The following is a 45,534-nucleotide window of genomic DNA, read 5'->3' on the forward strand; positions in this document are numbered from 1 at the left end:
GGATACCTGTCATTTCCAAGTATTCTGACTGTAAACGGTGAGATCCTGCATAACCATCCGGGCAATACTATTTTGCAGAATGGCCAGATGGTTTTATGTGACGCTGGTGCAGAGAATAATATGCATTATGCCGGAGACCTGACCCGGACATTTCCGGTAGGACATTCATTTACAACTTTGCAGCAGGAAGTATATAGCATCGTATTGAATGCACAACAGAAAGCCATTGAAGCTCTAAAGCCTGGAGCTTTGTTTAAAGATATTCATTTACTGGCAGCCGAACATTTGGTGATCGGCCTTACTGATTTAGGACTGATGAAAGGAGACCCTAAACAGGCGGTTGCTGAAGATGCCCATACTTTGTTCTTTCAATGTGGTTTAGGTCATATGATGGGGCTGGATGTACATGATATGGAAAACCTTGGAGAAGAATATGTAGGTTATACAGATGAATTGAAAAAAAGTAAGGCTTTTGGATTAAAATCCCTTCGCCTGGGCAAAAAACTGGAACAGGATTTTGTAGTTACCGTAGAACCAGGACTTTATTTTATCCCTGTATTAATTGATTCCTGGTCGGCAGAGAAAAAACATGCTGAGTTTATTAATTATGAAAAGGTAAAACAGTTCAGGGATTTCGGCGGAATAAGAATAGAAGATGATTTTCTGATTACCGCAGCGGGAAGCCGTTTGTTAGGCCCCCCACTGGCGAAAACCATTGAAGAAATACATGCTATCCGATCGGGGTTAAAATAGCAGTAAACCCACCTCCGGCAGCCATATCAATATGGAGGTTCTCCCCTTTGGAGATCTCCTTATTGATTATCTGATAGTCTGCGGCATGTTTATCCACATTGATACCATCTTTCAGGATGTCTATCTTATATTTTTTACCTTCCAGAAAAGTCAAAGGGATATCAAAACTTCTGGCATCCCAGTTGGTCATCCCGCCTATATACCAGTTATTCCCATTCTTGCGCGCGACCACTGCGTAAGCTGCAATTTTACCTTCCAGGGCGATTGTTTTATCCCATGTGGTCGGAAAACGGGCAATATAATGGGTGTACACCGGTTCTCTTAAGTAATTCGAAGGATTATCACATAACATTTGAAGAGGACTATCATAAATAACGTACATGGAGGCCTGATGTGCTCTTGTCCCTCTGCTCATCGGAGAGGTCATACTGATATGAAATTCATCTTTATTGCTATTTAACATAGCTCCGGGAGTATAATCCATAGGTCCGGCAACCATCCTTGTAAATGGAAGGGTTGTATTGTGTACCGGCGTAATCGTTTCTTCCCATTTGTTATTTTCCATTCCTCTTACACCTTCAAAGTTCAGGACATTAGGATATTCACGGTTTAATCCTACAGGTTTATAAGCTCCATGTAAATCCAGAAGCAGTTTTCTTTTGGCCGTGGCCTGAGCGGCCCTTTCGTAAAAGTTGACCATATACTGATCGGCCCGGGCCATAAAATCTACTTTTATTCCTTTTACTCCCCATCTGACATATTGATCCAGGATAGCATCCATTTGCTGATCCAGAGGTTTCCATAAGGCCCATAAGATGACACCTACATTTTTAGCGGCGGCATATTTGACCAGCCCTTCTATGTCAAGCTGAGGGTTTGGTGCAAGGAGATCTGTGGTACTGCGTGACCATCCTTCGTCCAGTATAATATATTCCAGACCATATGCTGAAGCAAAATCTACGTAATACTTATAGGTATCTGTATTAATGCCCGATTTGAAATTAACACCGTATATGTTATTGTCATTCCACCAGTCCCAGGAAACTTTACCTGGTTTGATCCAGGCTGTGTTTTTTAAAATATTAGGACTGGATAGCTTGTAAACCATTTCATTTTCAAGTAGCCCTTTATCATCCGGACTGATAATTACCGTTCTCCATGGAAATGTCCTGTTTCCCGAGGTTTTTGCATGGTAATCAGCCTTTTTAACAATAAGCTCTGCCCGGTCTGAGTTTTCTTTGCGTTTTGATTCCAGGATAACTTTGGGAAAGCGGCCTGTAAGGGTATTACCATTTGTACCAAATAGAAAGAGGTTTGGATAATCATGCAGGTCGGATTCTGTGATCACCATTTTGGTACCTGCAGGGCTCGCGACATAGAGAGGCAGATAACCGTACTTTTCTGCAGGAATATCCGCCAGGTTCATAGACTGAAAGTCGGCTTCATAGTGGGATTGCAGTTCTGGGTTATCTTCTTTGGGAAGATAAATCCGGCAGTTTTCATTGAAGTTGAATACGACCTCTTCAAAATTGACTTCAATGGGCTGGGGGCCCATTTCAGTGACAAAGCGATAGGCCACGCCATCGTTATAAGCCCGGTACTCTATAGTATATCCACCTTTCATCACCAGTTTAAGTTCATTGTATACCTCGGGGATGACTTTATTGCGGACAGGTATAATTGCTGTGATATTCTGGTTAACAGATTTGGTTATTGTTTTAGATACATGGGGTACGATTCCGGGATTCCGGCCGTCTTTCAGGATCATACTCATCGCACTGGGATTGATCAGGATTTCCTGATCTTTAATGACCGACCAGGTGATACTTTTAGCTACAGAGACTTTGATTGTGATTTTCTTATCTGGAGAGGAAAGAAGATAATCTTTTGCGAAGGCAGCTGTATGGATCAGTAAGGTGAAGCATAAAATCTGAATAATTTTTGTCATCATAATGGATTTGTTAAGAAGCGTTAAGTCTTTGTATTGCTAAATCATATTAACTTATCTTGTTGATAGTTAGCTAAATATAGTTATTTATCGGACCTGTGCAAATATTAGAGTTACTCACGAAAGCTGGTGAAAATATGTTGATAAGTTCTTTTATGTAAAAGATCCTCAGGGTATTGTGATGTTCAAAACTATCTGTTAACTTAGATTAGCTTAATCGTTTTATCAATTTAAATGAATGAGCGATAAATAACCAAATTATAAACATCTACCAAATCAATTTGTATGAACACAAAATTCAATGCAATCTTAAAAAAGACTGCAATCACTTCGGCGAGTCTTCTTGTTTTACTGGCATCGGCCTGTAAAAAAGACCAGCCGGCTAGTTCCAACCTGAATACATCTTCATCTACTAACACGGCAGTTAATGCTGTCGGACAAAGCGGGCCTATTGGCGTTTGTTATGTAGAAGTCAACAGTAATGACCTCAGAAATGTGGCGAAATACACTTTGACGAATGGCAAGCCATTATTTGATTACGGGATTATATTTGCAGCGAATATCAATTACAATACAACCACCCAGAAAGCAGAACTCTTTTTCAATACTCAGGTTACCAATGTGCTGACGAATAGAAATACTTATGTTAAACCTCTTCAGGACAAAGGAATTAAAGTATTACTTTCCATCTTAGGTAATCACCAGGGAGCAGGTTTTGCCAATTTCCCTAGTCAGGCAGCAGCACAGGCTTTTGCACAACAGCTAAGTGATGCTGTAACGACTTATGGACTGGACGGAATCGATTTTGATGATGAGTATGCAGAGTATGGTAATAATGGAACAGGACAGCCAAACTCGAGCTCTTTTGTATATCTGGTTACTGCACTTCGTCAGTTAATGCCTAACAAGATTATATCATTCTATAATATCGGGCCATCAGCATCTAATTTGTCATATAATGGCGTAACTGTAGGTTCTAAAGTAAATTATAGCTGGAACCCATATTATGGTACTTATTCTGCGCCTAGTATTCCAGGTTTAACTAAAAGCCAGTTAGGCCCTGCAGCTACTGATGTAACTGCAACCAGTGTTTCAACTGCTACTACAAATGCCACTAAAACTGTCAAAGATGGTTATGGTGTTTATTTATATTATAATCTGACAAGTTCAGATATACATACTTACTTATCAAGTATATCAAAAGCACTTTATGGTGGTTTAGCAACAACCTATACCCCATAGTATATTAATAATATACACACACCAATTCGAAGAGGGGCGCTTTATGCGCCCCTCTTTTGTTGATAAACATTCAGGACAAACGTTTGATTTGCCTATTCAGGGCTTTCCCCTGATTCTATGAAGTGTCTTTTTATGACTCAGTTAATTTAATTCAGGAACTGAATCAATTTTTTATTAATAATAGTTTGCTCATATTCCTGTTACATCTGAGATTCTGGTCTCCATATAGTTTTCCGACTATAATTAAACCGGTTTTAATCAAACGTTTGCGCAATTTTTGAACACCAAAGCGGGAATGTTATCAAATGGTAATCCTTAATTTCCAATAGATTACAAACCAACTTAACCTAACCAGAAAGGACCGATTTGATGAAACAAACCAATTACTCTATGCAAGCGTATGCCTGTAAATTTTTGAAATTTATATGGTGTCCATTAATCTTAATCCTGTTGATAACAGGTTCAGTTCATGCACAAACACAAAGGATTACAGTTACCGGAACAGTGACCGATCAGGAAACAGGTGAAACCATTATAGGAGCATCGGTCAAAGTGAAAGGAACTTCCGCAGGTGCTTCAACCGATAACAAAGGAAAATTCTCTATCAATGCACCTTCCGATGGAGTACTGTCAATCGCTTATGTTGGCTATGGATCTATTGAAGTTCCAATTAATGCTAAAACGATTATTAACATCAAAATCAAACCTGACAATCAAGGGCTGGATGAAGTTGTGGTAGTTGGTTATGGTACTACACGGAAAAAGGATCTGACCGGTTCGGTAGCTTCTATCAAGAAGGAAGCTATTAAAGACGTTCCGATTACACGTGTTGATCAGATGATCCAGGGAAAGGCTGCGGGCGTACAGGTTACTGCTGTAGATGGTTCTCCAGGTACAGGAAGTACAATCAGGATCAGGGGTGGAAACTCCATCAATGCGAGTAATGAGCCTTTATACGTCATAGATGGTCTGATCGGGGGAGGAGATTTAAATCTGATCAATCCGCAGGATATAGAATCTATGGAGATCTTAAAGGATGCTTCTTCGACAGCTATTTATGGGGCCCGGGGAGCAAACGGGGTAATTCTGATTACCACTAAACACGGCGCGAGCGGAACAGATAATATCAATTTTAATGTTTACTCGGGCTGGCAGCAGGTCCCGAAATTTATTCCGATGCTGAATGCCACTCAATATGCACAGCTGGCTAATGAAAGTTCATTGGATAATGGCGGGGCGGTACTCTATCCCGACCCACAGTCTTTAGGTAAAGGCACCGACTGGCAAAGAGCTATTTCAAGAGTTGCGCCTATTCAGAATTATACTTTGAGTGCCTCGGGTGGAAAGGATACTTATCATTATTTTCTGTCTGGTAATTATATCAATCAGGATGGGGTAATTATCAACTCTGGATTTAAACGTTACCAGGTAAGGGCTAACCTGGATAAGAATGTGAAAGAAAATGTGAAAATCACGGCTGCCTTTAATATCGGCCGTGCCGAAACTAAAAACAGTACGGTTTCTTTAGGCGGACAGGACTATGGTTCATCGGCTCTGGCTTATAGTCCGGCAGCCACGATCTATAATGCAGATGGATCTTTTAACAGTAAAAAGCCAAATGATAACCAGGTCTATGATAATCCGGTTGCACAGGGGACATTACCGTTAAACCAGACTACAACTACCAACATTATTGGTAATCTGGGTGCAGAATGGACATTGATCAAAGGGCTTACACTGAAATCTACTTTTGGGGCTGAACTTAATTTCGTTAAGAATAATATATACAATCCGTCTACCCTGCCAACCCGTACCAATGCAAATTCTGGTGGTTCGGCACAGGTAAATACAAGAGATATCTTAACCTGGCAAAATGAAAATACACTGAGTTATGATAAACAGATAGGTCAGGACCATCATATCAGTGCAGTGGGTGGTGTAACCTTTCAGACTTCGAGTAATGAGTATTTAAATGCACAGGGAGACAGATATGCTACAGATCTTTATCAGTATAATAATCTGGGGGCCACTGCACAGAGTACTTTTGGAATCGGATCTGATTATTCTAAATACTCTATTTTTTCTTTGCTGGCACGGATAAATTATGCTTATAAAGATAAATATCTGGTGACGCTGACCGCGAGACAGGATCAGTCCTCACGTTTTGCGGAGAATAATAAATCGGCTTTGTTTCCTGCGGTTGCTTTGGCCTGGAAGGCCTCTAATGAATCCTTTATCAAAGACCTGAATGTATTTGACAACCTAAAATTAAGGGGAAGTTTTGGTTATAACGGGAACCAGGGGATTGATCCTTACAAATCTCTTGCTTCTTTATCCAATCAAAGCGGTTACCTGATTGGCGGACAGAAAATATTAGGTTATGTAGGAGACAGGATTGCCAATCCAAACCTAAAGTGGGAAACAACAAGACAACTGGATCTGGGCCTGGAGGCCGGGATCTTAAAAGGCAGGGTTAATATCGAGATCGATTATTATGATAAACGGACCAAAGACTTGTTACTGGATCAGCAATTACCCTTACAAACAGGGTTTGTCAGTAGGTTAACCAATATTGGAATGGTTGGAAACAAGGGGATAGAGATTCTGATTAATACTGTCAATATCACGACTAAGGATTTTCAATGGGAGACCAACTTTAATGTATCGCGGAACAAAAGTAAAGTACTTGACTTAGGCGGAGTAGACCGCTTTAGTGTAAAGAATATTTATTTTGGAGGAAACAGTTCAATCAGTCAGTTACAGGTAGGGCAGCCGGTAGGGACCTTCTGGGGGGCTACTTATTATGGTACGCAAAAAACAGCTCAGGTACCTGCGGGAGCAGTTAATCCGAATTCAACTCCAAGACTTGGTGATCCGTTATATGTAGACAAAAATGGAGACGGCAAATTCGGAGATGAGGATTTTGGCGTCATCGGTGATTCGAGCCCTAAGTTTTACGGAGGAATCGGAAATAATTTCACTTACAAACAATTCTCTCTGAATATCTATCTGCAGGGATCTTATGGAAACAAGGTGATGAATGTCGGGGATGCTTTCTACAATACAGGTGATCCCTTAACTAACCAGTTTGCGACTATTGCAGACAGATGGACACCTTCGAATCCAACTTCGGATGTTCCGCGTGTGAATTCCAGGAACTATATTCCTTCCTCGCGATGGGTGTATAATGGTTCTTTTCTCCGCCTGAAGTCGATCAATTTAGGTTATACATTTACAGGGGCACAACTCCATGCGCACTGGATTAATAAGCTGAACATTTATGCAACTGCAACTAACTTATTCCTGATTACCAAGTATCCATATTATGATCCTGAAACAAGTGCGGACGGGACAAATTCTGTATTGCGTGGTTTTGATAATACAAATTATCCGCAGAACAGAACTTTTGCTTTCGGTATCAATTTAACGCTGTAATCCATTAACAAAAACATTTAGTATCATGAAGAAAGTATTATATATAGCAGTAAGCCTGATTTTAGTGGGTATGATGGGTTGTAAAAAACAGCTCACTGAGGACCCAAAAACTTTTATATCTCCCGAACAATTTTTTAAATCTGATCAGGATGCTGTTCAGGGAGTTAATGGTGTTTATTTTTGGCTGGTAGGAAGTTACCCGCAGAGATTATTTCAGCAGGATTTGTGGCAGGTCCTGGATGAGGATTGTGATGCTATCCGCAGACCGAATTCTGGTGCGCAGAATTTATCAGGCAATAATCCCGGAAGTGCACAGATTGTCTACGGAGGTATTTATAAAGGTATTTACAATGCCAGTCAGTGTATTGACCGGATTCCAAAATCAGGAACCAGTGATCTTAAAAAAAGAACTGAAGGAGAAGCCAGGTTTCTGAGGGCATTGTTTTATTATTATGCTACAGGTTTATTCGGGGATGTTCCGCTAATCAACGAATCAAATTATAGCAATACTGAAACAGCTAAAACATTACCCCGCTCGCCGGTGGCAGATGTCAGAAAGCTCATGGTTACTGATTTAACTGCTGCGATTGGTCTTTTGCCTGTAACCTATCCGGATGCGGCCGATAAGGGAAGAGCGACCAAAGGTGCTGCTCAGACTTTATTAACCAAGGTTTATCTCTGGAATAAGGATTGGGCCAATGCGAAAGCAACTGCACTGGCGATCAAAAATTCAGGGACTTATACTTTGCTGCCTAATTATGCAGATGTATTTAGTGCAAGTAATGAATTTAATAATGAATCTATTTTTGAGATTGATTTTCAGAAGGATTTATTAAACAGTTATCAGCATGCTTTTTACTCGCCTGACAGCAGAGTGGGTGTAGAGCCTTTCAGTAAAAAACCATGGTACCGTGTTTATGTTCCTTATCAGGCTTTTGCCAGTAGTTTTGCCCCAGAGGATAAACGTAAGACTGCGCAAATTGCAACGGGTTATAATGGTCAGGCCTTTGCGCCCGATGCAACCAACAGAGTTAATGTGTGGTTTGGGCCTAAATGGTGGAGACTGGATGCTGATGAAAGGAACAGCGGATTGGATATTTATGTTTTCCGGTACGCCGATGTCTTGTTAATGCTGGCAGAGTCGGCCAATGAAGGCGGGGATATCACGACAGCTTTAAGTGCGATTAATGAGGTAAGACAGCGGGCAGGGATAGCGGTTCTGGCTGGTTTAAGTCAGGATCAACTCAGGAACCAGATTTACCAGGAGCGTGGCTGGGAATTATGTGGTGAAGGACACCGCAGGCTCGATCTGCAACGATGGGGAAAATTCATCGCCACTGCCAAGGCTGCATCATTAACAGAAGAACCTATTTTATCAAATTCTTATCAGACTTTTTATAATTTGTTGCCGATTCCTGCCAGTGAGATTCAGAAGAACCCGGCGCTGACACAGAATCCTGGATATTAAAATATTTTTATATATATTCTGTCAAAAAGTAAATTGTTTAAAACAAATAGGGGCTGGAGATCGTATTAAAATGGTCACTATAAATAAATAAAATGGATTCAAATAATAACATTGAAGAATTAGCAATCAATACTGTACGGACCTTATCAATTGATGCTGTACAGAAAGCGAACTCAGGACACCCGGGTATGCCTATGGGGGCTGCGCCAATGGGACATGTGCTGTATGCCCATTATATGAACTATAATCCTAAAAACCCGCATTGGGCAAACAGGGACAGATTTATTCTATCGGCGGGACATGGCTGTATGTTACAGTACAGTTTATTGCACCTGACCGGTTTCAATGTGACTATGGATGATCTGAAAAACTTTCGCCAGCTTAACAGCAAAACAGCCGGACACCCTGAATATGGTTTAATTGATGGGGTTGATGTGACTACCGGTCCATTGGGACAGGGTTTCGCGAATGGTGTAGGTTTTGCTATTGCACAGAAACATCTGGCAGCCAGGTTTAACAGACCGGGTTTCGATTTGTTTGATTATAGGATTTATGCCATATGTAGTGATGGTGATATGATGGAGGGGGTAACTTCGGAGGCAGCTTCTCTGGCTGGTCATCTGGAGCTGGGCAACCTGATCTATCTGTATGATGATAACCATATCTCTATTGAAGGAGATACGGATATTGCTTTTACGGAAGATGTAGCTAAACGTTTTGAAGCTTATAACTGGCATGTGCAGGAAGTGAGTGACGGAAATGATATTACGGCAATCATCAACGCGGTAAGAAATGCAAAAGCAGAGCTTCACCGCCCTTCATTAATTAAGGTGCGTACACAAATTGCTTATGGTAGTCCGAATAAGGCTAATACTTCGGGATCTCATGGTTCACCATTAGGGGCGGATGAGATCAGATTAGTCAAAGAATTTTTCGGCTTTGATCCTGATAAATCTTTCTATGTTCCACCTGCAGTTGATGAATACTATCAGGCTGCCGGTAAAAAAGGAACTGATGCAAATAAAAAATGGGATGACCTGTATGCGCAGTATAAGACTCAGTTCCCTGAACTGGCTGCGGCTTATGAACAGGCGGTACGTGGTGAGTTGCCTGAGAAATGGCAGGATTCATTACCTGTATTTGCACCTTCAAAAGATAAAATGGCGACCCGTCAGGCATCGGGTAAAGTATTAAATGCAATTGCGTCGGTTTTACCAGGGCTAATAGGCGGTGCGGCTGATTTAGCCCCTTCAACCGATACCAATTTAAAACAATATACCTCATTTACCCCAGAGGACAGAACAGGGCGTAATTTCCATTTTGGTATCCGTGAACATGCGATGGGTTCTGCCCTGGTAGGAATGGCCTTAACCACAGGGGTAATTCCTTTTGGAGCGACCTTCCTGATGTTCTCTGAATATATGCGCCCTCCGATCCGTTTGGCAGCGATCATGAAGATCAGGCCAATATTTGTTTACACGCATGATAGTATCGGTTTGGGAGAGGATGGGACGACGCATCAGCCTGTTGAACAGTTGATATCCCTTCGTTCTATTCCGAATATTACACTAATACGTCCTGCTGATGCCAATGAAACCGCGCAGGCCTGGCGTGTGGCGCTGGAACATAAAGATGGTCCGGTTGTTCTGGTATTTACAAGACAAGGTTTACCTGTACTGGATCAGGATAAATATGGAAAGGCAAAAGACCTGGAAAAAGGAGCTTATATTCTTTCGGAAGCTGATGGAAAAGCAGAGCTGATCCTGATTGCTACAGGTTCGGAGGTAGCCCTGATCCTGGATGCACAGGCTAAACTCAAAGAACAGGGAATAGCTGCACGTGTTGTCAGTATGCCTTCATGGGAATTATTTGAGAAACAAGATGCAGCCTATAAAGAGAAAGTTTTCCCTAAGGCAATCCGTAAACGTCTGGCAGTCGAGACTGGTTCTCCACTGGGCTGGCATAAATATGTGACTGACGAAGGAGATATTATTGCGATGCATACTTTCGGTGAATCTGCACCAGCAGAAGAGCTGTATAAGGTATTCGGTTTCACTATTGATAATGTAGTCAACAAAGCGAAAGCCCTTATCGGAAAATAGTCATTTTCACACAAATTTATCACCTGGAAACGCCTTCAATGAAAATTGAGGGCGTTTCTTTTGAAGCTACCGGTCCCACCAAACCCTTGACGTGAGCAGGTCACCCCCGGGCAGTCTCGCAACCGCTGCATTATAGTTTACGGTATTGGTCAGTATCTCAGTTGACAGATAAATCAGTCTTCTCGGAATTGTTGCGTTGGTTACATTTCCAGGATAATTAACGGGTATCAGTACTGGATAACCCGATCTTTTCCAGTTCAGCCAGCTTTCTATAAAGTTGAAATTAGTTCCGGTAGTCACCCAGTACTGCGTATTAATCATCTCCAATGATTTGGCCTGGCTGGTTTCATCGAGCGGATGTTTGAGTACATAATCACTGATCACTCCATCGGGTATGGTCGCCAGCTGATTCATTTGGGTCATTGCCTGTAGTGCTCCTCTTAAGCCATTTGCATAATGCGAAGCCGCTGAACCCGGGACATTCCAGCCCCTTACTTTAGCTTCAGCAAGTAATAATTCGGTCTCCGCATAGGTCATAATGAAATTTGGGCCGCCCAGGTTCAGATAAACAGAAGTCCTTGGTCTGGAATAGTTTCCTAAAGGAGCGGCATCCGCTCCTGTCCCTGTTTCTCCGGGATATCCCGGTGCCCGGTGAATATCATAAGCCCCACCCAATAAATCATAACCATTAGGTAAACCCAGTTGTACGGCCGGATCAGTATTCCCGGCAAGATTTTCGTTGATATTGTTCGCTAAACCACTTTGAGATACTTCGGCGATAACACCTAGCCTGGGATCATTGCTGGTTTTTAATTCGTCAATTAAAGTTTTACTCCAGCGTACCTCTCTGTAGTCGGAAACGGTACGGAGTGCAAGCGAAGTCCCGTTTTGCCCATCCAGATTTGCAGCATCGGTCATAACCAGTGCGTTATCGCTGATGTCAGAAAATGTTCCTGCTGCAGCTTTTTCTACCCATGGTCTGGCTTTGTCGGGAGTAATTTTGGTCAGCCGCATGGCTACCTTTAGCATCAGGGAGTAACCGAACTTCTTCCATTTAACAATATCCCCTTTGTAAAATAAATCGGCAGTTGGTTTAGTTTTCGCAGGATCCAGCCCATTGATCGCATTGTCCAGGTCAGTCAGCATCGAGTTATAAATGTCTTCCTGTTTATCGTATATTGGGTATTTAATTCCCTCTCTTGCTTTTGCAGCCTGTGAATAAGGGACATCTCCGTAGGTATCTGTAATCCTCTGCAGGATTAACACAAACATAATATCACCGATATTGATCAGATTGGAATAACCAGCGGGATCTTTTTCTCTGGCCAGTCTTTGCATTTCCCTGATAGTAGAAGCTTCGGCATAACCTTCGTCGAATATCCTGCCCTGATAATCAGTAAAACTGCCTGCATTTACATACTTATCGCCATTATTATAGTAGAAATAAGTAGAGGCGAGCAGCTGCATCATTGTACTCTGATAGAGCAGCTGATAATAACCCTTATTGGAAAATTTGAATTGAGCGGTAGAAAGCAGATCATTCGGATCATAGTTTTCAGCCGGTGATTTTGTCGGATCCGTATTTGTTTTATCCAGCTGCTGTTTACTGCATCCGGTATGGAATAAGATTAAAAAACTCAATAGGTACAAATAAACTCTTTTCATCATTTTCTCCCTTGTTGAAATTTAAAATTGACATTAATACCATAAGTCCTTGTTGCAGGAAATGAAGCTCCTTCAATACCTGCATAGTTAAGCGAAGAAGAAAACTCGGATTCCGGATCAATGTTTTTTGTGTATTTAAGTAACGTAAACAGGTTTCGCGCAACCAGGTCAATCGAAATGCTGCTGAAAGGTGTTCTTTTTAACTGATGCGCAGGAATAGTATAACCTAAAGTTATCTGTCTGACTTTGATGAAACTGCCATTCAGTACCGATAATGCAGAAATATTAGTAGCCAGCTGCGGATAATAATTATAGGCAGGAACTGATTTTGTATTCACTGATCCGTCAGCAAGCACACCTTTGGCAACGATGCCTGTTTCTCTCCCTTCGAGTGTAGCCTGGTTCAGCCCAAATACATAGGAGTAATTTTCTGTTGCGGATAAAATCTTATTTCCATATTTAAAGTCAATCAGCATAGAAAGATTAAAGTTTTTATAATAAAAATTATTACTGAACCCGCCGTAAAAATCGGGTAATGTACTACCCATAGGCTTTAATTCACCACGTGCAGGTACACCATCAGGACCAATAACAGTATTCCCATTCGCGTCACGAAGATAATCGTAAGCCATAATCTGTGTCAGCGGCTTTCCAACAACCATTGCTGTATAGGCATTCAGGGGTCTGTATGTCCCTGCAAGTGTATATTTACTGGTCCCGTCAATAGAAAGAAGCTCATTATTTACATGGCTCATATTGAAACTGGTTTTCCATTTAAAATCCTTTTGATCTACAACAATACCTTGTAAAAGGATCTCAGTTCCGGTGTTCCGGGTTTTACCAAGGTTTACATAAGCAGAAGTAAAACCTGAGGTTACAGATTGCTTGGCATTAATGATCTCATTATTGGTAATCCTGTGGAAGTAGGTGAGATCAACAGCAAGCCGGTTATTCAGGAATTTAAGACTGACCCCGGTTTCAAATTCATTTAAGGTAAAGGGCTTCAGATTGTAATTGGGAAGATCCCTGGAGAAATTGCCAAGGGGAACGCCATTGACATCACTATTGGAAAAATAATACGTTTGAGTGGTATAAGGCTCTATCGGTTCGCCACTGGTTTTTGCGAAACTGGCCCTTAGTTTACCATAGTTAAGCCCTTTCAGGCCGAGCAGATCAGAGAATACAAAACTGGCAGAAACGCCGGGAACAAATATCCCTCTGTTATTCTGTGGTAAGGTGGAATAGACATCGTATCTGCCTGTAGCAGATAGATTGAGGAACTTTTTATAATTTAAATCGGCGGTATAATAAGCGGATTCTGTGATGATTTTTGAGCTGGTGTAGTCATTGACGATGGTCTGCAGATTGGCTGCGGTGTAGAGATAAGGAATAACAAATCTCGAACCTTTTAAAACACTTGATTCTACTGCTCTTTTACGGAAATTGGTTCCTACAGAAATATCAAGGTTAAGGTCATCTGCGATATTTCGGTTGGCTGCGAGTAAGAAGTCGCTGTTCAGCTCGGATATTCTGGACTTGGTCTGTGCATTAATTCCTCCTTCTCCATTGACAGAAAAGGCTGTTCCGGTTGGAATGACATTGAGTACATTGTCATTACTGATATCGTAACCTAACCTGGCCTGGAAATAAATCCAGCTGTCGAACTGATATTTAGCCGAGGCTGAGGTTATAAAACGGTCACGGCTTGAATAGTCTGCCTGTTTGTTGAGTATAAAATAAGGATTGGTTTTATACTCATCGCTGTTCCAGGGTGTTTCGGCCCCCGTTGTCTGACTGTATCCAGGAGACAGGATGGCCTGGTTAATATTGGTAGCCAGCGCTGCAATTCCATAGTTGGCATTTAATGGCCCATCACTCAGATAAGACCTGTTTTTATTATATTCATGAATATAATTGCCGTTAAAGTTGAGACTTAATTTTTTGGTTAGCTCATAGGTACTGTAGAGGTTAACGGTTTTTCGCTGTAAACTTCCATTCCTGATAATGGATTGCTGATCCAGGTCAGAGGCTGATAAATGGACGGTGCTATTTTTACCACCATGCCCTATGGAGATAGTATTGGTAAAGGCCGGGGCAGTTCTGTAAAAAGTTTGAATATTGTTTTTTACTGCCGAATAGGGGTACTTATTTCCATCAAACTGAATCGTGGGTATTCCATCCAGTTTCTCTCCCCAGCTTAGCAGGCCGGAAGCAATAGCCGATGAGATATTATCAGGACGATGATTTTGGGTACCCTGCCCATATACATATTGAAAACCGGTATTGTTAACTGCCTGGTCAAAAGATAAATTGGTATTATATTCAATCGCTGTTCCAGAGTTCTTTTTCCCGCTTTTAATCGTAATCAGAATAACTCCGTTTGCTGCCCTGGCTCCATATAAAGCAGAAGCAGCTGAGCCTTTCAGCACCGTAATTGTTTCTACATCATCTGGATTAATATTGCTGATCCCATCCCCGTTATCGGGCCCGCCATATTCATTTGCACTTCCCCGCTGTGTGTTATCAATAGGAACACCATTGACCACAAACAGGGGAGAGCCGGCGGTCATACTAACTGCTCCACGTAAAAGTATTCTTGCCGAAGAACCTGGTCCACCGCTCACGCCACTGATATTTAAACCAGCCACCTGTCCTTCGAGGGCATTCACCAGATTTGATTCCCTTGCCTTAGTTAAGGTATTGCCATTAATAGTGGAAATAGAATAACCAATTTTTCGTTCATCTTTGGGAATGTTAAGCGCTGTAATTACAACTTCATCCAAATCGTTCAGCAGAGGACGAAGTGCAATTTCAGCATAAGTATTTTCTTTGATCTGAAATTCCCGTGGCTGATAACCAACCTGACTGATAACCAGGACGGCGTTGTCGGGAGCTGTAATAGAGAACTCACCGTTATTTGTCGTTTTTGTACTCAGGTGCGTTCCTTTAACTTTAACGGATGTCCTGGCAACGGGATTTTTGTTTTCGTCTGTTATCCTTCCCCTGATCAGGATATTAACTTCTTTGACCGGGGTGATCACGATGAGGTTATTGTCCAGTAATTTATAGGTAAAGGAGGATCCTTTCAGGATTTGACCGAGTACGGAAAATACTTCCTTGTTCCTGACTTTTATAGTGATTTTCTGGGCTGGGATCTTAGATTCGCTATAGATGAAATGATAGGTAGTCTGCTTTTGAAGTGCATCAATTACCTGTTCAAAACCCGCAGATTTTAATTTTAGTGTAACCTTCGTTTGTGAATAGGCATTCACAGTTACCTGAAGAGCTAAAAAAATCAGCAGTTTGACTAAGGTCCTCATCTATAAATTTACAATGGGCTTGAGCTATATCGCTTTAGCGATATTATTTCACCGAGTAAAGATAGATAGTTTTTCCTTGTATTTTATATTCGAATGGTGTAATGAGCTGCAGGGCTTTAAGTGCCTCAGTTAAACTTTCTTTTTCGTATTCTCCGGTGAATTTATAGTCTTTCAGTTTTTCTGACCTGAAGACAAAATTTACCCCATACCACCTGGCTAAACGAAGACTTAAACTGGAAAAGGTTTCATTTTTGAACAACAGTTTATTGTTCATCCATGAGGTTTCCAGGATAGCATTTTTATCATGCTTATCGTAATAAGTCATCGGGGTTATACTGTAAATATCCCCGTTTAATTTTTCAGCGCTGCTATTCACCGGATGGGTTAAAGTGAACTTTTCGGTAGGCTTTAAGAGAATATGCTTTTCGGGGTTTTTATGGAGTGTGATTTCTACTTTCCCTCTGAGCAGGGTAGTTTCTGTAAGGAGCTCATCTTCGTATGATTTGACATCAAAGGCTGTTCCCAGTACTTTTACACTAATGGTTTTGGTCTGTACTATAAATGGATGGCTGTGATCTTTTGCCACATCAAAAAAGGCTTCGCCACTTAAATATACTTCTCTGTTCCGGCCGGTAAAGGAGGCTGGATATTTAATTTCACTTCCAGCGTTTAAAGTGATTTTACTTCCATCAGAGAGTACAAGCGTAGACTTTTGTCTGTCTGAAGTAATTGCTTTTTTCCAGACGATTTCCTGGTTCTGAGTGGTGTCGTTCGTTGTTGCAAAGTATTTATAGGCTGTAAATGTGCCCAGACCCAGGATGAAAACAGCTGCAATACGGTACCATGGTGTAAAAGATCTCCGAACGGGTTTTGTACCCCTGGCATTAATTCTTTCTTTTATTTGCTGAAATATAAGATTGATATTTTCATTGGTTTCTCCTTCCTGCTGGAAATAGACTTTTAAAGATTCATACTCTAGTTTATAATCTTCATTGGACGAGATCATAGCCATAAATTCCTGATCGTCACCAGCCGAAATTTCGCCCGATAATTTTTCGCTAAGCAGTTCAGTGAATTTTTGATTGATCATTAGTTAGTTATACTATGTAAGAGAGTAGTACCCTTTTTTGTTAAAATTGCTTACAAGAATTGAAAAATATGTAAAAAAAATATTAAAAGGATTAAATTCACCGCATCACTGCCGTTATCCTTGTGTGTATAAAGGTGATGGTAAGCTTTAAGGCTTACTCTTAATTTATCGATGGCCCTGAACAATTGAGTTTGTACTGTTCTGGGCGAAATATTCAGAATTTCAGCTACTTCTTTATATTTCATGCCATTTTCTTTAATGAGTTTAAAAATAATTCTGGCCTGCTCAGGAAGCTTATTAATAGCCTGATCTAATTTATGATGCAGTTCTTTATTTTCCAGTACTTTTTCAGGACTGACAGCATCCATAAACCGGAATTCATTGGAAGGCTCAATTTCTACCAGATGAACGGCGGCATTTTTCTTAATGTATTTAAGGGATTGGTTCCTGACTGCCGTAAAAAGGTATGTTTCGAGGTTAAGAATTACGGTCTCAGCTTTCCTGTTTTCCCAGCATCTGACAAAAATATCAGCCACGATCTCTTCGGCTACCTCTTTCCTGCCTACATAAAAAATACAGAACCGGATAAGCTTGTTAAATAAATGATAGTATAAAACCTCAAAAGATTTGACATCATCCTCCACGCAAACTTTTGACCATAAAGAGGATAAATCAGGTTTCAAGGCCTTCGGGAGTTATTAGATTAAAATAAATAATGGTTAATAGAGGCAAGATAAATAATATAAACCCCGCTTTGCATAAAAAAAATAATTTTCTTGTAGGCAATCGGGTGTTAAAAAGGGTCTCTTCCTTAACGCGCATTTTTTTTAATAAAAATGCAAAGTTTGCCATCAGGGATTTTTGAGGCAAAAGAGCTAACCAAAATATTTAACTGTTATTCATTCAAATGAAAAAAACATTACAATTGACATGTTTACTACTTTACGCATCGTCGCACGCTTTTGCAACGGTAAAGTCAGATCATCCTAAACTATTAACTCCTTTATTGAGTATCCCGGGCTTCTCTGCTGCAGACGAAGTGAAAGGAACGGTACGTGATGCTTCAGGTACAACATTACCGGGTGTATCAGTTCAGGTAAAAGGAACTAAGCTGGTTACGCAAACTAATTCAGCAGGACAGTATGGTATAACCGCTAAGGCTGGTGATATCCTTGTTTTCTCTTATATTGGATATGATAAACAGGAAATCACGGTTGGCAGTCAGACTACACTGGATGTAGTGATGAAACAAAACGCACAGGAACTGAATACAGTTGTTGTGACCGCTTTGGGTATCAAAAGAACAAGTCGTTCTACAACTTATGCTACGCAGCAGGTTGCAGGTGATGAGTTAACTAAAGTAAAAGATCCCAATCTGGTGAATTCTTTAAACGGTAAAGTTGCAGGTTTAACCATTTCCCGCAGTTCTTCGGGAGTTGGTGGTTCTGCGAAAGTAATTCTGAGAGGAAGTAAATCTGCTTCAGGAAGTAATCAGGCACTTTATGTGATTGATGGGGTTCCAATGAACAACAGCAGCTCAAGCCAGCAGGTTTCCAGTACAGGAAACAGCTCTACTTCTCAGCCTAACTCAGCTTACGGTGGAAGTAGTTCTTACGATGGAGGAGACCCGATCTCCAACCTGAACCCTGAAGATATCGCTAGTATATCGGTACTGAAAGGTGGTTCGGCAGCTGCGTTATATGGTAGCCAGGCTGCAAACGGTGTAATTATCGTTACTACAAAATCTGGTGAGGCTGGAAAAGCTAAGGTTAATTTTTCTTCTTCTTTCGGAATTGATAAAGTAGCCTCTGAGCCGAAATTCCAGAATAGTTATGGTCAGTCTTCGGCCGGATCTACGCAAAGCTGGGGACCTGCTATTACTAATGGTCAGGATAATTTAAAATCCTATTTCCAGACAGGTCATAATTATACAAACTCGATCAGTTTATCTGCTGGTTCAGAGAAATTACAGACTTATTTCTCTTATGCAAATACAACTGCAACAGGAACACAGCCTGGAAATGAGTTAAGTCGTCATAATGTGAACTTAAAAGAGACTGGAAGTTTCTTCAATGACAAATTGACGATTTCTGGAAACGTAAACTATATCAGACAAAAAATCAATAACTCTCCGCTGATTGGTCTTTATTTTAATCCTTTAACCGGATTGTATTTGTTCCCAAGGGGTCAGGATATCAAACCATATAAAACTGGTTATGAGCAATTTGATCCGACAAGAAACCTGAATACACAGAACTGGCCTTACTTATCAGAGGATATTCAACAGAACCCATGGTGGATTAACAACAGAAACCAGAATCAGCTGAACAGAGATCGTCTGATGTTGAATGTAAGTGCAAAGTATAAAGTAAATCCATGGTTAGATATTCAGGCACGCGGAAGTATGGATAGTTATACTGATACTTATGATCAGAAGATTTATGCAGGGACTTCAGTTACTTTAACAGATAGAAATGGTGGTTACGTTTATACAACGAATACTTCTAAACAACAATACGCCGATTTAATCGCGAATGTGAATATTCCATTGGAGAAATTTAAAATTTCAGGAACAGCTGGTACCAGCATCCAGGATTTTAACGATAACGGGGTTACTTTTAACTCAGGAAAAGATGGATTAAATATTCCAAATATCTTTGTTATTCAGAATTTCAAAGCTTTAAATCCATTAAATTCAGGAAATACTTATAACCATAAACAACTTCGTTCGGTATTTGCCAGTGCAAGTCTTGCTTATGATAACTGGATTAACTTAGACGCGACGATCCGTACTGACTGGTCATCAGCTTTGGCTTTTACTACAGGTAACCCTTTCTCGTATCCTTCGGTAGGTCTTAACTTTATCATCAATGATAAATTGAAATTACCTGAATGGGTGAGCTTTGCAAAAGTTCGTGGCTCTTATGCTGAGGTGGGTAATGATGTGCCAAACTATGTCACCAATATCATGAACTCTTTTGGTGCAGGTGGTGGAATTTCAACACCGATCAGAGACTCTTTCGCAACTTTAAAACCAGAAAGAACTAAATCGATTGAATTCGGTACTGAGTGGAGATTTTTCAGTAATCGTTTGAGCTTCGATTTTACTTATTACAAAACGAATACTAAAAATCAGTTCTTACAGGCTGATGCTTCTCAGGCTTCTTTGTTTAATCAGTATTATTTCAATGCCGGAAATGTTCAGAATAAAGGTATCGAGATCATATTGGGTTATGATGTATTGAACGGTGAAGGATTAAAATGGAAAACAGGATTGAATTATTCGATGAACAGGAATAAAATCCTGACGCTTTCTCCAGACATCAGTGAGTTTGTTTTAAGTGGAGCTTCGGGTGCAAATTATGTATCTAAATTTAAAGAGGGTGGATCATATGGTGATATTTATGGTACTTCTTTAAAACGTGATGCTCAGGGAAGAGTGATGATCGATGGTAACGGTAAGCCAATGACTGCGGATGGTGGTAATAGCACTTTCCTGGGTAACGCAAATCCAAAATGGCAACTGGGCTGGAGCAACAGCTTCAACTATAAGAATTTCTCTCTGAGCTTCTTATTTGACGGTAAAATTGGTGGTAAAGTAATGTCTGTAACAGAATCTGTACTGGAACAATATGGTGTTGCCAAGGTTACTGGTACGGCACGTGATCAGGGCGGAGTTTCTGTGAATGGTGTTGATCCTAATGGAAACCCTGTTTCTAAAGTAGATGCTCAGAAATGGTATAGTGTTGTTGGTGGTAGAGAGGGAATTTCGAGCGAACATATGTACAGTGCTACTGTAGTACGTCTGAGAGAATTATCTTTTGGTTATACTGTACCGTTGAAACAAGGTTTTATTAAAAGTTTAAAATTATCAGTTACGGGTAGAAACTTAGCTTATCTGTATAAGAAAGCACCATTTGATCCTGAATTGAGTATGTCAACGTCGAACGGCCTTTCTGGAGTGGATATCTTTATGCCACCAGCGACACGTAATTATGGCTTCTCTTTAAATGCTAATTTTTAATAATCAGTTGTTCTAATCAAATAAGATCAAGAAATGAAAACGAAATTCAATATATCAATTCGCAAGAGCAGGTTCCGCATGATGGGTGCCCTGTGTCTGGCAGCATTGACCATCACCTCGTGTAAGAAAAACTTTGAAAATATTAATACAAATCCGGTTGGCGTTTCTGACAAAGACCTGATTGCAGATTATAATGATCTGAAGTTCTTCTTTCAGATGGAACAGAGATCTATTATTAATTTCTCTGGTGGTGGTGACCCAAATTCTTACCAGGTTCAGCAGAGTTTAAATGCTGATAACTTTTCTGGTTACTTTATGAGCCCTAATCCGTTTAACGGTGGAAGTAACAATTTGAATTATTTCATGATGCAGGGCTGGAATGGCGAAGCCTTTAAAGTGGGATATTTAAATATAATGGCCAATGTAAGGAAATTAAAAAATAATGGAATTGACCAGACTTATCCGTCTGTATGGGCGGTATCCCAGCTGATCAAGGTAACTGCAATGAGTAGGGTGACTGATATCTATGGCCCTATTCCTTATAGTACGGTAGGTTTAAAGGTGAACAATCCTTATGATAGCCAGAAGGACATCTATTATCAGTTCTTTACTGAACTGGATGATGCGCAGTCAAAAATTAATGACTTTGTGAAAGCTGGCAAACCACTTCCTTTTGCTTTTAGCGATTTTGACCTGGTTTACAACGGAAACCTGAGTACCTGGTTGAAATATGCAAACTCTCTGCGTTTGAGATTAGCATTGCGCCTGGTGAAAGTAGACCCGGCAAAAGCACAATTAGAAGGAGAGAAAGCAATGAATCCTGCAAATGGAGGATTATTGTCAACTCCTGCTGAAAATATGGCAGTAAAGGTTCTGGGTGTAGGTTTTACTAATCCATTGGTATTCATTTCCCAGGATTGGGGAGATACCAGAATGGGAGCAGCTATAGAGTCTTATCTGACTGGTTATGCAGATCCAAGGTTACCTAAGTATTTCGATAAATCTACTGATACAGCTTTACATGGTCAGTATAAAGGTATCCGTATTGGTGCGGTTATTTCTTCGAAACCTGACTATGTTGGCTTCTCTGGATTGAATGTGAGTAATGGTGCAAGCCCAACATTTTCAAAATCAAGTCCTGCTCAGTTAATGACTGCTGCGGAGGTTTATTTCTTACGTGCAGAAGCAGCTTTAAGAGGTTGGGCTAATGCGGGTGGAACTCCTCAGAGTTTATATGAATCAGGTATCAGTACTTCATTCCAGCAATACGGACTGGGTGATGCAAGTACGTACTATAGCAATAGCACTAACGTTCCTGCAGCTTATGTAGATCCGAAAACTGCTGGAAATAGTGCCCCTGCACCCGCTGGAGCTGTAACTATCAAATGGGATAATGCAGCAACCAATGAGCAGAAACTGGAACGTATCATTACACAGAAATGGTTGGCTATCTTCCCTGAAGGTCAGGAAGCATGGTCTGAATTCCGTCGTACCGGTTATCCAAGACTTTTCCCTGTTGTTCAGAATAATAGCGGTGGAACAATCAGTACTGATATTCAAATCAGAAGATTGCCATTCCCGCAAAGCGAATACAACACAAATAGTACAGAAGTGAATAAAGCTATCCAGTTATTGGGTGGTCCTGACAACGGAGGTACAAGATTGTGGTGGGATGTAGCCAAAGGAAATTTCTAAAACAATAAAATTACATACACACCGGTCTTTTATTGCCATTTTAGGCGTAAAAAGACCGGTGTTTTTTTATTTTTACAAATTATATGAGTAAAATGAATAGAAAAACAACGGGTCTGGTCTTTATTTGCAGTTTCATTTTTAGTTTTAGTCTGAGCGCGCAGAATAAATTAAGCCAGTATGTAGATCCGATAATCGGATCGGATGCACACGGGCATGTTTTTGTTGGTGCTAATGTACCTTTTGGTGCAGTTCAATTAGGGCCGACAAATGTTTTTGAAGGCTGGGACTGGTGCAGCGGATACCATTATTCCAGTAATACCATTGTAGGTTTTACCCATACGCATTTAAGCGGTACCGGAATTGGTGACCTGAATGATGTGCTGGTGATGCCAGCTACAGGTAAACTACAATTAAATAAAGGGACTAAAACTGATCCGGAAAATGGATATCTGTCCACTTTTTCTCATGCGAATGAGGTAAGTAAAGCAGGATACTATAGCGTTGTTCTGGATAAATATAAAATTAAAGCTGAACTTACTGCTTCAGAAAGAGTTGGTTTTCATCGTTATACTTTTGCCCCAAAACAAGATAACCCGCATGTAATGCTGGATCTGGCTGATGGTATCGGCTGGGATAAACCTGTAGAAACTTATATCAAACAGGTAAACAGTACTACTTTGGTAGGTTATCGTTTGTCTAGTGGCTGGGCAAAAGATCAGCGTTTATACTTCGCTGTTAAGTTATCACAACCATTAAGTAGTATGTCGCTTTATGACAGCACGAAGGTAGCTTCGGGTACTGAAGGAAAAGGGTTAAAGATGAAGGCTGTCCTGAACTTCAAAACGATTGAGAAAAATGTTCTGCAAATGAAAGTGGGGATCTCGCCGGTAAGTTATGAGAATGCGCTGGCAAACATCGCTACCGAAATTCCGGCATGGGATTTTAATAAAGTAGCAGCAGCAGCGGATGCGAAATGGAATAAAGAACTGTCTAAAATTCAGATCCAGGGGAGCGATGATACCAAAAAGGTATTTTATACTGCGCTTTATCACACGATGATTGCACCTTCTTTATTCAATGATGCAAACGGGGATTATCGCGGTACTGATAAAAAAGTCTATCACAAATCGGGATTTGATAATTATACTACCTTCTCTTTATGGGATACTTACAGGGCTTTTCATCCACTGTATACTATCGTTCATCCAGATAAAGTATCGGACATTATCAATACATTCCTGGCTATTTATAAACAGCAGGGGAAATTACCTGTATGGCACCTGATGGGTAATGAAACCAATACAATGATCGGCTATCATGCGGTACCTATTATCGTGGATGCTTACCTGAAGGGTTTCAGGAATTATGATACTGAACTTGCTTATGAGGCTATCAGACATTCTGCTATGCAGAAAGAGGATGGAATAGAATATATACAGCAATTAAAATATATACCGGCTGATAAAGTGGGTGAGGCAGTTGCCAAAGGACTGGAGTATGCTATTGACGACTGGTGTATCGCCCGTATGGCAAAAGCAATGCACAAGGAAGAGGATTACGTGTATTTTAGTAAAAGAGCTAAACTATATGCAGAATACTTTGATCCTCAGGTGCAGTTTATGCGTGGTAAACTGGCTGATGGCAGCTGGCGTAAACCTTTTGATCCCGTAGCTTCTAAACATCGTGAAGACGATTATACTGAAGGGAATGCCTGGCAATATACGTGGCTGGTTCCACAGGATCCTGAAGGATTGATTCATTTATTCGGTGGAGAAGCTGGTTTTACCAAAAAACTGGATTCTTTATTCAGCATCAGTTCTGTGATGGAAAAAGGCGGGTCACCAGATATCAGTGGTCTGATCGGACAGTATGCGCAGGGTAACGAACCTAATCATCATACGCCTTATCTGTATGCTTATGCCGGGAAACCATGGAAAACTGCGCAGGTAGTACGCCAGATTACAGATTCTCTTTATACATCTAAACCTGACGGGCTTTGTGGAAATGAAGATCTGGGTCAGATGTCTTCGTGGTATGTGTTTTCTGCATTGGGTTTTTACCCGGTTAATCCTGTAAACGGCGAGTATGTATTTGGCTCTCCTTTAGTGGATGGTGCGGTTATTCATATTCCGGGAGCTCAAAAATTTGAGATTAAGGTAATCGGTAACGGTCCTAAAAATAAATATATCCAAAAGGCCGTGTTAAATGGTCAGCCTTATACCAAGGGATATTTAAGACATGCTGCTATTATAGCGGGTGGAGAGTTGACCTTGTATATGGGACCTGAACCTTCTCCGACCTGGGGAGTGAGTGAAGCAGACAGGCCTCATTCGTCCGGAGCTAAATAAAAGCTGAAGATCATTAAAAAAGGGGTTGCTTTTCAATAGAAAGCAACCCCTTTTTATTTAAGTTCGTTGTAACTGATCTTTAAGCTTTCCAGTTCAGCAATAGCTGCTTTCCCCTTTTCAATAAAAATGTTAAAAGCTGCTTTATTTCTGAAGTCTTCTTCGCCAGGGTAATTAGGTACATTATCCCATTGTTCAGCGACATCATTGAGCAGCGCTATCAGGTTGTTTTTACGGATAAGATCTTTTTCTTCACATAAGAAAAAGGTGTAATTGCGGATGATAATGGCAAACCTCGAATAGTCCAGCCAGCTTAAATCATTTAATAATTCTTCCAGTGAATCAAGGTTATTGCTGTAATAATCCGGAAACTCGAGCTGTTTAGCCATTTCATGAATAAATTCATCCACAGTGACAATTTCGCGGCCCTCTATCCGTACAATACGCGTATCTTCTTTAAGCAGATCCTTCTCTTTTCCAGCTTCAAACAGGCAAAATCCGTTCATATCTTTAAAATTTTATAAATGTTTTATAATGATCCCCGGTGTAATAGCGGCTGCCATCAAAGCTGATTATAATGCGCTCAGCCCCTCTGTTCCGGCCTCTGACTTTTGGGTTAATATCATACTCCTTGTAATTTGTCGTCTGTGGTAAACGTTTCTCCCGGTTCTGAAATAATGTCCCTCCGGCATATCCTTTGGGGGCCCTGCCATTCTTTTCCACATAGGAAGCCACTGTATAGGCTTTCCGGGGGACACCCGCCACTTTTGCATTGTCTTCGGCATCGGTATCAGTGGAGGCAGGTGTAACAGTTTTATCCTGTACTTTACTCAGTGTCTGAGTCGTCGAAGACTGACTTTCCCTACACGAGAAAAATAGAATACAGCAGGTTATCAGCGTGATCAGAATTCTCATGTGTTTCATTTTTGTCAGTTAAATTTCAGATCAATAGTAAACGGTCTCCCTAAAGATCAGGGATTTAAATGATAAATTTAAATGATTCTGAGGATTTAATAAAATGATAATTACAATATCTTTCTGTAAATTTTATAGAAAGATATTGTAATTGGAAATTAATTAACGTCAAACCAAAGTTTAGTTGTCAGTGCATCTGTTCCCTGGTGTGCAACTGCAGCCTGGTAACTATCAGGGTTGAGTGACTGCTCTGTACCCGGGTAAATAAATCTTACAGGTATCTGACCATTCAGTGAACCTGCAACTGCGGGGGTTAGTACAGGATAGTCCAATCTTCTCCATTCGGCGAAGGCTTCCAATCCCTGCCCGAATAAAGCAATCCATTTCTGATTACCGATTGATTTCTTGTAGTTTGAAGCATCATACTGAACATCTGGTCTTGCTTTATAGGTGGCTATGTCAGCAGCAGAAACCCCGTATTGTGTCAGTGATGCTTCTATTGCCTGGTTATAAAGTGAAGCCGGGTCTTCATTGGTAAATCCTCTGGCAGCAGCTTCTGCACGGTCAAATAATATCTCAGCATAACTGATAATTACCGCCGGAGCCGTCGGTGCAAGGAAATAGGTACCTGGTTTTGATGTACGGGTTAATCCAAGAGCCGAAGCATCGGCAGTTAATAAACCATTGGGTACCCCCGTGTAAAGCTGTGTTGCAGCAGCCTTACTGACATATACAGGTAGGCGTGGATCATTTAAGGCAGTCAGGCGGTCAACGATGGTTTTGCTGACCCGATAATCATCACGGGTATCAAACAGATTGCTTATCGGATTCTGATTCGGAGAAGCTTTATAATTGAGTTGCGCAATTTCTGAATTAGCATTAATATAAGTACCTCCTTCGGCCTGAATAGCAGCAATAACCTGTCTGGCAAGATCTGGTTCACGGTCTGCAATACGCAGGGCGATTCTCAAACGCAGAGAATTGGCGAATTTTTTCCATAAGGGGATAGAATTGGCATAGATAACATCTCCTGAAATTGCTTTTCCTGACGGATCCAGACTGGCTTGTGCGGTCTTTAAATCATTGAGCACGCCCAGATAAACATCTCTTTGTGCATCGTATTTCGGTGTGAGATATTTACTGATATCCCCTGCCTGTGTGTAAGGGACATCACCATAAGCATCTGTCTCCAGGGTAAATATCCAGGAGCGGAGAACCAGGGCCACACCTTTGTAGTTTGGATTTCCCTGGGCATCTGCCAGTTTAATCAGCTGGTTCAGGTTGACAATACCGGTACGGTATCCAGTTGTCCATAATTCCTGAAAACTGGTATTGGTGAAAATATACCTGTCTGGATCTGTATACTGAATCTTTGCCCAGTGCTGTACAAAAAGCAGACTGGAGTTCATATTATTGGTAGTACCCCAGTAAGTGTCTGAAGTATTTTTAATCGCTGCTGTCAATAAGAAATCAGGTTGGGCTGATTCCGAGGAATTGGGGTTTACATTGGCCGAGTCCAATGCTTTTTTGCAGGAAGTCACTGAGGTAAGCAAGAAGCCTGACAGTAAAAGGGATATATATATAGTTTTCATGTCTGTTAGAATTTAAAATTAAGATTGAAACCAACGGTACGTACAGTTGGCAGACCCAGGTCTTCGAGTCCTTGTCCATTACCGGTATTGAAAGCTGATTCCGGGTCTATGTTTGGAACATTTTTATGAATGATCAGCAGATTTCTGCCAACTAATGAAACTGTCGCACTTTGGAGACCAACGGATTTAATCCAGTTTGAAGGTAAAGTGTAACCTAATTTAATTTCTCTTAGTTTGATATAGGTAGCGCTGTAAACAAAGGCTTCATCTATATTATTCAATGATTTATAATATTGAGATGCCGGGATGATGGTGTTGTTTGGGGTCCCGTCAGCATTTGAACCTTTAAAAATCATTCCGTCATCATGTACTACGGCACCTGCGGGAGCCGAAACCCCTGAAGCCAGCTGGACTGCTTTACCCGAATTGTTATTGTTTGGATAGTAATAGCTTAATCCACCATTTTCAGCACCACGACCTGGAAGGGTAGAGGCTAATACGCCGGTATAAGTCCCGGTACTGTTGGTGGCGGAGTAAATTTTACCGCCGATATGGGCATCAATAAGCACACTTAAATTAAATCTTTTGTAAGTAAAGCTGTTGGTAATGCCACCTAACCAGTCAGGAGTATATTTACCGAGGATTTTTTTAGTCGGACTAATCTGCGGAGTACCATCTGCACCGACAATAATATCTCCTGCTGCATTTCTCTGGTAGGCTGTACCGAAAATAGTACCGTAAGGCTGTCCGACTGCAGCTAATATTTGCACTGAGCCGTCAGATCCGAGCTGATAACTTTGCAGGTTCTGGTAAAGTGATTTTACTTTACTGCGGTTCATCGAATAATTAACATTGATGTCCCAGGTAAAATCTTTTGTTTTAATTGGTGTCAGTCCTAACTGGGCTTCAAGTCCTTTGTTATTAATTGTACCTCCGTTAACCAGTTTTTTATTAAAACCAGTTGTTGGGCTAACGTCCAGACTCAGGATCTGGTTGATACTGTTTGTATTGTATAAACTGAAATCAAAACGTACTCTGTTTTTGAACAGGCCCAGTTCAAAACCAGCTTCAGTAGATTTAGTTGTCTCTGGTTTTAAATTAGGATTCAGGTCTATTTCATTCAGATTCTGCTGTGGATTACCATCAAATGGTGCAGTGAAACCGAAAGTATTGAATAAATAATAGGGTAATGCATCTTTACCTACTTGTGACCAGCCGCCACGTAATTTTGCGAAATTTAAGACATCGCTCTTAATCTCAAATGCTTCAGTAAGGATTAAACTTGCATTGACTGAGGGATAAAAATACGACCGGTTTTGTGTAGGCAGGGTAGAGGACCAGTCATTTCTTGCTGTTAAATTTAAGTAGGCGTAATTCCTGAAACCTAGCTGTGCCGAACCATAGGTACTATACACCTTTTGTTTGCTGTAAAGGTTGGATGAGATCAGTGGGTCACGTGAGTTGCTTAAAGTATAAAGTCCGTTAACAGCTAATTTAGGAGCTTTCTGGTCATTGTTTTCTAAGGTTGTAGTACGGATATTACCACCTAGTAAAAGGTCTAAATTGAAATCTTCATTTAGTTTTTTAGTATAGTTCAGGCGCGCTTCTGTATTATTCTCATTAAAGGTATAGGCATCTTCTTCATAAGAACCGAATGGCGTACCGTTTGTACCGTAAGCGATTCTGATCTTTCTGCGGTCTGTGTAATAGTCACTTCCTGTTCTGAAATTTGCAGATAAACCGTCAATTATTTTATAGTTTAATTCTACATTCCCAATCAGCCGGTTACGAACCTGACCTACAGTGTTTTCATAAGCAATAAAATAAGGATTACTGTAATAACTGTTATTCCAGTTGATGTTATTACCATTAGCATCTTTATAAGTCTTTAACTGACTTACGTCAACCTGACGGCCAAACCAGGTAAACTGAAGCATAGTGCTGCTTGCTCTTTTACCTCCAGAGCCTGGTAAATTCGCTGCGCTGCTATTCACATAATTAGCTAATGCACTGAAAGTTAGTTTTGGGGTTATTTTGTAGGTGGCGTTCAGTAAAAATGAATTTTTTGATTGTGAAGAATTTGGAATAACTCCTGTCTGATCAAGGTTGTTATAGGAGAAACGCAGATCATATTTTTCTCCTGAGCCGGAAATGGCTATCCCATTATTTAAGGTGTGTCCAGTATTGAAGAAGTCGCGTACATTGTTTGGATGTGCAATAAACGGAACTGGTGTTCCATTAGAATTGAACTGAGGGATCAGGCGGCCGTCTAATCTTGGGCCCCAGCTTTCATCGACCCCGTCATTGATGCCTCCGCCTTTACCATCTACATAGCTGAATTGCCCGTTTGCGCCCTGTCCATAAGAATTCTGGTAGGATGGAATGGTCAGTAATGTTGAAAATGTAGTGTTTGAATTGACAGTAATGCCTAAACCCTGTTGGTTTTTACCTTTTTTAGTGGTGATTAATACTACACCGGCAGCAGCTCGTGAACCATATAATGCTGCGGCATTTGGCCCTTTAAGAACACTCATTGATTCTATATCTTCTGAATTGATATCAGAAATTGTATTGGCAAAATCTCTCGATCCGCCAACACCTAAATTCTGCGTATTGTCAACAGGGACCCCATCAATTACAAACAAAGGCTGATTGTTACCTGAAATAGAAGTTTCTCCTCTGATAATGATTCTGGAAGAACCCATGTCGCCCTGGCTGTTGGTAATTTGTACACCTGCTACTTTACCGGAGAGTGCATTGATCAGGTTGGTTTCTTTGGCTTCGGAAATATCTTTTGATTTTAATTCCTGAACCGCGTAACCCAATGATTTTTTCTCTTTAGGGATATTGAGTGCTGTAACGACTATCTCACTCAATTCGTTGGCGGATTCTTCCAGCTGTATATTCAGAGGGGTAGTGGTTGTAGTGATCCTGATTTCCTGGTTCTTGTATCCTATTGAGGCAACCCGGAGGATATTGTCCGGCGCAGCACTGATACTGAACTTTCCTTTGCCGTCTGTCTGGGTGACAATGTTTGTTCCTTTTACAGAGACACTTGCCCCAGGAAGAGGTAAGCCGGTTGATTTCTCGGTCACTACTCCGGTGATTTTGGTGGATTGTGCAGCAACAGTCTGCACGATTATAAAGGATAGTATTATCCCAAATAAATATTTGTAAGTTTTATACATATTTAATTATTGGCGGAATGTTATTCCAGATTAAAAAATTGGTGTGTTTGTTTTGCCGGTCTGATTCGGCTTTGGGGATGTTTTAGCAACAGTATGCTGTTTGCATCGGAGGGGTAATGCTGTAAGATTGCATCAGTTGAAGATGTAAAATGTTTAGTCGTTGCTTAATTGATTTAGTGGTGCGTGTTTTCATCGAAATATATAATTGTTGCGTTTAGTTTATCTGTCAATTTATCTGGCTGATTCTTTGAAGGGTTATTTATTCAGAAATAATAGAGGAAACAGATGACAGCAAACCGCATTTGGGGTATATCTGTCACTTATCTTTTCCGCTTAACGTGGATAGGAGTTAGCACCTTTTACATTTGGGATGTATAGGTTGCTAAGACTTCATAGGGCCTTTCCCTCGGTCTTTCTGGATAAGTAAAATCAATGAACTGTGCTAATTGTCTGGCAAATATATAAATAAACTACTAAATCTATAGTATTTATAATATTTAACTTTTTTTCTGAGATTTCTCAGACAAAAGAGGAGCCCGACCGGGGGCGATTTGAGGCTGCAAAAAATAAATTCGCAGATCATAATGGAGTAAAAATAATTCTCTTTTTGGTGATATATTTTGAGCAGTATTTATAAAACTGCTGTTTTTACTGGTTTCCGATTGATTTAATAATTATAGTCTGTTGAGACGAATATAACACCTGTTTTTTTTTGCACATGTTGTGTAACTTTTCTGCTAAAAAAATAGCGAGATTATTTTTTTTGAATGCTAAAATCTTTTACCTTGTGAATCAATCAACTAACTAAACCAAAAAAATTATGAAAAGAAGATTACTATCTTTCTTCGTCTTTCTGCTGTTTGCTATACAGGCAAATGCACAGGACAAGACAGTAACGGGGACAATAACCTCGAAAACCGACGGGCTGCCACTCCCGGGAGTTACAATTCGTGTGAAAGGTGCAAAACAGGGAGCTATGACCACTGCTAATGGAAAATTCTCCATTGTAGTTCCCGGTAGTGCAACCTTAGTAGCCATTTCCTACATTGGTTACGCCGAACAAACTGTAACGATTCCTTCCTCCAACGTTATTAATGTTGCATTATCAGAAGATTCAAAACAACTGGATCAGGTTGTGGTAACTGCAATGGGAATTTCAAGAAAAAAGAATGAGCTGCCTTTTGCTGCTCAGGAAGTAAAAGCTGAAGATCTTACCAGAACACGCGATATTAACGTGGTCAATTCACTGGGTGGTAAAGTAGCTGGTCTGGATATCAAAAGGAGCAACGCCATGGGTGGATCTACCAATGTGGTTATCCGTGGTTCGAAATCAATCAGTGGAAATAACCAGGCTTTGTTTGTCATTGACGGAGTTCCGGTAAGTAATGCGAGTGCAAATACGGTCAATCAGAATACAGGTCGTGCTGGTTATGATTATGGAAATGCTGCATCGGATATTAACCCGGATGATGTGGCTTCAATGACTGTACTGAAAGGTGCAGCTGCTACAGCATTGTACGGGTCAAGGGCTGCAAATGGTGTAATCATCATCACAACAAAAAAAGGAAGTAAAAACGGTACGAACATTACTGTGAACAGTGGTGTGACCTTTGGTAAAATCGATAAATCTACTTTCGCCAAATATCAGAAGGAATATGGACAGGGTTATACTTCTCCGGCTACGGATGGACCGGGTAATACGGTTCCAACACCTGGTTTCTGGTACAGAAATGTTTTTGGAAATGGAAATGTCATGACACCACAATTTAGTTCTGATGCTTCCTATGGTCCAAGATTTGACCCGAATTTATTGATTTATCAATGGTCAGCATTAGACCCATTTTCTCCGAATTATAAAACTGCAACTCCATGGGTTGCTGCCGCTAATGATCCTTCAACCTTTTATCAGACTGCTGTTACCTCAAACCAGAGTGTGAGTATTGACGGTGGCGGAGATAAAGGCACCTTTAAAATTGGCTACACCAGAAATGATGAAAAAGGAGTTTTACCTAACAGTAAGATCACTAAAAACCTGTTTAATTTTGGTGCAACCTATGACATCGCAAAGAACCTGACAGTTAATGCTGCTGTAAATTACTCTAAGATTGATGGTCTTGGTCGTTATGGTACAGGATACAGTGGATTAAACCCTAACCAGGGCTTCCGTCAATGGTGGAATGTTGGCGCTGACATCAAAGAGCTCAAACAAGCTTATGACAGAAATCAGAAAAACATAAGCTGGAACTGGGGTGATGCAACCGGTACAAAACCTATTTATGCAGATAACCCTTATTTTAACCGTTATCAAAATGTCTCCAGTGATACTAGAGACCACTATTTTGGTAATGCAGGGTTAAACTATAAAGTGAATGACTGGTTTGATGTGATCGGCCGCGTATCTTATGATGGCACTTCGGATATGCAGGAAGAGCATATTGCTGTTGGAAGTACTGCTATTCCGGCTTATACCCGCTCCAATGGAACTTTCGCAGAAACCAACTTTGACCTGTTGATGAACTTTAACAAGAAGATCACTGAAGATTTTTCTTTCAAAGGATTATTAGGCGCAAACTTAAGGCGTAGCAGACTGACAAGAATCTCTGCAACTACAAATGGCGGTTTGGTTGTTCCGGGCTTATATTCTTTATCAAATTCAATAAGCCCTATTGTGGCACCGGTTGAATCTTATGAAAGAAGAGCAGTAGACGGTTATTTTGCCAGTACTACCTTCGGGTATAAAGATTTAGTGTTTCTAGATGCTACAATCCGTAGAGATCAGTCTACTACGCTTCCTTCGAATAAAAATGCCTATTGGTATCCTTCAGTTGCGGGAAGTTTTGTATTCTCGAATGTATTAAAGGACTTGCATTGGTTATCTTATGGTAAGGTGAGACTAAACTATGCTCAGGTAGGTAACGATGCCCCTCCTTTAAGTATTTATGATACCTATGCGAAACCTACAGCATTTGGTTCTATACCCATGTTTTCTATACCAGATACTAAAAATAATTCGAACCTGAAACCTGAACAAACCAGAAGTATCGAAGCTGGTCTGGAGGCAGCCTTTTTGAATAGCCGTATAGGATTTGATCTGACTTTCTATAAAACAAATACTGTTGATCAGATTACCCCGGTATCAGTGACTACTGCCAGTGGTTATTCAAAGCTATATGTGAATGCAGGTGAAGTGCAGAATCAAGGTGTTGAGGTCTCTGCTTTTATAGTTCCTGTTAAAACGAGGGATTTTTCATGGACAATGAATATAAACTGGACACGTAACCGTAATAAAGTTATTTCGCTGTACCAGGGAGTAAGTAACATCGAGTTAAGTCCGCTTACTTTACAGGGAGGAGTTTCTTCGAATGCTGCCGTAGGTCAGCCTTATGGTATTATCCGTGGAACAAATTATGTGTATCAAGACGGACAGAAAGTAGTGAATGCAAGCGGTTATTATGCAGCCACTGCAAGTTCAGCCGAAATTATTGGTGATCCGAATGCCAAATGGATGGGAGGAATTGGAAATACGTTCAAGTATAAAAATGTTTCCCTGAACTTCCTGATAGATATCCGTAAAGGTGGAGATCTTTGGTCACTGGATCAATGGTACGGACAAGGAACAGGATTATATCCTAATACTGTTGGGACTAATGATTTAGGTAACCCGGTAAGAAATACAATAGCTAATGGTGGTGGAGTTATTCTGCCAGGAGTTTTAGCTGATGGTACACCAAATACTAAACGTATCGATATGTCAACTTCAGGTGGTTCACCATATGGTTACCCTAACAATCCTCCACGGGCGTCAGTAATCTATGATGCTGGTTATATCAAATTAAGGGAGGTAGCCCTGAATTATTCTTTACCTGCAAAATGGGTTAATAAACTACGTGCTTTCAAAGGTATTGATGTTTCCCTGATTGGCCGTAACCTTTGGATCATTCATAAAAATGTTCCTTTTGCAGATCCTGAGGACGGTTTGAGTGCTGGTAACGTACAAGGTTATCAAAGTGCTTCTTACCCGGCAGTAAGAACTGTAGGATTCAATGTTAGATTTAAATTATAAGCAGATTATGAAAAAAATATATATTATTTTAGTCGCGGCGGCATTTTTAAGCTCTTGTGCTAAAAATATGGATGGATACAACGTTGACCAGAAGAATGCAACAGTTGTTCCTGCACCAACATTATTTACGGCTGCTCAGAAGAGTTTTGCAGATGTAATGACAACGCCTAGTGTGAATACCAATGTATTCCGTTTTTATGTGCAATACTGGACAAGTACTGAGTATCTGGATGAGCCAAGATATAACCTGACTGCAAGAACGATTCCTCAGTCATTCTGGTCGGCTTTGTATAAAGATGTAATCACTGATCTGAAAGAGTCTAAGCGTATCATCGCTGCTGATAATGTTACAAATGCAGATGTGAAGGCAAATCAGACCGCTGAAGCCGAAATTCTGGAGATTATGGCCTGGTCAACATTGGTTAATACTTTTGGAAATGTTCCTTATTCTCAGGCCATAGATATTTCTAATGTTCAGCCAAAATATGATGACGCTGCCACTATTTACAGCGATCTGCTGGTACGTCTGGACGCGGCAATCGGAAAGTTAAAAACTACGGCTGCCGGTTATGGAACTGCAGATTTATTCTATGGAGGTGATCCTGCAAAATGGATCAAATTAGGAAACTCTCTGAAATTAAGATTGGGATTGATCCTGGCAGATAAGGATCCTGCAAAAGCCAGGACTACGATTGAATCGGCTGCGTCAAATGTACTGGCAAGTGCTGCGGATAATGCAAAGTTTCCTTATATAGCTAGTCCACCGAATAACAATCCGATTTCTACCAATGCCAATGCCGCTTTAACTACAAGAACAGATTATGTTGGTGCATCTGCATTCATTGATAAATTAAATGCCTTAAATGATCCACGTCTTCCTGGCTACTTTACTTTAGCTGCTAATGGTAAATACGTGGGTGGTTATTACGGGTTTACCAATTCCTATGCAAATTATTCTACCATGACGGCTAAAATCAAATCTTTTGATTTTGAAGCCTTATTACTGGATTATCCTGAGACTGAGTTTGCCCTGGCTGAAGCTGCTGCAAGAGGTTTTAATGTACCGGGTACGGCCGCGGGTCATTATAATAACGCTGTTACAGCATCTATTATTTACTGGGGTGGAACAGCTGCACAGGCTGCAACTTATCTTGCCCGTCCAGATGTAGCTTATGCTACAGCTTCAACAGATTTCAGAGAAGTAATTGGAAATCAGAAATGGATAGCCTTATATAACAGAGGATATGAAAGCTGGACAGAATGGAGACGTTTGGATTTTCCTAAATTGTCGCCACCAAGCACAGCAAATGCACCTGCTGGTCAATCTGCTCCGGATGGTCTGACTATCCCGCTAAGAATAATTTATCCGATTAATGAACAAACCTTGAATGGAGCATCAAGAGCTGCCGCCGCTGCTGCTATCGGAGGTGATTTAGTCACCACGAAACTATTCTGGGACGTTAAATAGTACCCTGATAATTGATAAAAAAGGGAGGCTTATGCCTCCCTTTTTTATTTGTAAAAATTTTAGAGTTAAATAATGACTGATGCAATCCTGTTTTCCTGGGTAGCCATTTCACTGCTTGTACCGGAAACAGGCAGGGATGGATAGATCAATAGGGGTAAATTTGTGTTTGCAGCCATCTTTTGTGTGTTGCTGATGTTAAAAAGCTGTTCCAGGAAACTTTTATGGCGATGAACCATTACAAATAAACTACAGGTGACGTTGCTGCTCAACCATTTCAGCCCTTCTTTGATTGGTGTTTTTTTGACCTCCCGGTAGTAAATTTTACCATAGTTTATTTTATTGGCTACCTCTTCGAGGAAATTCCAGGTTAGTTTTTTTGTTTCTTTTTCTGTTATTTCCGGACTCTGGATATGAGCCAGTGTGATCTCTGCATGGGAAGGTTTTGCCATTTGAGTCAGTGCGTGAAGTACCTCCAGATCAGTTTCACTCATGTCTGTTGCAAAAATAATTTTATCTATATTTTTAAAATGGTGATTTTCAGGGATAACCAGGACGGGTAGTGAGGTGTTGCCTATAATATCGCGCATATGGTTTCCCATAATCAGAGAAGACAAACCCTTTCTATGCGTACCCATTACCAGCATGATGATGTCCTTATTCGCTAACAGCTTATTCAGGTGCATATAGAGTGGGCCTTCCTGACATTGACAATGAATAGCAGGTTTGAAAGCATTGACTGGTAAGGTCGTTAATTCTTCCTTTAACCGGCTTGCCAGTAAATTCAGTTCCTGTTCACTGTCTTCTTGCAGGGCATTAAAATCTTCCATTGACCAGTAAACCTGACCCGCCAATGGCTCTCCGGCAGGAACCAAAAAAGAGTTGTAAAGAATTATATTGGCTTTCAGTTGTTGTGCAAGGTGTAGCGCATACCTGGCAGCATTTTCTGCTCTTTTTGAAAAATCGGTTAATACAGCTATTGTTTTCATCTTATTTATTTATTGTTTTCTTTTGTCAGATTGAGCCTTTGATGATTCAAATCAGTGATTATTTAAGTCTATGCTATAAAGTTCAGAAGAAACGCTTGTTTAAGCTGTGATATACATCATGTTACGGCATGATATATATCACTCAAAAGATCTTTTTTCAAAGAATCCTTTGCTTCAATAAAAATATACATATATTTACGTAATCAGTTACGTAGTTAAATGTATATGGAGTTTTTCAATCAGGTAGGTAAAAAAGCGTTAGGCAGCAGGTTGCGGATGTTAACCGAAAAAATAACAGAAGATGCTGCTCAGATTTATAAATATTATGACATTGATATGCAGCCTAAGTGGTTCCCTGTATTTTATGTACTGTCACAGGGTGAGGCCAAAACCATCACTGCAATAGCTAAAGAAATCGGGCATTCTCATCCTTCTGTAAGTAAAATTATCAGTGAGATGGTAAAGGACGGGATAGTCAAAGAAGAGAAAGACGAAGCTGATGGCAGAAGAAATATGGTCAGCCTTTCGGCAAAAGGCGATGAAATAACAGCAAAAATACAGGATCAGTACATTGATCTGGATAAAGCGATCGCAGATATTACAGCGCAGACAAGAAATGATTTATGGCAGGCTATCGAAGAATGGGAGTTCCTGCTGGAGCAAAAGACCTTATTACGCAGGGTACAGGAGTTAAAGAAAGAAAGAGAAAGCCAGCAGGTTAGTATTGTAGATTATAATCCGGCTTATCAGGGAGCGTTCAGGGCCTTAAATGAGCAATGGATATCCAGCTATTTTCAGATGGAGCAGGCAGATTATAATGCACTTGATGATCCCCAGGGTTATATCCTGGATAAGGGAGGTTATATCCTGGTTGCTTTATATAAAGGTGAACCGGTTGGGGTATGTGCTTTAATTAAAATGAATGATCCGGATTACGATTATGAGTTGGCTAAAATGGCTGTTTCTCCGGCAGTACAGGGAAAAAGTATTGGCTGGCTGCTCGGAAATGCAATCGCACAAAAGGCAAAAGACCTTGGCGCCCGGAAGATCTATCTGGAAAGTAATACCTTGCTGAAACCTGCTATTAATTTATATCACAAGTTAGGTTTCAGCAAAGTAGCCGGACGGATTACACCTTATGAGCGATGTAATATACAGATGGAACTTATCCTGAAATAATCATCAGATTTTTTGTTGCGCCTTAATTGCCAGATATCGGTTAACTACATTGACGGTTAACTGATCTGGTGGCGTGAGTATACTCAGTATTCCGTATTTGGCGAGTTCTTTCACCATCAGTCTTTTCTCATAAACTAACTTTTCTGCAATAGTTTTAATGTAAATGCCTTCTACGTCTTTTGCAGGTGTCTCACTGATCGCGCTCACTTCAGTATTTTCAAAAAAGACAATTGTCAATAAATGAAACCGGGCTATATGTCTTAAAAAAGGGAGCTGCCTGCGGAGCGCAGACATGCTTTCGAAATTAGTAAAAAATAACAGAAGACTGCGCTGTTTGATAACCTTGCGGATAGTCATATTCAGGGCTTCTATATTACTTTCCAGGTAAAGGGTTTTTTCTTTATACAGGACTTCCATGATTTTACCCAATTGTCCAGGGCGGCGGTCTGCCGGAACAACACTTCCTGTTTTTTCTGCCAGGGTAATTAATCCGGCTTTATCATCTTTTAATAACGCTACATTCGAAAGTATCAGGCTGGCATTAATGGCATAGTCCATTAAACTCAGACCATTAAAGGGCATTTTCATCGATCTGGATTTATCGATGATGGAATAAATATGCTGAGCTTTCTCCTCTACAAAGGAATTGACCATCAGATCACCTTTCCGGGCAGTTGCCTTCCAGTTCACCGTGCGGTAATCATCGCCCTGCGTATAAGTTTTAACCTGGTCAAATTCCATGCTATGACCTGTACGTCTAAGTTTTTTAATACCTATTTCACTCAATCTGTCAGATATGGCCATCAGCTCGTATTTACGCAGCTGAAGAAAAGAAGGATACACGGGTACAGTATGCTCTTGTCCGAAATTGAATCTTCTGGAGATCAGACGCAGTGGGGAACTTACATATAATCTGGTCTGACCAAATTTATATTCTCCCCTTTTAGTTGGTCTTAGATTATAGGAAATAGTTTTATGCATCCCGGCTTTCAGGTCGCTGACCAGCCAGAGGTCTCTTTTCTGGAACTGAAAGGGGATCTCCTCTATAATCCCCAGCTGAACAGGAAAAGAATAAAAATTCTCGACATAAACGCTGAGTGTATTCTCGTCACCATTACTGAGCCTTTCGGGCAGATCACGTCTCAGGAAAACACCTTTATCGGTTCTGTATAATAAGACAAGGTCGATAAAAAACAATATGATCAAGGCGAAAAAACAGATATACGGCAGATCGCCCAGCCAGGGTAGAAAGAAGGTAAATAAAAACAGGCTGACGCATAATCCCAAACCAGCAAATAATCGTTTGCCGAGGAAAAGGTCTTTGTAATATCTGATAAATAAATATTTCACAATCTTGCCTTTTACCTTGGGATTTCTATTTTCTGAATAATCTGAGTTACAATATCACTGGTCGTCAATCCTTCCATTTCTTTTTCCGGGCTGAGTACAATGCGATGTGCAAGGACAGGAATGGCTACTTTTATGATATCTTCAGGAGTTACAAAGTCACGTCCCTGCATACCGGCAATTGCTTTTGCACTATTTACAATTGCTAAAGAAGCGCGGGGAGAAGCACCCAGATAGAGTGATTTGTTATGACGGGTTTCCTGGACAATTTTCGCCGCATATTCGATTAATTTAGGCTCTACATGCAGTGCTTTAATAGTAGCCCGGCAGGTTTTAATCTGATCTATACTTAAAACAGCTTTAATGTCTTTAATCTCATCTTCCAGTTTATGCTGATGCTGACGGGAGAGGATGATAACTTCTTCTTCGAGGGTTGGATACTTAATCTCAATTTTAAACAGAAATCTGTCTAATTGTGCTTCTGGCAACCGATAAGTTCCTTCATGTTCGATTGGGTTCTGAGTAGCCAGCACCAGGAATGGTTCTTCCAGGGCGTAAGTATGCCCGTCTACTGTAATCTGTCTTTCTTCCATGGCTTCAAACAGAGCAGATTGCGTTTTGGCAGGAGCACGGTTGATTTCATCGATCAGGACGATATTACCGAAAATGGGGCCTTTTTTATATTCGAAAGACGCAGTTCTTGGGTCGAAAACTGATGTCCCCAATACATCTGAGGGCATCAGATCCGGAGTAAACTGAATACGCGAGAAAACAGCATTTATACTTTTTGCTACTAGTTTAGCACTTAGTGTTTTAGCTACTCCCGGAACACCCTCCAGTAAGAGATGGCCATCAGCCAGTAAGCCGGCAATCAGAAATTCGATAGTATCCTGCTGGCCGACGATGATCTGACCGATTGATTCCCTGATCTGCGTTACGGCAAGGCTAAGCTGTGTGAGATCCGTTCTTTGATTAGCTATTTCAGATTCCATAATTTATTTCGATTGATTGTAGAATTTTTCTATTAATTTATTAAGCTCAATAAGTTGACTGTCTGTGACTTTAATACCTGTGCCAATGACATGGATTAAGTTAAATAATTGTCTGACGGTTTCTTCATCAGCTTCTGATTTCAGAATTAAGGAGGAAATCAATTCCTCATCAGGATGTATCGTTTTTAACCTGTAGGTTAAACGGATGTGATCCAGAAAATAGTTGATTTTCTTTTGGGCGATATCACTGTTGTCACGTTGCTGGTAATAAACTTTCCCAACAACATAAACGAAATCTGCAGAGGTGTTTTGCAAAGGCAGGATAATAGGAATAATCCTTTGCCGGCGTTTCATTTCATAGATAACAAATATCAGCAGGCCAAAAATGGAGATATAGTAAGCCCAGCGCAGCTGATCATATTTATAAAGGACGCTGAGTATATCATCATTATTGATTTTACCAAGCGTAAAGGTTTCGTCCCATATCAGTTCTTTAGAAGCCGGCAGATAAGAAAGGGCTTTGGCTGCATAATCAGCTCCTGCAGGTTTTAGCAAACTGTAATTAGTTAATAACTGCGGATTCGGTAAAATATATAAAGCACCTTTTCCAAAAGTATATTTGACGAAATTAATATCTCCATTGCTGTTTTTACCCAGCACAGTACACCTCGAAGAGTCGATACCACTAAAATACTGGTTGCTCAGGCCCTTGTCAAAAACATAACCTTCTTCTGATTTTAATAAAGGATTGACAAAATTGATGCGTTCAGGTTTATCGCCAGCATTGAAGACGTTATTGGTTTCAAGCTTAAGGGTGTCATTGAGTACAGAACCTAAATCAAAGGCGGCAATAAATACATTATTCCCTTTATTCATGAATTTCACCAGTTCCTGATAATCCAGTTTGTCAAATTTTAATTCTCCAGCAATAAAAAGATAAGTTGTATTGCTGAAATTTTTGTCCTTTAAAGTATTATAAACAGCTAATCTGGATGTTGTTACTAAAGTGCCAGGAAAGATGTTCTCCTTTTCATGATTTAAAATATAGAGCCCGAAAGGAATTTTATCGTCTCTGTGATAACTCGGTGTCCAGTCTGTTGGTTTGGGTTTATAATACTGGGCTACCAGATATAATATTAATATTGTAGCAGTTCCGATAAGATATAATCTCATACCCCTCATAATTTCTCCGTATTAAACTGATCATAACTAATCTTTACCTGCCTGAAATTCTCCTGATCAATAAAGAACTCGCCATACCAGATATATTCGAATTGCGTAGTGAGCAAACTGAATTGTTCTCTTTTATATGGATCTGTAATCTCCTGGAGATAGGTTTGATTGGTTTTCTCGGGTTGCCAGTTAATCAGGTTATTGTTGTGAAGCTTCTTCAGTGTACGTAAATACAATAGTCTCACTGCCAACCTATAATTGGCATTTCCGATAGCATGCTCAATTTCAGCATTAAAATCTATCTCATGAATGTTATCAGCTGATTCGGTATAGGGAATATTGACAGACTTCGACTTTCCTGTAAAAATTCTAAGATCAGTTCCTGTAAATTTAATAACCACATAGATAATCAATGCGGTTAAAGCAGCAATGGATAGGTATTTAACAAAGCTGCCAGTATAGCCATTAGCTACAACACCGCTGAACCATCTCCAGACCCAGGCCCAGAATCTATCCCATAAAGAGGCCCCGGGCAGTTGCTGATTATAATGAAAATCAGTTTGCTGACGATAGGAGCTGATCTTCTGCTGATCAAAATTTCTGAGCTGTAATTTACTGCTGTCATTTTTAAGCTGAAGAATTTTTGCAGGCACAACCTTATCTTTGCGGACAGGAGAAGCTTGTGTCGTCAGACATAAAAAGAGAAAAGCAATAAGATATTTAAACATATTAGTATTCTGCTTTTTGCTGGAATGGATCTTCATGTTCACCCATTTTATTAATACGGTCCATCAGGCCTTCGCTGTGCTGACTCTCTGAAAGATTATAATAACATAAAGAGATACCGATAATCGGTATGATCATCAGAATCTGGCAGACATACTGGATAACTGTTGAAATAATAATTACAGTAGTACTGATTGCCTTAGGACCATGTGCGAAAGCACTAGCCATAATCATCATCATAGAAGGGAAAGAAGCTAATGAAGAGGTAGCCATTGTAATAAGCCAAAGAACTAATATACTCGCGGCAGTAACCCACCATTGATTCTTAAGCAATTTGAAAGCATGGCTGAAGGAATAACCTAAGCTGGCATTTTCAAAAATCATAATAGGCAACATTAACGAAGCGGCGGGAAAGATATAGATTCCAGGGACCAGGCATAGGATAAAGCAGACCATTATAAATGCACCAATAGCGATGCTACTGCCAAATACACGTAAAAAGAAATATTTGAAATAGCCCCAGACCTCTTCTAACGTTGGTGCTATATTTCCTTTTTTGATATAAATGGCTATAAAACTTAGAATAGATACATTTATAGCAGTATAGCTAAATAGGGAGATGAATATAACGAACACGTAACTTGTCGTTACATATTTGTACCTCATTGTATCGAATGGATTATTTGATGCAGTGTATGTGATGCCCTTTAGTGCACCAGTTTGCTGGATGATTGCAGCGATCATGCCCGCAAGGAGGAAAATCCCACAGAAATAAATATAAGTTTTTACCAGAGGTTTGAAGTTCTCTTTGATAAAACGGAAGGTGTCGTTGATGATTTCCCCGAACTCGCGGAGTTTTTTGAATTCTAGTTTTTCAGACATTTTGAGTAGGTTGATGGCGTTTTGAAAGTGTTATTGGATAAAGAATGACATACCAGATTATAAATATCAGGGACATAGCCAGGATACTGACACTGAGCCATACAGGCATTTCTGTGTGACGGGTAATAAATCCCTCGAAGAAAGCAGCTATGAGTATGATTGGTATCAGGCCCAGGGCAATCTTGGTCCCGTCTTTGGCGCTTCTTTTAAAAGATTGAAAACGAGTGTAGGTTTTGGGGAAAAGCAGCCCGTGTCCCAGTACCAGGCCGGCCGCCCCGGCAATAATGATTGCTGAAATCTCTAAGGTACCGTGAATCCAGATGACGAGTATAGAATCCAGTCCAAGGCCCTTGCTGAAAAAGTAGTATTCAAATGAACCCAGCATAATTCCGTTTTTCAGCAGATAATAGACAGGACCGATGGAGCAGAGGATCCCACTGATAAACATAAGCAGTGTTACATAGCTGTTATTGGCGGCGATCATTAAAAACATCGGCGCTTCACTGGTTTGTTTGTATACGCCGAAGGGATCACCTTTAGCTATATTTTCATTAGTCATATTGACATAACTGTCACCCATGATCATCCTGATAAAGTTATCATCGTATTTAGCTGAAAGTGCTCCGATAGAGGCAGAAATAACAAAAAACAGAAAAGCGTATATAATTTGTGGACGATAGGTTAAAAATAGGATTGGTAATTCCAGCTTCCAGAAATTAATAAACCGGTTTTTATTTTCTTTCTTGTTTTTGTAAATCGCCTGATGAAGGAGGGAAGCCAGGCCGTTTAAATAACTTGTGGTTTTAGACTTTGGATAGAAGGTTTTAGCATAAGAAAGATCATTGGTGATCTCAATAAAGCGGTCTGCAATCTCATCGGGACTGGTTGCGGGTGATTGTTCATAGGCCTTCCACTTTTCAGCATTTTGTTTAACGAATAAGGCCTCCCGCATGTTGGATCAATTTTTTTGTTAAAATACTTACAAAAAGTGATTTTGCAATAATTAATTAAATATCAATATTATATTTGAACTGAATGGAAACGATAAAAGTAAATACAAGTCAGCATGTAGCTATTGATTATCCGGTTGCAGGACTGGGTGAACGGATATCAGCGAGATTAATAGATCTGGTAATGTTTGGCGGTTTATTTTTACTGGTTATTGTTTTTGTAAGCTTAACAGGATCACGTAATGCTGATGTTTTTAATATCGTGTTATTCGCTCTGGTATTTGCATCTTATGTTTTCTACAACCTGCTTTATGAGATTTTTTTCAATGGACAAAGTGTTGGTAAAAAGCTGATGAAGATTAAGGTCATCAGTATGGATGGTAGCCAGGCAAGTATAGGCCAGTATTTTATCAGATGGTTATTCCGTCTGGCAGATTTTTCCCTGACCGGGCAGGTTGGAGCTTTAGTTTGTGTTGCAGTGACTGAGAATAAGCAAAGGATTGGTGATCTGGTGGCTGGAACTATAGTGATTAAAACCGTAGCACGAACAAGTTTTGAACAAATTGCTTTTATACCTGTTGAGGAAGGGTATGCCCCTGTTTTTACGAATGTCCACCAGTTACGGGATCAGGACATAGAACTGATCCACGAAGTACTGACTACTTATTATAAAACTAACCAGTACGAACTCGTTTATGCAATGGCTGCGAAGATAGCTGCGCATCTTTCGGTTAGTTTGCCTGAAGGAATGAACCAGCTGGAATTTCTAAATACGATCCTTAAGGATTATAACCAACTTACTTCTGTCGCACAATAAGTCTTTTAAAATCTTTTTAGTGCTATGATGATGTCTTATGTCCAATAGAGTTATGTTAAACTGTCCGTTCCTGGCCTGAGTTTACATAAGAAAGTTTTTCAAAGCAGAAAAATGAGTATAGAAAACGAACATCCCAAGAAAGGGAAAGGAGGCAGAACCTCGCCACATT

28 protein-coding genes and 1 riboswitch (1 of these 29 only partly in view) are annotated in these 45,534 nt (G+C 40.3%); of the genes, 12 read left to right on the top strand and 16 right to left on the bottom strand.

Going from position 1 to position 45,534, the window contains the following annotated elements; translation table 11 throughout:
• Window positions 1–753, top strand: the 3' portion of a protein-coding gene (locus HDF25_RS24355; protein WP_184629017.1) for an aminopeptidase P family protein. Its footprint begins 612 nt before the window's first position; the window shows 753 of its 1,365 coding nt (coding positions 613–1,365); the start codon falls outside the window, past its left edge; its stop codon occupies window positions 751–753.
• Here HDF25_RS24355 and HDF25_RS24360 read toward each other — a convergent pair.
• On the bottom strand, window positions 731–2,704 hold the full coding sequence (locus HDF25_RS24360; protein WP_184629018.1) for a glycoside hydrolase family 97 protein: 1,974 nt from the start codon (window positions 2,702–2,704) through the stop codon (window positions 731–733). The two genes, HDF25_RS24355 and HDF25_RS24360, sit on opposite strands and share 23 nt — an antisense overlap.
• A gap of 282 nt (window positions 2,705–2,986) precedes the next feature.
• Here HDF25_RS24360 and HDF25_RS24365 point away from each other — a divergent pair, with 282 nt between their 5' ends.
• The 4 genes from HDF25_RS24365 (at window position 2,987) to tkt (ending at window position 10,948) form a co-directional block, all read left to right on the top strand.
• Window positions 2,987–3,943: an endo-beta-N-acetylglucosaminidase H gene (locus HDF25_RS24365; protein ID WP_184629019.1), complete on the top strand. Its 957-nt coding sequence runs from the start codon at window positions 2,987–2,989 to the stop codon at window positions 3,941–3,943.
• 450 nt (window positions 3,944–4,393) lie between these two features.
• Window positions 4,394–7,378 carry a SusC/RagA family TonB-linked outer membrane protein gene (locus tag HDF25_RS24370; protein ID WP_184629020.1) on the top strand — a complete coding sequence of 995 codons (2,985 nt, stop codon included), beginning with the start codon at window positions 4,394–4,396 and terminating at the stop codon, window positions 7,376–7,378.
• 25 nt (window positions 7,379–7,403) lie between these two features.
• Window positions 7,404–8,846, top strand: coding sequence for a RagB/SusD family nutrient uptake outer membrane protein (locus tag HDF25_RS24375; RefSeq protein WP_184629021.1), 1,443 nt, complete (start codon window positions 7,404–7,406; stop codon window positions 8,844–8,846).
• 92 nt (window positions 8,847–8,938) lie between these two features.
• Window positions 8,939–10,948, top strand: a complete 2,010-nt coding sequence (tkt, locus tag HDF25_RS24380; RefSeq protein WP_184629022.1) for a transketolase — start codon at window positions 8,939–8,941, stop codon at window positions 10,946–10,948.
• Window positions 10,949–11,014: 66 nt separating this feature from the next.
• Here the strand turns inward: tkt and HDF25_RS24385 are convergent, their stop codons facing one another.
• The 4 genes from HDF25_RS24385 to HDF25_RS24400 are packed head-to-tail and all read right to left on the bottom strand — an operon-like array spanning window position 11,015 to window position 17,706.
• Entirely contained in the window at window positions 11,015–12,616 is a 1,602-nt protein-coding gene (locus tag HDF25_RS24385) for a SusD/RagB family nutrient-binding outer membrane lipoprotein (protein ID WP_260409459.1), read from the bottom strand.
• The gene (locus tag HDF25_RS24390; RefSeq protein WP_184629023.1) at window positions 12,613–15,933 is read right to left on the bottom strand and encodes a SusC/RagA family TonB-linked outer membrane protein; all 3,321 of its coding nucleotides are present in this window, start codon (window positions 15,931–15,933) and stop codon (window positions 12,613–12,615) included. The genes HDF25_RS24385 and HDF25_RS24390 overlap by 4 nt, the downstream gene beginning before the upstream one ends.
• A 43-nt stretch (window positions 15,934–15,976) precedes the next feature.
• Window positions 15,977–17,023 (bottom strand): FecR family protein, encoded by a 1,047-nt coding sequence (locus HDF25_RS24395; RefSeq protein WP_184629024.1) that lies wholly within the window; start codon window positions 17,021–17,023, stop codon window positions 15,977–15,979.
• A gap of 50 nt (window positions 17,024–17,073) precedes the next feature.
• Window positions 17,074–17,706 carry an RNA polymerase sigma-70 factor gene (locus HDF25_RS24400; protein WP_184629025.1) on the bottom strand — a complete coding sequence of 211 codons (633 nt, stop codon included), beginning with the start codon at window positions 17,704–17,706 and terminating at the stop codon, window positions 17,074–17,076.
• A 224-nt stretch (window positions 17,707–17,930) separates the two neighbouring features.
• Here HDF25_RS24400 and HDF25_RS24405 point away from each other — a divergent pair, with 224 nt between their 5' ends.
• The 3 genes from HDF25_RS24405 (at window position 17,931) to HDF25_RS24415 (ending at window position 25,090) form a co-directional block, all read left to right on the top strand.
• Window positions 17,931–21,047: a SusC/RagA family TonB-linked outer membrane protein gene (locus HDF25_RS24405; RefSeq protein WP_184629026.1), complete on the top strand. Its 3,117-nt coding sequence runs from the start codon at window positions 17,931–17,933 to the stop codon at window positions 21,045–21,047.
• A 33-nt stretch (window positions 21,048–21,080) separates the two neighbouring features.
• Window positions 21,081–22,742 carry a RagB/SusD family nutrient uptake outer membrane protein gene (locus HDF25_RS24410; RefSeq protein WP_184629027.1) on the top strand — a complete coding sequence of 554 codons (1,662 nt, stop codon included), beginning with the start codon at window positions 21,081–21,083 and terminating at the stop codon, window positions 22,740–22,742.
• Window positions 22,743–22,834: 92 nt separating this feature from the next.
• The gene (locus HDF25_RS24415; RefSeq protein WP_221451016.1) at window positions 22,835–25,090 is read left to right on the top strand and encodes a GH92 family glycosyl hydrolase; all 2,256 of its coding nucleotides are present in this window, start codon (window positions 22,835–22,837) and stop codon (window positions 25,088–25,090) included.
• 53 nt (window positions 25,091–25,143) lie between these two features.
• On the opposite strand, the gene HDF25_RS24420 is transcribed toward HDF25_RS24415, so the two are convergent.
• The 4 genes from HDF25_RS24420 to HDF25_RS24435 all read right to left on the bottom strand — a co-directional run bounded on the left by HDF25_RS24420 (window position 25,144) and on the right by HDF25_RS24435 (window position 30,782).
• Window positions 25,144–25,593: a barstar family protein gene (locus HDF25_RS24420; protein WP_184629029.1), complete on the bottom strand. Its 450-nt coding sequence runs from the start codon at window positions 25,591–25,593 to the stop codon at window positions 25,144–25,146.
• Window positions 25,594–25,597: 4 nt separating this feature from the next.
• Window positions 25,598–26,002, bottom strand: coding sequence for a ribonuclease domain-containing protein (locus tag HDF25_RS24425; protein WP_184629030.1), 405 nt, complete (start codon window positions 26,000–26,002; stop codon window positions 25,598–25,600).
• Between the two features lie 158 nt (window positions 26,003–26,160).
• Entirely contained in the window at window positions 26,161–27,594 is a 1,434-nt protein-coding gene (locus HDF25_RS24430; protein ID WP_184629031.1) for a SusD/RagB family nutrient-binding outer membrane lipoprotein, read from the bottom strand.
• A 5-nt stretch (window positions 27,595–27,599) separates the two neighbouring features.
• Window positions 27,600–30,782, bottom strand: a complete 3,183-nt coding sequence (locus tag HDF25_RS24435) for a SusC/RagA family TonB-linked outer membrane protein (RefSeq protein WP_184629032.1) — start codon at window positions 30,780–30,782, stop codon at window positions 27,600–27,602.
• A gap of 317 nt (window positions 30,783–31,099) precedes the next feature.
• Window positions 31,100–31,208: riboswitch (SAM riboswitch) on the bottom strand.
• 394 nt (window positions 31,209–31,602) lie between these two features.
• Between HDF25_RS24435 and HDF25_RS24440 the strand changes: the two genes are divergently transcribed.
• Both HDF25_RS24440 and HDF25_RS24445 read left to right on the top strand, forming a co-directional pair.
• Window positions 31,603–34,845: a SusC/RagA family TonB-linked outer membrane protein gene (locus HDF25_RS24440; protein WP_184629033.1), complete on the top strand. Its 3,243-nt coding sequence runs from the start codon at window positions 31,603–31,605 to the stop codon at window positions 34,843–34,845.
• A 7-nt stretch (window positions 34,846–34,852) separates the two neighbouring features.
• On the top strand, window positions 34,853–36,313 hold the full coding sequence (locus HDF25_RS24445) for a SusD/RagB family nutrient-binding outer membrane lipoprotein (RefSeq protein ID WP_184629034.1): 1,461 nt from the start codon (window positions 34,853–34,855) through the stop codon (window positions 36,311–36,313).
• A 65-nt stretch (window positions 36,314–36,378) separates the two neighbouring features.
• Here HDF25_RS24445 and HDF25_RS24450 read toward each other — a convergent pair whose 3' ends face one another.
• The gene (locus HDF25_RS24450) at window positions 36,379–37,299 is read right to left on the bottom strand and encodes a universal stress protein (protein ID WP_184629035.1); all 921 of its coding nucleotides are present in this window, start codon (window positions 37,297–37,299) and stop codon (window positions 36,379–36,381) included.
• A gap of 225 nt (window positions 37,300–37,524) precedes the next feature.
• Between HDF25_RS24450 and HDF25_RS24455 the strand changes: the two genes are divergently transcribed.
• Complete coding sequence (locus tag HDF25_RS24455) at window positions 37,525–38,478, top strand: GNAT family N-acetyltransferase (protein ID WP_184629036.1); 954 nt, start codon at window positions 37,525–37,527, stop codon at window positions 38,476–38,478.
• 3 nt (window positions 38,479–38,481) lie between these two features.
• Here the strand turns inward: HDF25_RS24455 and HDF25_RS24460 are convergent, their stop codons facing one another.
• From HDF25_RS24460 to HDF25_RS24485, 6 genes are read right to left on the bottom strand one after another with little or no spacing between them, the layout of a single operon-like run.
• The gene (locus HDF25_RS24460; RefSeq protein WP_184629037.1) at window positions 38,482–39,828 is read right to left on the bottom strand and encodes a DUF58 domain-containing protein; all 1,347 of its coding nucleotides are present in this window, start codon (window positions 39,826–39,828) and stop codon (window positions 38,482–38,484) included.
• 11 nt (window positions 39,829–39,839) lie between these two features.
• The gene (locus HDF25_RS24465) at window positions 39,840–40,817 is read right to left on the bottom strand and encodes an AAA family ATPase (RefSeq protein WP_184629038.1); all 978 of its coding nucleotides are present in this window, start codon (window positions 40,815–40,817) and stop codon (window positions 39,840–39,842) included.
• Window positions 40,818–40,820: 3 nt separating this feature from the next.
• Entirely contained in the window at window positions 40,821–41,990 is a 1,170-nt protein-coding gene (locus tag HDF25_RS24470; protein WP_260409460.1) for a DUF4350 domain-containing protein, read from the bottom strand.
• Between the two features lie 5 nt (window positions 41,991–41,995).
• On the bottom strand, window positions 41,996–42,754 hold the full coding sequence (locus HDF25_RS24475) for a DUF4129 domain-containing protein (protein ID WP_184629040.1): 759 nt from the start codon (window positions 42,752–42,754) through the stop codon (window positions 41,996–41,998).
• Window positions 42,720–43,598 (bottom strand): hypothetical protein, encoded by an 879-nt coding sequence (locus HDF25_RS24480; RefSeq protein WP_184629041.1) that lies wholly within the window; start codon window positions 43,596–43,598, stop codon window positions 42,720–42,722. Before HDF25_RS24480 ends, HDF25_RS24475 begins: the two co-directional genes overlap by 35 nt.
• Window positions 43,591–44,550, bottom strand: coding sequence for a stage II sporulation protein M (locus tag HDF25_RS24485; protein WP_184629042.1), 960 nt, complete (start codon window positions 44,548–44,550; stop codon window positions 43,591–43,593). Before HDF25_RS24485 ends, HDF25_RS24480 begins: the two co-directional genes overlap by 8 nt.
• Window positions 44,551–44,633: 83 nt before the next feature.
• Between HDF25_RS24485 and HDF25_RS24490 the strand changes: the two genes are divergently transcribed.
• A complete protein-coding gene (locus HDF25_RS24490) occupies window positions 44,634–45,365 on the top strand; it encodes an RDD family protein (protein WP_184629043.1) in 732 nt (243 codons plus the stop codon).
• Window positions 45,366–45,534 lie beyond the last annotated feature (169 nt).

Origin of the sequence: Pedobacter cryoconitis (assembly GCF_014207135.1) — a bacterium.
Lineage (GTDB): Bacteria > Bacteroidota > Bacteroidia > Sphingobacteriales > Sphingobacteriaceae > Pedobacter > Pedobacter cryoconitis_D.

Excerpts from the sequence above, each read along its gene's own strand:
- HDF25_RS24415 (WP_221451016.1), top strand. The coding sequence starts at position 22,835 with ATGAATAGAAAAACAACGGGTCTGGTCTTTATTTGCAGTTTCATTTTT.
- HDF25_RS24455 (WP_184629036.1), top strand. The coding sequence starts at position 37,525 with ATGGAGTTTTTCAATCAGGTAGGTAAAAAAGCGTTAGGCAGCAGGTTG.
- tkt (WP_184629022.1), top strand. The coding sequence starts at position 8,939 with ATGGATTCAAATAATAACATTGAAGAATTAGCAATCAATACTGTACGG.
- HDF25_RS24440 (WP_184629033.1), top strand. The coding sequence starts at position 31,603 with ATGAAAAGAAGATTACTATCTTTCTTCGTCTTTCTGCTGTTTGCTATA.
- HDF25_RS24365 (WP_184629019.1), top strand. The coding sequence starts at position 2,987 with ATGAACACAAAATTCAATGCAATCTTAAAAAAGACTGCAATCACTTCG.
- HDF25_RS24430 (WP_184629031.1), bottom strand. The coding sequence starts at position 27,594 with ATGAAAACTATATATATATCCCTTTTACTGTCAGGCTTCTTGCTTACC.
- HDF25_RS24375 (WP_184629021.1), top strand. The coding sequence starts at position 7,404 with ATGAAGAAAGTATTATATATAGCAGTAAGCCTGATTTTAGTGGGTATG.
- HDF25_RS24435 (WP_184629032.1), bottom strand. The coding sequence starts at position 30,782 with ATGTATAAAACTTACAAATATTTATTTGGGATAATACTATCCTTTATA.
- HDF25_RS24405 (WP_184629026.1), top strand. The coding sequence starts at position 17,931 with ATGAAAAAAACATTACAATTGACATGTTTACTACTTTACGCATCGTCG.
- HDF25_RS24425 (WP_184629030.1), bottom strand. The coding sequence starts at position 26,002 with ATGAGAATTCTGATCACGCTGATAACCTGCTGTATTCTATTTTTCTCG.
- HDF25_RS24475 (WP_184629040.1), bottom strand. The coding sequence starts at position 42,754 with ATGAAGATCCATTCCAGCAAAAAGCAGAATACTAATATGTTTAAATAT.
- HDF25_RS24465 (WP_184629038.1), bottom strand. The coding sequence starts at position 40,817 with ATGGAATCTGAAATAGCTAATCAAAGAACGGATCTCACACAGCTTAGC.
- HDF25_RS24360 (WP_184629018.1), bottom strand. The coding sequence starts at position 2,704 with ATGATGACAAAAATTATTCAGATTTTATGCTTCACCTTACTGATCCAT.
- HDF25_RS24395 (WP_184629024.1), bottom strand. The coding sequence starts at position 17,023 with ATGATCAATCAAAAATTCACTGAACTGCTTAGCGAAAAATTATCGGGC.
- HDF25_RS24480 (WP_184629041.1), bottom strand. The coding sequence starts at position 43,598 with ATGTCTGAAAAACTAGAATTCAAAAAACTCCGCGAGTTCGGGGAAATC.
- HDF25_RS24450 (WP_184629035.1), bottom strand. The coding sequence starts at position 37,299 with ATGAAAACAATAGCTGTATTAACCGATTTTTCAAAAAGAGCAGAAAAT.
- HDF25_RS24490 (WP_184629043.1), top strand. The coding sequence starts at position 44,634 with ATGGAAACGATAAAAGTAAATACAAGTCAGCATGTAGCTATTGATTAT.
- HDF25_RS24410 (WP_184629027.1), top strand. The coding sequence starts at position 21,081 with ATGAAAACGAAATTCAATATATCAATTCGCAAGAGCAGGTTCCGCATG.
- HDF25_RS24485 (WP_184629042.1), bottom strand. The coding sequence starts at position 44,550 with ATGCGGGAGGCCTTATTCGTTAAACAAAATGCTGAAAAGTGGAAGGCC.
- HDF25_RS24445 (WP_184629034.1), top strand. The coding sequence starts at position 34,853 with ATGAAAAAAATATATATTATTTTAGTCGCGGCGGCATTTTTAAGCTCT.
- HDF25_RS24385 (WP_260409459.1), bottom strand. The coding sequence starts at position 12,616 with ATGATGAAAAGAGTTTATTTGTACCTATTGAGTTTTTTAATCTTATTC.
- HDF25_RS24470 (WP_260409460.1), bottom strand. The coding sequence starts at position 41,990 with ATGAGATTATATCTTATCGGAACTGCTACAATATTAATATTATATCTG.
- HDF25_RS24390 (WP_184629023.1), bottom strand. The coding sequence starts at position 15,933 with ATGAGGACCTTAGTCAAACTGCTGATTTTTTTAGCTCTTCAGGTAACT.
- HDF25_RS24420 (WP_184629029.1), bottom strand. The coding sequence starts at position 25,593 with ATGAACGGATTTTGCCTGTTTGAAGCTGGAAAAGAGAAGGATCTGCTT.